This is a genomic window from Brevundimonas vitisensis (assembly GCF_016656965.1).
Taxonomy (GTDB): domain Bacteria; phylum Pseudomonadota; class Alphaproteobacteria; order Caulobacterales; family Caulobacteraceae; genus Brevundimonas; species Brevundimonas vitisensis.
Genome location: NZ_CP067977.1, coordinates 2,565,772 through 2,622,536, shown reverse-complemented (window position 1 = coordinate 2,622,536; position 56,765 = coordinate 2,565,772). Strand labels below are relative to the sequence as shown.

General features: G+C 65.7%; 51 protein-coding genes (2 of these 51 only partly in view). 38 read left to right on the top strand and 13 right to left on the bottom strand.

Annotation, left to right across the window (positions count from 1 at the left end; genetic code table 11):
* On the bottom strand, positions 1-1,323 hold the 5' portion of the coding sequence (locus tag JIP62_RS13225) for a tetratricopeptide repeat protein (RefSeq protein ID WP_201102620.1). It extends 150 nt beyond the left edge of the window; 1,323 of the gene's 1,473 nt are visible here — the first part of the coding sequence; the start codon lies at positions 1,321-1,323; its stop codon lies beyond the left edge, outside the window.
* Positions 1,324-1,601: 278 nt separating this feature from the next.
* On the opposite strand from JIP62_RS13225, the gene JIP62_RS13220 reads away from it, so the two are divergent.
* From JIP62_RS13220 to JIP62_RS13200, 5 genes are all read left to right on the top strand, one after another.
* Complete coding sequence (locus JIP62_RS13220; protein ID WP_201102619.1) at positions 1,602-2,099, top strand: GAF domain-containing protein; 498 nt, start codon at positions 1,602-1,604, stop codon at positions 2,097-2,099.
* Positions 2,100-2,188: 89 nt separating this feature from the next.
* Positions 2,189-3,034, top strand: a complete 846-nt coding sequence (locus JIP62_RS13215) for an HpcH/HpaI aldolase/citrate lyase family protein (protein WP_201102618.1) — start codon at positions 2,189-2,191, stop codon at positions 3,032-3,034.
* On the top strand, positions 3,031-5,064 hold the full coding sequence (locus JIP62_RS13210; protein ID WP_230974763.1) for a capsular polysaccharide biosynthesis protein: 2,034 nt from the start codon (positions 3,031-3,033) through the stop codon (positions 5,062-5,064). Before JIP62_RS13215 ends, JIP62_RS13210 begins: the two co-directional genes overlap by 4 nt.
* 35 nt (positions 5,065-5,099) lie before the next feature.
* Positions 5,100-6,227 (top strand): beta-ketoacyl-ACP synthase III, encoded by a 1,128-nt coding sequence (locus tag JIP62_RS13205; RefSeq protein WP_201104774.1) that lies wholly within the window; start codon positions 5,100-5,102, stop codon positions 6,225-6,227.
* 90 nt (positions 6,228-6,317) lie between these two features.
* Positions 6,318-6,593: a hypothetical protein gene (locus JIP62_RS13200; RefSeq protein WP_201102617.1), complete on the top strand. Its 276-nt coding sequence runs from the start codon at positions 6,318-6,320 to the stop codon at positions 6,591-6,593.
* Positions 6,594-6,652: 59 nt separating this feature from the next.
* Here JIP62_RS13200 and JIP62_RS13195 read toward each other — a convergent pair whose 3' ends face one another.
* On the bottom strand, positions 6,653-7,180 hold the full coding sequence (locus tag JIP62_RS13195) for a porin family protein (RefSeq protein ID WP_201102616.1): 528 nt from the start codon (positions 7,178-7,180) through the stop codon (positions 6,653-6,655).
* A 257-nt stretch (positions 7,181-7,437) separates the two neighbouring features.
* On the opposite strand from JIP62_RS13195, the gene JIP62_RS13190 reads away from it, so the two are divergent.
* A complete protein-coding gene (locus JIP62_RS13190; RefSeq protein WP_201102615.1) occupies positions 7,438-7,884 on the top strand; it encodes a hypothetical protein in 447 nt (148 codons plus the stop codon).
* Positions 7,885-7,934: 50 nt separating this feature from the next.
* On the opposite strand, the gene ppdK is transcribed toward JIP62_RS13190, so the two are convergent.
* Positions 7,935-10,625 carry a pyruvate, phosphate dikinase gene (ppdK, locus tag JIP62_RS13185; protein WP_201102614.1) on the bottom strand — a complete coding sequence of 897 codons (2,691 nt, stop codon included), beginning with the start codon at positions 10,623-10,625 and terminating at the stop codon, positions 7,935-7,937.
* A gap of 159 nt (positions 10,626-10,784) precedes the next feature.
* On the opposite strand from ppdK, the gene hemF reads away from it, so the two are divergent.
* On the top strand, positions 10,785-11,666 hold the full coding sequence (gene hemF / locus JIP62_RS13180; protein WP_201102613.1) for an oxygen-dependent coproporphyrinogen oxidase: 882 nt from the start codon (positions 10,785-10,787) through the stop codon (positions 11,664-11,666).
* A 24-nt stretch (positions 11,667-11,690) separates the two neighbouring features.
* Here hemF and JIP62_RS13175 read toward each other — a convergent pair whose 3' ends face one another.
* Positions 11,691-12,431 carry a type 1 glutamine amidotransferase gene (locus tag JIP62_RS13175; RefSeq protein WP_201102612.1) on the bottom strand — a complete coding sequence of 247 codons (741 nt, stop codon included), beginning with the start codon at positions 12,429-12,431 and terminating at the stop codon, positions 11,691-11,693.
* A gap of 85 nt (positions 12,432-12,516) precedes the next feature.
* Here JIP62_RS13175 and JIP62_RS13170 point away from each other — a divergent pair, with 85 nt between their 5' ends.
* A complete protein-coding gene (locus JIP62_RS13170; RefSeq protein ID WP_201102611.1) occupies positions 12,517-12,822 on the top strand; it encodes an antibiotic biosynthesis monooxygenase family protein in 306 nt (101 codons plus the stop codon).
* A gap of 4 nt (positions 12,823-12,826) precedes the next feature.
* Here the strand turns inward: JIP62_RS13170 and rlmJ are convergent, their stop codons facing one another.
* A complete protein-coding gene (rlmJ, locus tag JIP62_RS13165; protein WP_201102610.1) occupies positions 12,827-13,645 on the bottom strand; it encodes a 23S rRNA (adenine(2030)-N(6))-methyltransferase RlmJ in 819 nt (272 codons plus the stop codon).
* Between the two features lie 93 nt (positions 13,646-13,738).
* On the opposite strand from rlmJ, the gene JIP62_RS13160 reads away from it, so the two are divergent.
* Positions 13,739-14,764 (top strand): DNA topoisomerase IB, encoded by a 1,026-nt coding sequence (locus tag JIP62_RS13160; RefSeq protein ID WP_201102609.1) that lies wholly within the window; start codon positions 13,739-13,741, stop codon positions 14,762-14,764.
* A gap of 9 nt (positions 14,765-14,773) precedes the next feature.
* Here the strand turns inward: JIP62_RS13160 and tdh are convergent, their stop codons facing one another.
* The 4 genes from tdh to JIP62_RS13140 form a co-directional block, all read right to left on the bottom strand.
* Positions 14,774-15,838 carry an L-threonine 3-dehydrogenase gene (gene tdh / locus JIP62_RS13155; protein WP_230974762.1) on the bottom strand — a complete coding sequence of 355 codons (1,065 nt, stop codon included), beginning with the start codon at positions 15,836-15,838 and terminating at the stop codon, positions 14,774-14,776.
* Entirely contained in the window at positions 15,835-17,028 is a 1,194-nt protein-coding gene (locus tag JIP62_RS13150; protein ID WP_201102608.1) for a glycine C-acetyltransferase, read from the bottom strand. The genes tdh and JIP62_RS13150 overlap by 4 nt, the downstream gene beginning before the upstream one ends.
* A gap of 46 nt (positions 17,029-17,074) precedes the next feature.
* Entirely contained in the window at positions 17,075-17,974 is a 900-nt protein-coding gene (locus JIP62_RS13145) for a DUF4232 domain-containing protein (protein WP_201102607.1), read from the bottom strand.
* 141 nt (positions 17,975-18,115) lie between these two features.
* Entirely contained in the window at positions 18,116-18,622 is a 507-nt protein-coding gene (locus JIP62_RS13140) for a hypothetical protein (RefSeq protein ID WP_201102606.1), read from the bottom strand.
* A gap of 313 nt (positions 18,623-18,935) precedes the next feature.
* Here JIP62_RS13140 and JIP62_RS13135 point away from each other — a divergent pair, with 313 nt between their 5' ends.
* The 4 genes from JIP62_RS13135 (at position 18,936) to rfaD (ending at position 23,040) form a co-directional block, all read left to right on the top strand.
* Complete coding sequence (locus JIP62_RS13135; RefSeq protein WP_201102605.1) at positions 18,936-19,412, top strand: hypothetical protein; 477 nt, start codon at positions 18,936-18,938, stop codon at positions 19,410-19,412.
* A gap of 69 nt (positions 19,413-19,481) precedes the next feature.
* Complete coding sequence (locus JIP62_RS13130) at positions 19,482-20,495, top strand: serine hydrolase domain-containing protein (protein ID WP_201102604.1); 1,014 nt, start codon at positions 19,482-19,484, stop codon at positions 20,493-20,495.
* A gap of 176 nt (positions 20,496-20,671) precedes the next feature.
* Positions 20,672-22,042 carry a D-glycero-beta-D-manno-heptose 1-phosphate adenylyltransferase gene (gene rfaE2, locus JIP62_RS13125; RefSeq protein WP_407932736.1) on the top strand — a complete coding sequence of 457 codons (1,371 nt, stop codon included), beginning with the start codon at positions 20,672-20,674 and terminating at the stop codon, positions 22,040-22,042.
* Positions 22,039-23,040 (top strand): ADP-glyceromanno-heptose 6-epimerase, encoded by a 1,002-nt coding sequence (gene rfaD, locus JIP62_RS13120; protein WP_230974761.1) that lies wholly within the window; start codon positions 22,039-22,041, stop codon positions 23,038-23,040. Before rfaE2 ends, rfaD begins: the two co-directional genes overlap by 4 nt.
* Here rfaD and JIP62_RS13115 read toward each other — a convergent pair.
* Complete coding sequence (locus JIP62_RS13115) at positions 23,037-24,116, bottom strand: acyltransferase family protein (protein ID WP_201102603.1); 1,080 nt, start codon at positions 24,114-24,116, stop codon at positions 23,037-23,039. The genes rfaD and JIP62_RS13115 overlap by 4 nt on opposite strands.
* Positions 24,117-24,128: 12 nt before the next feature.
* Positions 24,129-25,214 carry an acyltransferase family protein gene (locus tag JIP62_RS13110; protein WP_201102602.1) on the bottom strand — a complete coding sequence of 362 codons (1,086 nt, stop codon included), beginning with the start codon at positions 25,212-25,214 and terminating at the stop codon, positions 24,129-24,131.
* 242 nt (positions 25,215-25,456) lie between these two features.
* Between JIP62_RS13110 and JIP62_RS13105 the strand changes: the two genes are divergently transcribed.
* The 13 genes from JIP62_RS13105 to JIP62_RS13045 all read left to right on the top strand — a co-directional run bounded on the left by JIP62_RS13105 (position 25,457) and on the right by JIP62_RS13045 (position 40,854).
* Positions 25,457-26,656 carry a glycosyltransferase family 4 protein gene (locus JIP62_RS13105; protein WP_201102601.1) on the top strand — a complete coding sequence of 400 codons (1,200 nt, stop codon included), beginning with the start codon at positions 25,457-25,459 and terminating at the stop codon, positions 26,654-26,656.
* Position 26,657: 1 nt separating this feature from the next.
* Entirely contained in the window at positions 26,658-28,211 is a 1,554-nt protein-coding gene (locus JIP62_RS13100; protein ID WP_201102600.1) for an oligosaccharide flippase family protein, read from the top strand.
* Positions 28,208-29,668 (top strand): outer membrane protein assembly factor BamB family protein, encoded by a 1,461-nt coding sequence (locus tag JIP62_RS13095; protein ID WP_201102599.1) that lies wholly within the window; start codon positions 28,208-28,210, stop codon positions 29,666-29,668. Before JIP62_RS13100 ends, JIP62_RS13095 begins: the two co-directional genes overlap by 4 nt.
* Before the next feature lie 2 nt (positions 29,669-29,670).
* The gene (locus JIP62_RS13090; protein WP_201102598.1) at positions 29,671-30,954 is read left to right on the top strand and encodes a hypothetical protein; all 1,284 of its coding nucleotides are present in this window, start codon (positions 29,671-29,673) and stop codon (positions 30,952-30,954) included.
* Positions 30,954-32,138, top strand: a complete 1,185-nt coding sequence (locus JIP62_RS13085) for a glycosyltransferase family 4 protein (protein WP_201102597.1) — start codon at positions 30,954-30,956, stop codon at positions 32,136-32,138. Before JIP62_RS13090 ends, JIP62_RS13085 begins: the two co-directional genes overlap by 1 nt.
* A complete protein-coding gene (locus JIP62_RS13080; protein ID WP_201102596.1) occupies positions 32,135-32,974 on the top strand; it encodes a glycosyltransferase family 2 protein in 840 nt (279 codons plus the stop codon). The genes JIP62_RS13085 and JIP62_RS13080 overlap by 4 nt, the downstream gene beginning before the upstream one ends.
* Complete coding sequence (locus JIP62_RS13075; RefSeq protein ID WP_201102595.1) at positions 32,964-33,605, top strand: class I SAM-dependent methyltransferase; 642 nt, start codon at positions 32,964-32,966, stop codon at positions 33,603-33,605. Before JIP62_RS13080 ends, JIP62_RS13075 begins: the two co-directional genes overlap by 11 nt.
* The gene (locus JIP62_RS13070; protein WP_201102594.1) at positions 33,598-34,758 is read left to right on the top strand and encodes a glycosyltransferase; all 1,161 of its coding nucleotides are present in this window, start codon (positions 33,598-33,600) and stop codon (positions 34,756-34,758) included. Before JIP62_RS13075 ends, JIP62_RS13070 begins: the two co-directional genes overlap by 8 nt.
* Positions 34,755-35,870, top strand: coding sequence for an acyltransferase family protein (locus JIP62_RS13065; RefSeq protein WP_201102593.1), 1,116 nt, complete (start codon positions 34,755-34,757; stop codon positions 35,868-35,870). Before JIP62_RS13070 ends, JIP62_RS13065 begins: the two co-directional genes overlap by 4 nt.
* Positions 35,854-36,945, top strand: a complete 1,092-nt coding sequence (locus JIP62_RS13060) for an acyltransferase family protein (RefSeq protein WP_201102592.1) — start codon at positions 35,854-35,856, stop codon at positions 36,943-36,945. The genes JIP62_RS13065 and JIP62_RS13060 overlap by 17 nt, the downstream gene beginning before the upstream one ends.
* Positions 36,946-37,040: 95 nt before the next feature.
* Positions 37,041-38,438 (top strand): hypothetical protein, encoded by a 1,398-nt coding sequence (locus JIP62_RS13055; RefSeq protein WP_201102591.1) that lies wholly within the window; start codon positions 37,041-37,043, stop codon positions 38,436-38,438.
* A gap of 68 nt (positions 38,439-38,506) precedes the next feature.
* Positions 38,507-39,628, top strand: a complete 1,122-nt coding sequence (locus JIP62_RS13050) for a glycosyltransferase family 4 protein (RefSeq protein ID WP_201102590.1) — start codon at positions 38,507-38,509, stop codon at positions 39,626-39,628.
* On the top strand, positions 39,625-40,854 hold the full coding sequence (locus JIP62_RS13045) for a glycosyltransferase family 4 protein (protein WP_201102589.1): 1,230 nt from the start codon (positions 39,625-39,627) through the stop codon (positions 40,852-40,854). The genes JIP62_RS13050 and JIP62_RS13045 overlap by 4 nt, the downstream gene beginning before the upstream one ends.
* Positions 40,855-40,860: 6 nt before the next feature.
* Here JIP62_RS13045 and JIP62_RS13040 read toward each other — a convergent pair whose 3' ends face one another.
* Positions 40,861-41,859, bottom strand: coding sequence for an NAD-dependent epimerase/dehydratase family protein (locus JIP62_RS13040; protein ID WP_201102588.1), 999 nt, complete (start codon positions 41,857-41,859; stop codon positions 40,861-40,863).
* A 188-nt stretch (positions 41,860-42,047) separates the two neighbouring features.
* On the opposite strand from JIP62_RS13040, the gene JIP62_RS13035 reads away from it, so the two are divergent.
* From JIP62_RS13035 to pseB, 12 genes are all read left to right on the top strand, one after another.
* Complete coding sequence (locus tag JIP62_RS13035; protein WP_201102587.1) at positions 42,048-44,189, top strand: AGE family epimerase/isomerase; 2,142 nt, start codon at positions 42,048-42,050, stop codon at positions 44,187-44,189.
* Between the two features lie 245 nt (positions 44,190-44,434).
* A complete protein-coding gene (locus JIP62_RS13030; RefSeq protein WP_201102586.1) occupies positions 44,435-45,112 on the top strand; it encodes a sugar transferase in 678 nt (225 codons plus the stop codon).
* Positions 45,113-45,140: 28 nt separating this feature from the next.
* Positions 45,141-46,175, top strand: coding sequence for a UDP-glucose 4-epimerase GalE (gene galE / locus JIP62_RS13025; RefSeq protein WP_201102585.1), 1,035 nt, complete (start codon positions 45,141-45,143; stop codon positions 46,173-46,175).
* Between the two features lie 2 nt (positions 46,176-46,177).
* A complete protein-coding gene (locus JIP62_RS13020) occupies positions 46,178-47,638 on the top strand; it encodes an O-antigen ligase family protein (protein ID WP_201102584.1) in 1,461 nt (486 codons plus the stop codon).
* Between the two features lie 31 nt (positions 47,639-47,669).
* Positions 47,670-48,992 (top strand): UDP-glucose dehydrogenase family protein, encoded by a 1,323-nt coding sequence (locus JIP62_RS13015; RefSeq protein ID WP_201102583.1) that lies wholly within the window; start codon positions 47,670-47,672, stop codon positions 48,990-48,992.
* A 133-nt stretch (positions 48,993-49,125) separates the two neighbouring features.
* Positions 49,126-49,920, top strand: coding sequence for a tyrosine-protein phosphatase (locus JIP62_RS13010; protein ID WP_201102582.1), 795 nt, complete (start codon positions 49,126-49,128; stop codon positions 49,918-49,920).
* 19 nt (positions 49,921-49,939) lie between these two features.
* Positions 49,940-50,632, top strand: a complete 693-nt coding sequence (locus JIP62_RS13005) for a polysaccharide biosynthesis/export family protein (protein WP_201102581.1) — start codon at positions 49,940-49,942, stop codon at positions 50,630-50,632.
* A 21-nt stretch (positions 50,633-50,653) separates the two neighbouring features.
* The gene (locus JIP62_RS13000; RefSeq protein ID WP_201102580.1) at positions 50,654-51,628 is read left to right on the top strand and encodes a PDZ domain-containing protein; all 975 of its coding nucleotides are present in this window, start codon (positions 50,654-50,656) and stop codon (positions 51,626-51,628) included.
* Positions 51,629-51,727: 99 nt separating this feature from the next.
* Positions 51,728-53,986, top strand: a complete 2,259-nt coding sequence (locus JIP62_RS12995) for a GumC family protein (RefSeq protein WP_201102579.1) — start codon at positions 51,728-51,730, stop codon at positions 53,984-53,986.
* A complete protein-coding gene (locus tag JIP62_RS12990; protein WP_201102578.1) occupies positions 53,983-55,245 on the top strand; it encodes a tetratricopeptide repeat protein in 1,263 nt (420 codons plus the stop codon). The genes JIP62_RS12995 and JIP62_RS12990 overlap by 4 nt, the downstream gene beginning before the upstream one ends.
* Positions 55,246-55,363: 118 nt before the next feature.
* Complete coding sequence (locus JIP62_RS12985; protein WP_201102577.1) at positions 55,364-55,588, top strand: hypothetical protein; 225 nt, start codon at positions 55,364-55,366, stop codon at positions 55,586-55,588.
* 171 nt (positions 55,589-55,759) lie between these two features.
* Positions 55,760-56,761: a UDP-N-acetylglucosamine 4,6-dehydratase (inverting) gene (gene pseB, locus JIP62_RS12980; protein ID WP_201102576.1), complete on the top strand. Its 1,002-nt coding sequence runs from the start codon at positions 55,760-55,762 to the stop codon at positions 56,759-56,761.
* A 3-nt stretch (positions 56,762-56,764) separates the two neighbouring features.
* Here the strand turns inward: pseB and pseI are convergent, their stop codons facing one another.
* Position 56,765, bottom strand: a 1-nt sliver of a protein-coding gene (pseI, locus tag JIP62_RS12975) for a pseudaminic acid synthase (protein WP_201102575.1). It continues 1,025 nt past the right edge of the window; just 1 of its 1,026 coding nucleotides falls inside the window; its start codon lies beyond the right edge, outside the window — the gene reads right to left on this strand; only part of the stop codon is in view: it crosses the right edge, with 1 base visible at position 56,765.

Here is a 56,765-nt window from a genome sequence, read left to right as displayed (position 1 = left end):
GGACGACAAGGCAAACTTGGCCTCCGGACTCCCCTGTTTCGCGGCCTGCTCGAACCAATGGAAAGCGCGGGCATAGTCGGGCGGCACGCCGATACCCTCGGCATACATGACGGCCAGCACCAGCTGGGCTTCGGACGATCCGTTGACGGCGGCCAGTTGGATGGCCCGCACGCGCTCCTGATAGGAAAGCCGGCCCTCCATCGGGTGGCCGAGCATGGCTTCCAGCGTCTCGATCTGCCGCTTGGAGAGATCCTCCGGCCGCAGAGGGACTGTATCGACCACACCGAGGTATCTCAGGGCCCGGCCCACATGGATGAAGGGCAGCTCGCCCGCCATCCGCGACAGGGCATATTCATACGCGTCGCCGCGCGGACGGCTCTCGTCCGAGAAGGGCACACCCGAGGCCGGCGCGGTATTGGGATAGAATTCGAAGGGCGGCACCCATTGACGCGCCTTGGCTTCGACGAACGCCCCATATCGGCTGCGGTGCGGCGAAGAGCGCTCGAAGTCCTTCAGCAGGACATAGGCCCCGACATCGCCCGTCTGCACCGCCAGATAGTTGTAAAGATAGGCGTCGACGTCGTTGCGCTGGAACAGATTGACCGCCGCCCAGGCCCCGCCGCGACGATTGCGGTCGTTGCCGCCGCCGGGGCGTCCCTGGGCCTCGCGCGCCTGACGATTGTCTTCAGGCTCGCCGTATGGGCCATACAGGCCGTCATGCAGGCGGGCCAAGGTGCGGAACCCCTGCGCATCCTGGGTCGACAGCACATAGATGACCCGGTCACGAACAGCTTCCTGTTCCTCGCGCGTCATCTGCGACAGCTGGTTGTTCAGGCGTTGATAGGCCGTGTCCCGCTCCCAGGCACGGCAGTCGTCGTATTTGGACAGGGGCCGGAAGCCGCCGAACACGCCGCGCTCCACGCGGTTGATCGGGGCAAAGCCTTCCTCATTGGCCAGCGCCATGGCCAGCCAGACCGAACTTTCGATCGGGTCCTCGATGTTCTTGTCGGTGGCCCGCACCGCCGCATAGCGGCTGCCCAGCTCCAGCTGAGCAAAGAAGTCCCCACGGAAGGCAGCGCGCCGCAGGGCGCGCAGCCCGGTTTCCTGGGCATTGAACTCGGATCCCGTCAGGGCTGCCGGCCGCGGGCAGGCATTGCTCGCAGCCGAATCGCCCTTGCGCCAGAAGGTCTGGGTACCCTCGCCACAGGCGGCCATGGACAGTGTGGCGGCCACCAGCAGTGCGGCGACACCGGCGATGGCCACGGGCGCACGGCTGCGCACGGCTGAGCCGCGCCCGTCATTGTTGCCGTCGGCCTGGCTCATCTACCCCTCACCCCAACCGTTCGCGACTATGCCCGCAAGGACACTGTTCATCGACCGTTACTCCACCCCGGATCGTCGTGCCCCATTAACCTTCTGTCAAGGTTAAGGCGAGCCGGGTCAATTCCCGTTCTGCACTGCGGCCCATTTGTGACTCCAACGATATCTGTCCGCCAATCATATGGTTAAGGTTTCACCTGCTTGGGGAATCCTCCGGGCGCACCTCTCGCGCGCAACCATCGCGTCCTCTATATCCGCCACCCAGACTGACGGAGACCGCCGTGGCCTATATCGCCCGACCCGACCGCCCCGACGACAAGGCCGCCCGTTATGCGGAGGTCGAGGCTGAAATCCTGGCCGTGCTGGAGGGTGAATCGAACCAGACGGCCCGGATGGCGACGGTCGCCTCCATGCTGAACGACGCTTTCGACCTGTTCTTCTGGACCGGCTTCTACGTCGTCGACCCGGACAAGTCGGATGAACTGGTGGTCGGCCCGTATCAGGGCACCTTGGGATGTCTTCGCATCGCCTTCGGCCGGGGTGTCTGCGGGACGGCCGCGGCCCAGCGTCAAACCCAGGTCGTTGAAGACGTGCATGCCTTCCCCGGCCACATCGCTTGCGATAGCCGCTCACAGAGCGAAATCGTGGTGCCCGTCTTCGACGCTGCCGGTAACTTGATCGCGGTCCTGGACGTCGACGCCACCGAAAAATCCGCCTTCGACCAAGTCGATGCTCAGGCCCTTGAGCGACTGATGCAGGCGGTATTCGCAGCAGGCTGAAGAAAACCGCAGCGCTCGCACCGCGCCGTGGGCTAGACTTCGGCCTCAGCCCTTTTGCTCATCCCGCTCTGTTTGTGGTGCCCTCGCCGATGACCGACCTGTGGCGCAGCGTCCTTTTCCTTCCCGCCTCCAACCCCCGCGCCGTCGAAAAGGCCAGGGGCCTGGATTGCGACGTCGCTGTCCTGGACCTGGAAGATGCCGTCGCGCCCGAAATGAAGGCCGAGGCGCGCGATGCCGCCGTCGCCGCCCTTCGCAGTGGCGGCTTTCGGCCCCGCCTGGCGGTCCGTATCAACGGACTGGATACTCCATGGGGCTCCGACGACCTGTCTGCCCTGGCCCAGGCCGACGCGACGCTGATCGTCGCGCCCAAGGTTGAAAGCGCTGAGGCCGTGCAGGCCCTGGCAGCCGCCTCGCCGCCGGGTGCCCGACTGATCGCCATGATCGAAACGCCCGCAGCCGCCCTGCGGTTGGACGCCATCGCCGGATCGAGCAAGGCCCTGGTCGGCCTGATGTTGGGCGTCAATGACCTGGCTACCGGCCTCGGCACGGGAACTTCCGATGATCGCGAGCCGCTGAAGCCCTGGCTGGCCCAGACGGTTGCGGCCGCCCGCGCCCATGGCCTGATCGCCCTGGACGGGGTCTTCAACCGTATCGATGATGCAGAAGGCTTTGCAGCCGAGTGCCGCCAAGGCAGGCTTTACGGCTTCGACGGCAAGAGCCTGATCCACCCTGGCCAGATCGCCCAAAGCCACGCGACCTTCGGTCCATCCCCCGCCGAGGTCGCAGCCGCCCGCGCTATCGTCGAGGCCTTCTCGGCTCCGGACGCCGCCGGCAAGGGGGCCATTCGGCTGGATGGCAGAATGGTCGAGCGCCTGCATCTGGAAGCAGCAGAGGCCCTGCTGGCGCGCTACGCCGCCACAACCCCCCACGGATGAGCGCGGGGACGACTCCCGCCTGGGCCTGCGCCCCCGGCATTCTGTCCCTGCCGTTTCGGCAGGCGCTGCTGCCCGATCTTGCCTTGCGCGCCCTGCCCGGTCCCGATGTCCGGGCTGTGGTCGGTTGGGGGCTGAAGGGGTCCACCGCCGTAGGCCGCTGGACCGCCAGGGCGCGTCATCTGCCCTATGTCGCCATCGAGGACGGCTTCCTGCGCTCGGTGGGCCTGGGCGAGACGGGCGCGGTCAGCCAAAGCCTGATCGTCGATGACCTGGGCATCTATTACGATGCCACCCGGCCCTCTGCGCTGGAGCGGCTGATCGAGACGGCACCGGACTGGTGCGATGCGGCCATGCAGACCCGCAGCCGGGCCTTGATCGACCGGATCGTCACGGCGGGCCTGTCGCGCACCAACCTGGGCCAGCCGGTCGATACCGCGCGGCTGGAGCTGCGCCGGCGCGTGCTGATCGTGGACCAGACGGCAGGCGACGCCTCGCTTCGGCTGGGCCTTGCAGGTCCCGACGCCTTTGCCGCCATGGTCGCGGCGGCCCGCATGGATGAACCGGACGCTCAGCTGATCGTGAAACGGCATCCCGCCGTCGCGGCCGGGGTCAAGCGCGGGTGCATCGACGATGCGGACCTGACCGGTCTGACCGTCATGGACGACGTGGCCGCCGCCGACCTGCTGCGCCATGTTCACGCCGTCTATGTCGTGACCAGCGGACTGGGGTTCGAGGCGCTGCTGAGGGATATCCCCGTCCGATGCTTTGGTGCGCCCTTCTATTCAGGGTGGGGCCTGACTCGCGACAGGGTCCAGACGGGTCGGCGCGGCCTGAACCGCAGCCTGGAGGCGGTCGCGGCCGCCGCCCTGATCCGCTACAGCCGCTATGTCGATCCCATCACTGGCCATCCATGCCAAGCCGAGGAAGCGGTAGACCGCCTGGCCGCCCTGACCCGCCGCGCCCGCCGTCTGGCCGGCTCCTACGCCGCGGTCGACTTCACCCCCGCCAAGCGCGCCGCAGTGCGCCGCCTGATGAACAGCCCGCTGGGCCACCTCGAATTTCACGGCTCTGCGAGTGCTGCCGTCGCCGAGGTCCGCGCCAAGGGGGGCCGTCTGCTGTGCTGGGGCGGGCAGGAGCGACGGGAAACGACAGCCGCAGCGGCGGCGGCAGATCTTCCCCTTTGGCGGATGGAAGATGGATTTCTCCGCTCGCGCGGCCTCGGCTCGGACTTCATCCCGGCGCTTTCCGTGACCCTCGATGCCACCGGGGCCCACTATGATGGCACCCGCCCGTCCGAGCTGGAGACATGGCTTCAGAGCCGGGATTTTCCGCCCGAACTTTTGCAGCGCGCCCGCAATCTGCGCCAGGCCATCGTGGAAAGCGGCCTCAGCAAATACAATCTGGCCTGTCCCGCCGCGCCCGTCTGGAACACCGATCGCCGCCGCATCCTGATTGTCGGTCAGGTCGAGAACGACCGCTCCATCCTGCTGGGTTGCGAGGACATCCGCACCAATGCCGGCCTGGTGGCTGCCGTGCGCGCCGCCCATCCCGAGGCCTTCCTGATTTATCGCGACCACCCCGACGTTCGAGCCGGAAACCGTCCCGGTGCCCTGCCCGCCGAGGCATCAGACCTGTTGGACGCCCGCGCCGATGATATGGGCATCGCGGCCTGCATCGATGCGGCGAATGCGATTGCCACCCTGACCTCCCTAACCGGGTTCGAGGCCCTGCTGCGGGGCAAGCCGGTGCTGACCTGGGGGCGGCCCTTCTACGCCGGCTGGGGTCTTACGGAAGACGCCCTGCCTTGCCCACGTCGGACCCGCCGCCTGACTCTGGATCAGCTGGTGGCCGCCAGCCTGATCGAATACCCGCTCTATGTCACCCAGGACGGCTGGCCCTGCGAGGTCGAGGATCTGATCCGGTCGCTCAGTGACACGCCGGAGCGCCCTGGTCCCGCGAGGGGCCCCGTGCGCCGCTGGCTGCGTGCCCTAACAGCCAGTCTCGACCGCAGCCTTCCACCGGCCTACTAAGGCGTCTTCAACGACAACGGACCCTCTGAGTGACCGTGCAAGCCCCTTCCGCCGTGATCGCCGCCACCGGCCTATTCACGCCCGATCAATCCATCTCCAATGCCGAGCTGGTCGCCGCCTACAATGCCTACGCCGAGGGCTTCAACGCCCAGCACGCCGCCCAGATCGCCGAGGGCGACGTCGAGGCCCTGACCCCCTCCTCGGTGGAATTCATCGAAAAGGCATCGGGCATCAAAAGCCGCTTCGTGCTGGACAAGGCGGGCGTCCTCGACCCTGCCCGTATGGCCCCGAACATCCCGGAACGCAGTAACGACGAACTGTCGATCATGGCTGAGATGGCGGTCAAGGCCGCCCACCAGGCCATCGCCGCCTGGGGCAAGCCGGTCAGCGAGATCGGGGCTGTTCTTTGTGCCGCCTCCAACATGCCCCGCCCCTATCCGGCTCTTGCGGTCGAGATCCAGCAGGCCCTGGGCATTGACGGTTTCGCCTTCGACATGAACGTGGCCTGTTCATCGGCCACTTTCGGCATCAAGACCGCCGCCGATTTCATCGCCTCCGGCTCGGTCAAGGCCGTGCTCATGGTCAACCCCGAAGTCTGTTCCGCCCACCTGAATTTCCGCGATCGCGACAGCCACTTCATCTTTGGCGACGTGGCCACCGCCGTCATCGTCGAGGCCTCGGATCAGGCCGGTCCGGGGGGCTGGGACATCCTGGGCACCCGGCTGAAGACCGTCTTCTCCAACAACATCCGCAACAATTTCGGCTTCCTGAACAATGCCGCGCCCGAGGGGATCGGAGCGCCCGACAAGCTGTTCGTCCAGCAGGGTCGCAAGGTCTTCAAGGATGTCGTTCCGATGGTGTCGGACATGATCGTCGACCACGCTGCGGACCTGGGGATCGAGGCCTCCACCCTGTCGCGGCTGTGGCTGCACCAGGCCAACATCAACATGAACGCCATGATCGGGCGCAAGGTGCTGGGCCGTGACCCCACCCCGGCCGAGAACGTCATCATCCTGGACGAGTACGCCAACACCTCTTCGGCCGGATCGATTATCGCCTTCCACCTGCACCAGGAGGGCCTCGAACCGGGCGACACCGGCCTGATCTGCTCGTTCGGCGCGGGTTATTCGGCCGGGACGGTGTTCGTGCGGAAGCGCGGCTGATCGGGATTCCGTTCACGATTTTGCGCTGACGCTTGCGATTTGCCGACGGTTTTGCGAGGCGTTGTCGTGTCGAGAACAGGGGAGACCCGCATGGCTCAGACCGAGGCCAAGGGCATGATGCCGAACAAAGATCCGCTGGCGTGGGATATCGCTACCGTCCTGCGAAGCCTGGGCGGATCGGCTCACCAGACGGTCGTTATCGACTGTGTGACCGCACTTCAGCGTCAGCGCGGACTGGAAGTCCGACGCCAGGACATGGCTTCGCGGATCATCGAGGTGTTCGAACACTACCGCGACATGTTCTTTCGCCCCTTCGGCGAAGGCTCTCAGCGCTGGGCCCTGGCCCCCGGTTTCGCGGCGGCCTGATACGAAAAGGGCGCGTCCCCTTCGGAACGCGCCCTGGGATCGACTGATCGCCGACCGCCTTAGAAGCGGCGGACGTAGTTCAGCGAATAGGTGTCGACCTCGCCACCGTCATCGGTGAAGTCGCGACGCGTCCAGTCGCCCCGAACGCCGTTCTGGCCATCGAAGAAATACTGGGCGCCCGCGCCATAGTTCCAGCTTTCACCGTCCTCGGTCAGGGACACGCCCGGAGCCGAAGCCTTGATCTCGGTGGTGCCGTAACCCAGGCGGCCGAACAGTTCGAACTGGTCGCTGATCGGCAGATAGGCGACGCCATAGGCGGCGGCGTCATATTCCAGTTCCACCTTGGTATCGACGCCGGCAAAGCTGCTCTCGTCGTCATCGACGCCGAAGGAGACTTCGCCTTCCAGACCGAAGTTCGGGTTCAGCTTGGTGCCCAGGCGGCCCGTGATCGCACCAAGATCACCGTCGCTTCCGTCCAGTTGAGTATAGCCGATCGTGCCGTAGCTGTTTGCGAACGGCGAGTTCTGAGCCATCGCCGGAACGGCGAACAGAGAAATGGCAGTAGCAGCGAGCAGAATGTTACGCATTGTTTCTTATCTCCAGGATGCGATGACTTCATCAGTCACCGGCCCCATCCAGCGAGGGGTGAAATGGGCAGGGTTCTGGGCCGTTCCAAGGCCTGAACATTACGATCCTGCAACTGTGCGCGCAAAGGCACACACGTCGTTACTTCGAGCGTGGCAATAAAATGGCTGGTTCGGACGATCGGGGGACAGCCTTACAAGCTGTCACTCATCCAGCTAGGCTGCGCACCAACGCCATCCGGCCAAACGAAAGTCATCCCATGCGTCATCAGGCTTGGTTCATATCGCTGACGCTACTGGCAGGGGCCTGTTCGCATGCCAGCCCTGTTGCGCATGCGGGCAATAGTGCCGCCTCCAATGTTCTGGCCACCAGCCTTGTGGGTGCCACTACAAGTCTGGTGCCGCTTCAGCGGGGTCAGACCTCAATTCTGGGTGTCGTTGACCAAGCCGTTGTCCAGGCTTGCGAGCTCAACCTGACGTGGGTTGATGCATCCCAGCCGGCGGCCTCCATCGATCTAAGGGCTGTGCGCTTCGTTTTTGGAACACCAAGCGATTCCGTGAGGGTCATTGCGGCCAGCAGCACCGCGACCAGTTTCGCAATCACGGGCCAGCGACATGCAGAGGTCACGCAGGCCTTACTGACTGCAGCCCGCGAATGCGGAGCGACGCCTTCAGACGAAGCGCCTTTGCAGGTCGTGTACATCTAAAGACCGCCTAGGACTCGCCGCACGAACTCTGCGAGCAGGGCTTGGCCGCCTCAGCGGTCCTTTTCGCGCTCGGTCCCGCTGCGGGCATTCAGTGCGGCCTGGGCGGCGGCCAGTCGGGCGATCGGCACGCGATAGGGCGAGCAGCTGACATAGTTCAGGCCCACCTCCTCACAGAAGGCGATCGAGGCGGGATCGCCGCCATGCTCGCCGCAGATGCCCATCTTGATGTCGGGCCGCGCCTTGCCCCCACGTTCCGCTGCAATGCGGATCAGGTCGCCGACGCCTTCCTGGTCCAGGCGGACGAAGGGGTCGGTCTCGAAAATCCCCTTGTCCATATAGGCCTGCAGGAACCGACCCGAATCGTCGCGGCTGATGCCAAAGGTCGTCTGGGTCAGATCGTTGGTGCCGAACGAGAAGAACTCGGCGTATTCGGCCAGGTCGCCAGCCCGCAGGGCGGCGCGCGGCAGTTCAATCATGGTGCCGACCAGATAGTCGACCCGGTCGCCCGCGTCGGCGAACACAGCCTCGGCCGTGCGGTCCGTCAGCTCACGCAGATATTTCATTTCCAGACCCAGGGCGACCAGCGGGTGCATGATCTCCGGGATCGGGGCCTCGGCGGCGGTTTTCTTGACCTCGAGAGCCGCCTCCAGAATGGCGCGGACCTGCATCTCGTAGATTTCCGGATAGGCGACGCCCAGGCGGCACCCCCGGTGGCCCAGCATGGGATTGGTCTCGTGCAGTTCGCGCGCCCGGCGCTTCAGCTTGTCGGCATCCAGACCAGAGGCGGCCGCCAGGGCGTCGATGTCCTCGTCCGTATGAGGGATGAACTCGTGCAGCGGCGGATCCAGGAGGCGGATCGTGACCGGCAGCCCCGCCATGATGGTGAACAGTTCGACGAAGTCGGCCTTCTGGAACGGCGCAATCTTGGCCAAGGCCGTGCGGCGGCCCTTTTCGTCATCGGCCAGGATCATTTCGCGCACGGCGGCGATGCGGGCCTCGTCGAAGAACATGTGCTCGGTCCGGCACAGACCGATCCCCTCGGCGCCGAAGCCACGCGCCGTCTTGGCATCCAGGGGCGTCTCGGCATTGGCCCGCACCATCAGCCGCCGGGCGGCGTCAGCCCAGGCCATCAGGGTCTGGAAGTCCCCGGTCAGCTCCGGCTCGATCATCGGCACGGCCCCGTCCAGGACCTCGCCTTTTGAGCCATCAATGGTGATGACCTCTCCGGCCCGGAAGGTCCGACCCCGCGCGGTGAAGGTTCCCGCCTTGTCGTCGATATGCACCTCGCCCGCGCCAGAGACGCAGGGGCGTCCCATGCCCCGCGCCACGACCGCCGCGTGGCTGGTCATGCCGCCGCGTGCCGTCACGATGCCTCGGGCCGCATGCATGCCGTGAATATCCTCCGGCGAGGTCTCCTCGCGCACCAGGATGACGGCATCGCCCAGCTGGCTCAGCCGCTCGGCCTCATCCGCGTCGAACACGATCTTGCCGGTTGCCGCGCCGGGACTGGCCGGCAGGCCCGTCGCCACCACCGTCCGCGCCGCATTCGGGTCCAGCGTGGGGTGAAGCAGCTGGTCCAGGGCCGACGGCTCGACCCGGCCGATGGCCTCGTCCTGGCTGATCACGCCCTCGGCCGCCAGATCGACAGCGATTTTCAGCGCAGACTTGGCCGTGCGCTTGCCGTTGCGGGTCTGCAGCATCCACAGCCGGCCCTGCTCGACCGTGAACTCGATGTCCTGCATGTCGCGATAGTGGGTCTCCAGCCGTCCGACGACCTCGACGAACTGACCGAACACCTCCGGCATGGCCTCTTCCATCGAGGGTGCCGTCTCGCCCATTTCCTCGCGCCCGGCCTTGGTCAGCGACTGCGGCGTGCGGATGCCCGCCACCACGTCCTCGCCCTGGGCATTGATCAGGAACTCGCCATACAGGCGCGCTTCTCCGGTCGAGGGGTTGCGGGTAAAGGCCACGCCCGTCGCCGAGGTCTGGCCCATATTGCCGAAGACCATCGACTGGACATTGACCGCCGTGCCCCAGCTTTCGGGGATGTCGTGCATGCGGCGATAGAATTTGGCCCGATCGTTCATCCAGCTGGCGAACACGGCCGAGATCGCGCCCCAAAGCTGTTCGTGCGGATCCTGCGGGAAGGGGGTGCCCAGCTCGCGCTCAACGACCTGTTTGTAGTCCGCGACCACCTTCTCCCAGTCGGCCGCCGACAGGTCGGTGTCGACCGTGACGCCCAGCCGGTCCTTGTGATCGTCCAGAACCTCTTCGAAATCGTCGTGGCTGAGGCCCAGGACCACGTTGGAATACATGGTGATGAAGCGGCGGTAGCTGTCGAAGGCGAACCGGCGATCGCCCGACAGGGTGGCCAGCCCCTCGACCGTCTGGTCGTTCAGGCCCAGGTTCAGGACGGTGTCCATCATGCCGGGCATCGACGCCCGCGCACCCGATCGCACGCTGACCAGCAGGGGATTGGCGGCGTCACCGAATGTTTTGCCGACGATGCCTTCCACGGTCTTCAGCCCGGCCGCGACCTGGTCGGCCAAGGCCTCGGGATAGGTCTGTCCGTTGGAATAATAGTGGACGCAGGCCTCGGTCGTGACGGTAAAGCCCGGCGGAACAGGCAAGCCCAGCGACGACATCTCGGCCAGGTTCGCGCCCTTGCCGCCGAGAAGGTTCTTCATCGACGCATCGCCGTCGGCGGACCCACCGCCGAAGCCGTACACCCACTTGGTCATCTGTAGCCCCTGAAGTTGTCTGTCGGTCGCGGCAGGTTGGCCCCACTCGTCTCGCCCTGACTAACGCGCTGCGCGCGCGAAGGCGAGACCGGGATGTAACAAAGCGTGAGGAGTCGCCGCACCTTCTCGCGGCGCGGCCGACCCGATAAACAGCACCGCATGAGCGACGCCCTCCTCTCCGATCCGCTGGACCTGAAAAAGGTCGAGACCCGCGCCTGGTTCGAGACCCTGCGCGACCGCATCCACGCCGGCTTCGAGGCGCTGGAGGATCAGGCTCCTGCCGACTTGTTCGCTGGCGAACCGGGCCGCTTCGTCCGCACCCCCTGGAGCCGCGAACAGGGCGGCGGCGGCGTCATGGGCATGATGCACGGCCGACTATTCGAAAAGGTCGGGGTCCATGTCTCGACCGTGCACGGCACCTTTGTCCCCGACTATGCCAAGACTGTGCCCGGCGCGGCCGAGGACCCGCGCTTCTTTGCCACCGGCATCAGCCTGATCGCCCATCCGGTCAGCCCGCGCGTGCCCGCCGTGCACATGAACACCCGCTTCATCGCCACGACCCAGAGCTGGTTCGGTGGCGGGGCCGACCTGACGCCGGTACTGGACGTCGACCGACACCAGGATGCGCCCGACGCCTTGGCCTTCCACTCGGCCATGAAGGCGGCCTGCGACGCCCACGACCCGACCTACCATCCCCGCTTCAAGGCCTGGTGTGACGAATATTTCTGGCTGCCTCACCGTAACGAGCCGCGCGGCATCGGCGGCATCTTCTACGACCACCACGACAGCGGCGACCACAATGCCGACTTCGCCTTCACCCGCGACGTGGGCACGGCCTTCCTGGACGTCTATTCGGCCATCGTCGCCAGCCGCATGAACGAGCCGTGGACGGCCGAGGAGCGCGAGGAGCAGCTGATCCGGCGCGGGCGGTATGTGGAGTTCAACCTGCTCTACGACCGCGGCACCATGTTTGGGCTGAAGACCGGCGGCAATGTCGAATCGATCCTCAGCTCCATGCCCCCGGTCGTGAAGTGGCCGTGACCTGGAGGCCAGGCCGTTGACGACCTAGATCCCGCTGCCCTCGGCCTCTACCGGCGGGGGCGTCAGCAGCAGGAAGGCCCGGATCCACGCCGTCAGTACGGCCCGGTCGTTCGGCATGGCCAGGGATGCCACGGCCTGATCCGCCAGCGCCTCATCGATTCTTCCCCGCCGGCTTTCGACCAGGGCGGCGGCATAGGCGGGGTGGAACTCCGGATGGCATTGGAACGACATGGCGTCCTGGCCGAAGGCCAGCCCGGCATAGGGGGTGAAGTCGCTGGCGGCGATCACGCGGGCATCGGGCGGCGGCACCAAAACTTGATCCTGATGCGACACGGGGATGGCGATGGCGGGCGCGCGCGGGAACATCCACGGCTCTTCGGCAACGATCCGGTATCGGTGCAGCCCGACGCCCCAGCCGCGTTCTGACTTGGCGACCTGTCCGCCGAAGGCCTGGGCCATGGCCTGGTGCCCAAAACAGATTCCAACCAGACGCGTCTGGCCGCGCGCGAGCCTTAGCCAGTCCAGCAGCGGCGCGATCCAGGGCAGGTCATCATAGACACCGGCCGCCGAGCCCGTGACGATGGCCCCGGCATAGTCTGACGGGTTCTGTGGCAACCGCCCCGCCTGAACGTCGAACCGGGCCGTCGCCACGCCCTCCCCCAGCAGGGCACGGAACCGGGCCGGATAGTCGTCGAACTCGTCGCGCAGAGCCTCCGGCGGCTTGCCGGTTTCGAGAATGGCGATGGGTTTGGCGGACGGCGTCATTCCGACACCCTATGCAGGCATCATGCACGACACGGAAACCCCCTTGGCGCTACAAGAGCCGCTTCAGGGATGAAAGGCCGCCTCCATGGATGACGACAATGCGCCGGTCGTGCTGATCAATGTCTATAAATGCGACCCGGCGCGTCAGGAGGATCTGATCGAGTACCTGACCCAGCTGGCCCAGGCCCAGCGCGGCCTGGAGGGCTTCATCTCGGCCACCCTGCACCGGGGTCTGAACGGCAAGGTCGTCGCCAACCACGCCGTCTGGCGCTCTCGCGAGGATTGGAAGGCCATGACCCGCGACCCGGCCGTCGTCGCCGCCATGGAACCGATCATGGCCGTCGCCACCTTCGAGCCCCACCTGTACGAGCCCGGCGAAGTCATCGAATGAGGCGCTAAGCGCTCCACACCTCTGCGCGAGCGCCCTGTTCGCCGAGGATGTTGGCGACCCAGTCGCAGACCACGCGCGCGGCCGCCTCGGCCCCTTTGGGCGGATTGACGATCACCAGGGCACAGCCGTTCATCTTCATCGGATTGGTCAGCGGTCTGAGGCGCGCCTCGGCGACCAGCGCCGGTCCGACCTTGGCCCCCTCGATCCGCCGGATGAATCCGTCGAAGGTTTCAAGGTCCTTCAACGGGGTCCAGATGGCGACGGTCGCCGCCCTGTCGGCCCGCACGATCGCCGCTGCCGTGTCGGCGGATCGGACGTAGTCGTCAGGCCGCTCAAACGGCGGGTCGATCAGCACCAGGGGTGCCCGGACAGCATTTGCCGCAACAACCGCCTGATCGTATCCGTCGCCGCCGATCGCCTGTGCCGTGGGCCAGGTCTCCAGCGCCTGCTCGAGCAATCCCAGGACCGGCGGATTCATCTCGAACCCCAGATAACGGTCCTCCGACCGCAGACGACGGGCCACTAGAATGGGCGATCCCGGATAGAGGGCCGTGCCTCCGCCAGGGTTTATCGCCGCGACTTCGGATGCCAGGGCCTCGATCAGCGGCGGTCGATCCCGGCTGGCCATCAGCCGCTCCACCCCGGCCTCGGCTTCGCGCGATCGCGCACCATCGCCGCTGAGGTCGTACAGACCCGCGCCCGCATGGGTGTCGATGACCGTCACCGGCCCGACCGCCTGCCGAGCCTGCACCAGCCAGAGCAGCAGCGCATGCTTCAGGATGTCGGCGAAGTTACCGGCGTGAAAGCTGTGGCGATAATTCATGCCCTGCCCTGTCCTGCGTGAACCATCGGGTCAAGAGGAACCGCCGGGTTCGACCCGGCGTTCGCCCTTCCTGTTCGCGTGAAGGATGCTGCGATGGCTGACGGTTCTGCTCGTTTCGACATGGCAAGCGCCGCTGCCGTCCCCCACGGCCTGACCTGGTGCAGTGACGAACATGCCGGGCTGACCCGGCGCCGGTCCGGCAGCGGCTTCTCCTATCGCGATGCGCGCGGACAGGTGCTTCGCGACAAGGTGACCCTGGCCCGGATCCGGGCCCTGGCCATTCCGCCCGCCTGGACCGATGTCTGGATTTGCCCTCAGGCGACCGGACACATCCAGGCCACCGGTCGCGACGCCAAGGGGCGCAAACAGTATCGCTATCACGCCGATTGGACGACCCACGCCTCGACCAGCAAATTCGACCGCCTTCCAGCCTTTGCGCGCGCCCTGCCTCGACTGCGGGAACGGGTGGAAGCGGACCTGAACCGACGCGGTGTCTGTCGCGAAAAGGTCCTGGCCACGGCCGTACGGCTTTTGGAACTGACCCTGATCCGGGTCGGCAACGCTCAGTATGCGAAGCAGAACCGCTCCTATGGGCTGACGACCCTGCACAAGCGCCATCTGGCGGCGACGGGCACGGCCATGACCTTTGCCTTCAAGGGCAAAAGCGGGGTCGAGCATGAGGTCAAGGTGCGCGACCGGCGCCTGTCCACCGTCGTACGGCAGCTGCGGGAACTGCCTGGACAGCAATTGTTCAAGTACCGCGACGATACCGGCTCCCTGGTCTCGATCACCTCCGATGATGTGAACGCCTACATCCGCGACGCCATGGGCGGCGGCTTTTCGGCCAAGGACTTCCGCACCTGGGCGGGAACCGTTTCAGCGGCGCGGGCGCTGTGCGAGGTCGAAGCCCCCACCTCGCCCACCGATGCGAAGCGCAAGATTACCGTCTGCGTGAAGGCGGTGGCGGGACTGCTGGGAAACACACCGACGGTCTGTCGATCGTCCTATGTCCACCCCACGGTGTTCGAGTTGTTCCAGGCCGGGCAGTTGGGCGACGTCCTGCCCGGACCTGATACGGCGGGGTTCGAAAAGGCGCTGATACGGCAACTGCGCGCCTGAAGCCTGGGCTCAGGCCGCCTTGTCCCAGTTCAGGACCACCTTGCCCGACTGGCCCGAACGCATGGCCTCGAAGCCTTCCTGATAGCGGTCATAGCTCATCTGGTGGGTGATCAGGGGCTGCAGGTCCAGACCGGCCTTCAGCAGGCCCAGCATCTTGCGCCAGGTGGTGAACATCTCGCGGCCGTAGACGCCCTTGATCGTCAGCGCCTTCAGGATGATCGCGCCCCAGTCCGTCTCCATCGGCTTGGACGGAATGCCCAGCATCGCCATGCCGCCACCCATGATCAGGGTATCGACGCACTGTTTGAAGGCGATAGGCGAACCGGACATTTCCAGAGCCACGTCGAACCCGACCTTCAGGCCCAGCTCGTGCATGACATCCTTCAGGTCCTCGCGCGTGGTGTTCACGGTGCGGACGCCCGGCGCGACCTTCTGGGCCAGTTCCAGGCGGAAGTCGTTGATGTCGGTCAGGACCACGGTGCGGGCCCCTGCATGGCGGGCGACGGCGGCGGCCATCATGCCGATGGGTCCGGCGCCGGTGACCAGCACATCCTCACCCAGTAGGTCGAACTGCTGGGCCGTGTGAACGGCATTGCCGAATGGATCCAGGATCGAGCCGATCTCATAGGGCACGTCATCGGGCAGCTCGATCACATTGAAGGCCGGAGCCACCACGAACTCTGCAAAGGCGCCCTGGCGGTTCACGCCGATGCCGCGGGTGTCGGGATCGAGGTGGAAATGACCGGCCCGGGCGGCTTCTGAGTTCAGGTCGATGACGTGGCCCTCGGCCGAGACGCGCTGGCCGACCTTGAGGCGGCGGTCTACGTCCTTGCCGATGGCGACGATCTCGCCGGCGAACTCGTGGCCGGTGATCATGGGCACGGGGACGTTCTTCTGGGACCAGTCGTCCCAGTTCCAGATGTGGATGTCGGTGCCGCACACAGCGGTGCGGTGAACGCGGATCAACACGTCTTCGTCCCCCGCAACCGGGATCGGAGCATCGATCAGCTCCAGCCCGACGCCGGGCTTGGTTTTGGCCAGGGCCTTCATGGTGCCCGAGGTCGAGGTGGTCATGCGATTACTCCCAGTTCCTTGCCGGCCGTCTTGAACGCCGCGACCGCTTGATCGATCTGTTCGAAGGTGTGCGCCGCCGACATCTGGGTCCGAATGCGGGCCTGGCCGCGCGGGACAACGGGGAAGCTGAAGCCGATCACATAGACGCCCAGTTCCAGCATCCGGGCCGCCATGGTCTGGGCCAGTTTGGCATCATGCAGCATCACTGGAATGATCGGGTGTTCGCCGGGCAGAAGTTCGAAGCCTGCCTCGGTCATGGCGGCGCGGAAACGGGCGGCATTGGCGAACAGGCGGGCACGCAGCTCGTCTCCTTCGGAACCCGAGGCGATGCGGATCGCCTCCAGGCTGGCCCCGCAGATCGAGGGAGCCAGGGCGTTAGAGAACAGATAGGGCCGTGCCCGCTGCTTCAGCAGTTGCACCACCGGCGCCGTCGCGCAGATGAAGCCCCCCATGGCCCCGCCCAGCGCCTTGCCATAGGTGCCGCTGAGGAAGTCGATCTGCACGCCGTGATGGGCAAAGGACCCCCGCCCCTGCGGACCCAGGAAGCCCGTGGCGTGGCAATCGTCGACCATGATCAAGGCGTCATAGCGATCTGCCAGAGCCCGGATTTCCACCAGTCGGGCGATATAGCCGTCCATGGAGAAGGCCCCGTCAGTGGCGATGACGATGTTGCGCGCACCGTCGGCCCGGGCCTGCTTCAGCTGAACCTCCAGGTCGTCCATGTCCGAGGTGGCAAAGCGATACCGCTTGGCCTTGCACAGCCGCACCCCGTCGATGATCGAGGCATGGTTCAGGCTGTCGGAGACGATGGCGTCCTCGGCCCCGAACAGAGGCTCGAACAGCCCGCCGTTGGCATCGAAGGCAGCGGCGAACAGGATGGCGTCCTCGAAGCCGAGATAATCGGCGGTCGCGCGCTCCAGCTGTTTGTGGATGTCCAGCGTCCCGCAGATGAACCGGACCGAGGCCGTGCCCGCGCCCCGCTGCTCTGCGGCGGCATTGGCGGCATCGACGACCCGCTGGTCGCCTGCCAGACCCAGATAGTTGTTGGCGCAGAAATTCAGAACATCCCGGCCGCCAACGTGGATCACCGGTCCCTGGCGGGAGGCGATCACGCGTTCCGGCTTGGTCAGGCCCTGGGCCTCGATGTCGGCGAGTTCTGCGGCGATGCGGTCGTGAAAGCTGACGGTCATGGGCGCTCCGCTAGACCTTTTTTCCGGCGACCGAAACCCCCCGGCCTCAGGGTGTCGGCACCGGTTCGGCCACTGCACGGAACGGGCTGATGCGCACACGGCCACCGCAGGGCGTAAGGGTCTGCGCCAGGGTCACGACCGAGGTATCGCCCGGCATGGTCATGCGGACACGGGCTGCCTGCGGACAGCTGGTTTGGCCATTGCCCTCGTTCGGGACGACGTTCCAGGCCAGATCGACAAAAGCCTTGGCCTGGGGCGCCAACTCGACCGGCGCGGGGGCCTGGCCCGCCCTGAGATAACTGCCTGGGGTCTGCTCGGCGCGGATGGTCGTCAGGTTGCGGCCCTGGGCATCCTGGAGCGTGACGTTGGGATAACCGGTCAGGCTGCAGGCCTGGCTGCCCACGTTCTGGACGCCCACGATGGAGACGCGATTTCCGGCCCCGGCATCGCCGCCCTCGGCCGACAGTTTCAACTGGGGCCCCTTGCACGGCAGGGCGACAGGCAGGACGCCACCCGGCGCGGGCATCGGCAGCGGTTGCGGTCCGGTCGGGGTGGTGGTCGCCACCGGGCGGCTGCACCGCTCCAGCACGGCAACCCCGACATCTTCGTTGGGCCCCAGGCGGCTGAGGATCGCGCTTTCCTGACCGTCGCGCGTCGCTGTGGTCCATTCCAGCCCCGAACCTGCATAGCGGGCACCGCTGGCGGAGGGTGCCGTCCGCAAGGGATAGGTCTGGTCCTTGTATTTCAGCTGGGCCGTCGCTGTATCGGGATACTGGACCTCGACCGTCATGCCACTCTCGCAGGCGTAGCCGATGGCGGGCGCTGGCGGGGTCGTCGGGACAGGCGCAGCCTCGACCGGCGCAGGGGGAGCTTCGGCCTCCGGCGTGCAGGCCGCCGTCATCAGTCCCAGCATGGCAAGAACGGAACAGGTCGATCGCAGGCGCATCGGGCTCCCCCTTTTCGGATTCATCATGCTTAACACCGACCCGCCGCAAAGGCTCCGCTTGTCGTCCGGTTGCAGCGCGCAAAGAAACGCCCCCGATCCGGTCAGGATCGGGGGCGCGGCAGGCTTTATCGAACAGACCGCTTATTCGCAGCGATCGCACTCGGGATCGGGACGCGGCTCGGTGAAGTGGACGTCCGGCGTTTCGACGATCACTTCCGACGGACGAACGCGGACGTTCGGGGCCGAGATGTAGATCTGCGAGGGTCCGACGCGGACCGGCGGAGCGTCGACATAGACGGGCGGGCCCTGGATATGGATGTCGGCGCCGGGGACGAAAACCGGCGGCGACGAGATACGGACGCCCGGCGAACGGACGTGCACCGGACGCGGGCCGCGCGTGTCGTAGAAGGTAGCCGTGTAGTCGCGGATCGGCACGCATTCGCAGCGGGGATCGTAACCGGCACCACCGCCGCCAGCATAGGCAGCGCCGCCCGTTCCACCAGCGCCGGCGGCCGGAGCCGCATCACGCCCAAAGCCCGAAACAGCATAGCCGAACGGACCACCCGCGGTGCCCCAAGGTTCGGCGGCGACGGATCCGGCGGCCAGCAGAGCCGCTCCCGTCACCAGGACAGACATCAGTTTCATCATCAACTCCCCCAAAGGATTAACCATGCTTAGCCGCAGGATACCCCGGCCGGACACCCTTGCACCTGTAGAGGGAATTAACCATTCTGAATACTCACGTTTGCCAAACCGCGGCACAAACAAGGCAGATGTGATTAATCTATCGCATCCCACTCTCTTACAAGGGGAATTCCGGCCTGAAGCGACCCTCGGAGCGGACTTCGATACCGGACGCCGGGGTGCGAAATGCCTTCGCGCCGGGCCAATATGGGCTTAGGGTCAAGCCACTTCGATACGCCGGGGGGCAAGTCGGGACAACTGGACCAGGGTGATCGTCATGTTTTCGCTGCTGCTCGTGCTTGCCGTCACCACCCTCCCCCAGGATCCTCAGGATGCCGGGGCGCTGGAACTGGTCCCGACGACCTGCGCCGTCGAGAACGGCCGGTGGGTTTGCCGCTACGAAGCCCCGGCCACCTCCATTACGATCGTGCCGCCCGCCGCGACCAGCACGCCCGCCCCGGCTGCGATCGTTACTCCACCTGCGACATCGGTCACGCGCGGCCCCTCTGAGCGCGAGGCCTGGGAGGCCCGGCTGATCGTGCGTTGTGCCGATGCCGGCCTGGTGTCGCTGTGTTCGGGTGCTGAGCGGCGCCAGGCGCGCGCCTTGCGTGAGGCCGAAGTGGCCCGCCAGGCTTTGCGCCGCGAAGTCACCGGCCTGTTGAGCCAGAACAAGTGCGAGGACGCGGTGCGCGTCGCCCTGGAGGGCGGCGACCTGGAGCTGGCCCGCGAGGCACGCGCCTTCTGCGCCCCCTGATCACTGGGCGCTGCGCCGGATCGGGCAGAAGCGGCCGTTGAAGTGGCTAGGCCCCTGTCGGAGATCGCCATGCCCCTGTCCCGCCGTCACCTGATCGCCGCCTCGGGCGCCTTGCTGACTATGCCGTCACTGGCGCACGCACGAAGTGCTGACTGGCAGGCGGTGCAAGCCTATTCGGACAGCCGGCGCGGCGTGTCCCTGCTGGTCCTTCGGGACGGAGATCCCCTGCATGAATCCTATTCTGGCGGCGGCGCTGTCGATCGGGCTTGGGAACTGGCCAGCGGGACCAAGAGCTTCTGCGCGGTCCTGGCTGCAGCCATGGTTCAAGACGGCCTCCTGAGCCTGGACGAGACCTGTGCCGAGACCCTGACGGAATGGCGAGACGATGCCGGCAAATCGACCATCACCCTCCGCGACCTGCTGACCCTGACCGCGGGCGTCGGTTCGGGCCAGATCGGCCGCCCACCGACCTATGCACAGGCCGTCGCCCTGCCCCTGACCGCCGCACCGCGCACACGATTCCTCTATGGCCCCGCGCCGTTTCAGGTGTTCGGCGAGATCGTTCGGCGCAAACTGGTGGCGGCGGGCCAACCGGACGACGTTCTGGCCTTCATCAAGGCTCGCATACTGACACCGCTGGGCGTCGAGGCGGGATACTGGCGCACTTCTGCCGGCCAGCCGCATCTGCCGTCCGGGGCCCATCTGACGGCCAGGAACTGGGCGGCGTTCGGCCAGGCCGTGCTGCAGGGCGGACGGGGCGCTGTCGATCCCGCCGCCCTGGCCGCTGGGTTTCAGGGCACGAGGTTAAATCCCGGCTATGGCCTTTGTTGGTGGCTGCTGCGGCCCGGCCTGATCGGTCCAGGTCGCCGCTCGGGCCTGGGCGAGGAAGGAGCCGGCGTTGCCGCGCGCGCCGATGTCCGCATGGCGGCAGGGGCCGGGAACCAGCGTCTGTATCTGATCCCCGAGCACCGTGTGGTGGTGGTGCGACAGGCATGGGGCATTGGAAGGGCTCTGCGAGGCGACGATGCGGGATGGTCGGATGCCGACTTCATGACCCGGGTGCTGGACGCGATCGGGGCCTGACACAATCACGGCGATTGTGACGAAGCGGTCTGGCCCTGTAGAAGGCAGGCGTGACCACACTGACCGAGAGCGACGGCGCACGCATGGCGACGGGACGAGACGAACTGGACCTGGGCCGTTTGCAGACTTTGCTGGACAGGGCGCGGGGACTGACCGTCGCCTGTGTCGGCGACCTGATGCTGGATCGCTATGTCTATGGGGAGGTCACGCGCATTTCGCCCGAGGCCCCCATTCCGGTCCTGCGCACCACGCGCCGCGTCGCCATGCCGGGCGGGGTCGGCAATGTGGCCCGCAACGTCGCGGCCCTGGGAGCGACCGCGCGATTGGGTGCCGTGTCGGGCCAGGACGGCCCCGGTGACGAGCTGGCCGCCCTGATCCTGGCCGAAGCGGGCATGCAGGACGCGGTCGAACGCCGGGCCGACATCGCCACCATCGTCAAGACCCGCTTTGTCGCCTCGGGCCAGCAGCTGCTGCGCCTGGATGAAGAGGGTGCGGGGGGATCGGTGGCGAACCGGGACCTCTTCGGCGGTGCCTGCGCCATCCTGCTGTCCGACTATGCCAAGGGGGTGGTGGACGAGGCCCTGATCCAGGCGGCAATCCAGGCAGGCGAGACCACCGGCACCCCGGTGATCGTCGATCCCAAGGGACGGGATTTCGCCCGCTATGGCGCGGTCGATCTGATCAAGCCCAACGCCAGTGAACTGGCCGGGGCCACGGGCCTTCCGGTCGAAACAGATGCTCAGGTCGAGGCGGCGCTGGAAGCCCTGCTCTCCGCCACCCAGGCAAAGGCTGTGGTGGTGACCCGCGCGGGCAAGGGGATGTCGCTGATGCGGCGCGGCGGTCCGGTGCGCCATTTCCCGGGCCGGGCGCGCGAGGTGTTCGACGTGTCGGGAGCCGGTGACACGGGCCTGGCGGCGCTGGGGCTGGCACTGGGGGCAGGAGAGACGCTGGAGACTGCGGTCCAGTTTGCCATCCTGGCGTCAGGTGTCGTGGTGGGTAAGAGCGGCACGGCCGTCGTCACCCCGACCGAACTGATCGAGGCCGAAATGGCCGGCCATGCCGCCCCGGCCCAGGCCAAGGTGACCCCGGTCGAGGAACTGGCGCGCGAGGTCGAGACCTGGCGGCGGCAGGGATTGCGCGTCGGCTTTACCAACGGCTGTTTCGACATCCTGCACCGGGGGCATGTCGCCTATCTGGATCAGGCGCGCGGCTGGTGCGACCGGCTGATCGTGGCGCTGAACACCGACGCCTCGGTGCGACGGCTGAAAGGCGAGGGCCGCCCCGTCAACGACCTGGACAGCCGGGCCGTGGTCATAGGGGCCCTGGCCAGCGTGGACCGGGTGACGGCTTTTGACGATCCCACGCCCCTCGCCCTGATCGAACGGCTGCGTCCCGACGTCCTGATCAAGGGCGCCGACTACACGCGCGAGGGCGTGGTCGGCGGCGACCTGGTCAAAAGCTGGGGCGGTGAGGTCCGGCTGGCGACCTTTGCCGACGGGTTCTCCACCACCCGCACAATCGAAAAGATGACGGAGTCCGTTCGATGAGCCGCCGCATGATCGTGGTCACCGGGGGCGCAGGCTTCATCGGCTCCAATATCGTCGCCCGGCTGTGCGCAGAAGATCGGCGCGACGTCGTCGTGTGCGACCGGCTGGAAACCGCCGACCTGGCCAAGTGGAAGAATATCGCCAAGCACGACATTGCCGACCTGTGGGCGCCCGAGGACCTGTTCGCGCGGCTGGACCGGCACCGCGACCGGATCGCGGCCGTCGTGCACATGGGGGCCATATCCTCGACCACCGAGCCGGACGCAGACCTGATCCTGAAGACCAATTTCGACCTGTCGCGCGACCTGTGGGGCTGGTGCGCGGCGGCGGGTGTGCGGCTGATCTATGCCTCGTCGGCGGCGACCTATGGCGATGGCGACCAGGGGTTCGAGGACGACAATGCCCCCGTGGCCCTGGGCGCGTTGAAGCCGCTGAACGCCTATGGCTATTCCAAGGCCCTGTTCGACCGATATGCGGTGCGCCAGGCGGCCCGTGACCACGCGCCGCCACAGTGGGCGGGGCTGAAATTCTTCAACGTCTATGGGCCCAATGAGGGGCACAAGGGGTCGATGAAGTCGGTCGTGGCCCAGATCTGGCCCAAGGTGGCGGCCGGCGAGGCCGTCAGCCTGTTCCGCTCGCACCACCCCGACTATGCCGACGGCGGCCAGTTGAGAGACTTCGTCTTCGTGGACGATGTGGTCGACATCATCGAATGGCTGCTGGAGACCCCTTCGGTCTCGGGAATCTTCAACGCCGGATCGGGCCAAGCCCGCTCATTCGCCGACCTGGCGCACGCCACCTTTGCCGCCGCCGGAAAGGAGCCTCGCATCGGCTATGTCGACATGCCCGAGGTGATCCGCGACCGGTACCAGTATTTCACCGAGGCCAAGATGGACCGCATCCGCGCCGCCGGCTTCCCCGGCCAGTCCACCCCCCTGGAAGAAGGCGTCCGCCGCTATGTCCAGGGTTTCCTGGCGACTGAGGACCCGTATCGCTAGGCGGGCAATGCCAGGGGCGCGTGTGCCTTGGGCTTCGACAGCAACAGCTTAACCAGCGGTCTTTCGGCCAGCACATAGACTACCCATCCGCCGACGATGACGGCGGGGATCGAAATGACTGCAAAAACCCAGGCTGGTGGTTCGAACGGCAGGCGGTTCCAGAAGACCATGACGGCGATGATCGTCAGAGGATGACTGAGGTACAGGCTGTATGAACTGTCCCCCAAAGCGGCTAAGGTGCGGGTGGCCAATGTTTCACGGCTCACCTCTCGTGTGGACACGGCGATCATCACCGTCAGAAGCGCCGGCACCCAGTCGAAGGGTCGGAACTCGATATGGGAAAGGCCGTCGCTGGCTCCCAAATTGAAGGCGACCACCTGCGCGACCAGAATGAGGGTTATGAGGCTGTAGCCTAGCCGGGGCGACAATACCGGCCAGTGCGCTCGATAGTGCTTCCAGGCGTAGCCAATCATGCAACCGGCCAGAAACAGCAGGATCACCGGGCTGGTCCAGGCCGCCGGTGCCGAGGCCTGAGGCTGGAAAATCGCTCCGGCGAGCACAAGGCCGCAAAAGGCGCAGACCAGAAAGACGATCGCTTTCGGCTTGGCCATCAGCAGGGCGATGGCGAACAGGACATAGTAGAACATCTCGTAACTGAGCGTCCAACCGACAATCAGAAACGCGGCGAAACGATGCTCGCCCATGGCATAAGGAATAAAGGCCAGCGACAGGAACAGGTCGGCGAAATTCACTGCCGCCAGCCCCCTGTCGACCGCGACAAGCACCACCATCGCAAAGGTACAGAGATAATAGAGCGGCGCGATCCGCAGGAAGCGGCGTGTCAGGAACTGCCATGCGCCCGACAGCGTGCCGTAACGGCCCGACACATGGACCATGATGAAGCCGCTGATGACGAAGAAGAAGATGGCGGAGGTACCATCCATCACAGCGCGATGCCGACCATCGGCGTCCCCGCGCCCCTCAAGCACCGCCACATGGATCAGGCAATGCGCGATCGCAACCATCAGGCAGGCGATGCCTCTGAGGTGCTGAATGGTTCCTAGACGGTCCCGCATACCCCCCCCGCCTTATCGAGCGCTCACCTGTTGAAGCTGCCTCGGTTTCGGCATCTGGACCCATCGCGCCAAAGGCTGTTCGACTAGTTGATACACGACCCACCCGCCGACGATGCAGGCTGGAACGGCGACGACCGCAAACACCCAGGTCGGAAGTGCGAAAGGCAGCCGGTTCCAGATCCCCGCCAGCACCGCGATGGTCAGCGGGTGGCTGAGGTACAGGCTGTAGGAACTGTCTCCCAACGCCAGAAAGCTCTTGCTGACCGGACTGGAGCGCTCAAGAGGGCGGGTCGAAAGGCCGATCAGGACAAGAGCGATCGCGGCGGTCCAGTCGAATGGCCTCCAGGTGAGGTCTGAAGCCCCCGCTCCAACGCCGAGATTGTAGGCCACGAGTTGAGCCACGACGATAGCCGCGATCGCACCCAAGCCCACGGCGGGAGACAGACTGGGCCAAACCGCCCTCCATCGCGCCCAGGCGAATCCGATCAGCGCCCCAGATAGGAAAAGCAGTATGATGGGCCGGGTCCATGCCGCCAGGACCGACGACTGTGGCGGGAACAGCCCGCCGAACGCCACAAGACCCACGAACGCCAGCACCAGGGCGATGATCGCGAAGCGCTTCCTCATCATCAGAGCCAAGGCGAACAGCGCGTAGAAAAACATCTCGTAGTTCAGCGTCCACCCCACCATCAGGACGGGCCGGAAGCGATCGTCGGCAAAATCATACGGAATGAAGGCAAAGGACATCGCCAGCTTGCCCAGATCGACGACGCCTGCGCCATCGTCGATGACCATCAACCCCAGCATCAGCAGGGTGCAAACCCAGTACAGCGGCGCGATCCGAAGGAAGCGACGCGCGAGAAACTGACCGGCCACGGACACCGATCCGAACACGCCGGACACATGGACCATGATGAAGCCGCTGATGATGAAAAAGACGAAGACGCCAAATGCGCCGTCGACAACGGATCGGGCGGGACCTTCCAAGTCTCCACGCCCGTCAAGGACCGCCACATAGATCAAGCAATGCGCCACAACGACCGAAAGAGCGGCGATGCCCCGCAGGTATTGGACGGTATCTAGTTTGCCCTGTGTCATCGCCCCGCCCTCCCCGACTGGCACCCGAGCACTAGACGGCGCATTACGGCAAAGCAATCGTCGCGCCTGATCGCAGAAGGGGCTAACGCAGCCTTGCTCGTAAAGGCTGACGACGGTATCGGAACCCAGTCGGCACCATCCGATGGGGATCACGAACAGCGTTGGGTTCCGCGAGCGTCTCAGGCTCGCGTTTCCGCATGGCTGATCGCAGCCGCCCCGGCGATTGAGAAACGGCCAGGACCATGACCGCGACCACCCCCGTCCCGTCCGAACATGCGTCTGACCGAATTCGCCTTTGCGTCGTCTGCACGCACAGTCTGACGCTGGCGACCCTGTACAAAGGGCTGTTTCCCTATCTGACGGCGCGCGGCTTCGACATCGATGTCATCGTCGGAGATACGGAATACACCGAGTTTGCGCCGGAAGATTTCGGGCCGATCCGACCCATTGTCATCCCCATGGTGCGGCTGCCATCACCGGCGGCCGATTTCAGGTCTCTGTTAGGGTTCGTCGGTCATTTCTCGCGCCACCGGTATGATGTGGTGCATGTCTCGACGCCCAAGGCCTCGCTCACGGCGACGCTGGCGCGGGCCCTGACCGGCGGTGGTCCGGTCGTGTTCGTCTATCGCCGCTGCGTCTATGAGCTGATGACCGGCCTGAAGCGGGCGGCCTATCTGAACGTCGACCGGCTGATCTGTGCCCTGTCCACCCTGGTGGTGCCGATCTCGCGTCAGCTGGAGCGGTTCCTGGTCGAAGAACGGGTTGCGCCACGGGCCAAGGTGCGCCTGATCGGCGCGGGGTCCAGCAATGGCGTCGACACCGATCACTTCGACCTGACACCTAAAACCGAGCAGGCGGCGGAAGCCCTGCGCCAAGACATGGGCATTCCGGCGGACGCGCCCGTCCTGTTGTTCCTGGGCCGGGTTTGCAGTGAAAAGGGCGTGGACCTGTTGCGTCCGGTCTTCGATCAGGTCCGGGCCGCCATTCCCGGCGTGCACATGGTCGTGGCCGGGCCCGACGATGAGCGGGATCCGATCGCGAGCGAGACCGCCGCCTTCTTTGCCGCCGATCCGGCGATCCACCGCATCGGCTTCGTCAGCGATACCGCCCCGCTCTATGCCCTGAGCAGCGTCTTTGTCTTCCCGTCCTACTTCGAGGGCTTCGGCAATGTGTTGCTGGAGGCGGCGGCCATGCAGCGGGTCTCGGTCGCCTTCGATGTTCCGGGCGTCCAAGAGGCGGTTCAGGACGGCGTCAGCGGGCGGCTGGTTGCCAGCGGCGACGCCCCGGCCATGGCCCAGGCCGTGATCACCCTGTTGCAGAACCCGGCCGAGCGTACGGCCATGCAGGACCGCGCCCGCGCCAGGGTGGTCGACCTGTTCAGCCGGACCCGCATCCTGGCCGAGATCGAGGCCATGCTGCGCGGCCTGGCCCGGCGGCGATGACATGACCGACGCGGGTGAAGCCGAACTGTCGAATGCCGAGGTCCGGCGCCGGGCGTCGCGCGGCGCGGCCAGTGCCTTTGGGCGGCACGCGGTCGTGCGCCTGCTGGCCTTTCTGGGAACGCTGGTTCTTGCCCGACTGATCGCACCCGAAGGCTTCGGTCTGTTCGTGACGGCGCAGTTCATCCTGTCGATTTTGCAGGCCCTGGCGGTCGGCGGCGTGGTGTCAGCCCTGGTTCGGCGGCGCGAGGCCGTCAGCGACGCGGATTACCGCACGGCCCTGGTGGTGCAGCAAATCATCGCCGTGACCGTGGTCGCCCTCCTTTTCTTGGCCGCGCCGGCCATCACGACGGCCTATGACCTGCCGCCGGATCGGGTCTGGGTGTTTCGCGCCATGGCCCTGGCGGTGTTCCCGTTGTCGCTGAAGTCCATCCCCCAGGCGCGGCTGCAACGCGAGTTCCGACACGACAAGGTCGCCGCCAGCGATGTGATCGAATACCTGGTCTATCTGGTCGCGGCCCTGTCCATGGCGGCCCTGGGCTATGGCGTTTGGGCCCTGGTTGCCGCGACCCTGCTTCGCTACACGGTCGGCGCGATCGCCGTTCATCTGGCGGCCCGCAGTGGCGTCCGGATCGGCTATGAGCACCAACGCGCAGCCGGACTGATCCAGACCGCCTTGCCGCTGCAAGGGGGTATCCTGCTGGACCTGGGCAACCGGGCGATCGTGCCGATCGTGCTGGGTGGCATACTGGGCCTGGCCGCCGTCGGGGTGACGGGGATGGCGACCACCATCGTCGATGCCGTGATCCTGCAGCCGCTGGTCCTGGTCGCCAGCGTCCAGTTGCGCCTTCTGGCGCGAGTACAGGACGAGCCCGAGCGCATGCGGACCCTGCTGGGTGATTTCTATTCCGCCGGCGGGCTGGTCATCGTGCCGCTCGCGACCTTGCTGGCGATCATCGCCCCGACCGTCCTGCCTCTGATCCTGTCGGAGCCGTGGCGTCAGGTCGGGTTCGTGGTCAGCGGACTGGTGCTGTCTTCGGCGCTTCAAGTGATATCGGCCCCCAGCGCCCAGGCGGCCAAGGCCCTGGGCGACGTCCATGCGCCCCTGGTCGGCGGAATCGTCACCCTGGCGCTGCAACTTCTGATCGTGGTGATCGCGGCTCCCCGGATCGGCATCTACGCCTATCCGCTGTCGGCCCTGGTCAGCGGATCCATATGGGCCGTGCTGATTACCTCTCGGGTGGCCCGCCGGGTCGGTATGCCGCCGGTGCAGGCCCTGCTGCCGATCCTTGCGGCGGCGGCGGTGGCGGGTGGAATCTGGTTCACGGCGGTCAGCCTGACCACCAGTCCCTGGATCATGGTGAGCGGGCTGATCCTGGGCGGCCTCACCTATCTCGCGCTTCTGGTTCTTCTGGCCGGACAGGCCGTGGGACGGCTGCTGGCCTTTGCCGCCGGTGCGGTGCCTGCCCGTCTGACGGGAGTGAGCGTGGCAATCACCGCGGCGTCCTCGACCTGCGATCGCCTGCAACTGCGGTTGCCGAGCGGGGCGCGCCCATGAGCAACGCGGTCCCGGCCATGACGTTTGAGCGCGCCGTCGACCTGGGCGGTGAGACCTGGTCGACGCCGGCCATTGTCCAGCGCCAGGATGGCGCGATCGTCGTCGCTGCCGATCGCAGCGGCGCCGTGCACGGCTTTACCGGTCCCGATCTGACGCCGCTGTGGCGGATCGAGACAGGTGCAGAGATCACCGCCTCGCCGCTGATCTTCGATGATCCGGTGGACGGCCCGGTCATCGTCATCGGCGACCATGCCGGAGTGGTCCGCTTCATCGACCCGCGCGACGGTGCGGTCCTGAGAAGCGTGGATGTCGGATCTTCGGTCCGGGCCACGGCGGCCGCAGCCGATATCGACGGCGATGGCCAGGCCGAGATCGTGCTGGGCATCTATGGTCCGGGCATTATCGCCCTTCGCCGTGACGGCACCGAGGTCTGGCGGCAACGCCTGCCCGGCCATCTGTTCGCTGGGCGGATGAAACAGGGCGTCGTGTCCTCTGCCCTGGTCTGCGACGTGGATCGGGACGGCGAACTGGAGATCGTGATCGGCGTCCGGTCCTCGCGCCTGTTCTGCCTGGAGGCCCGGACCGGGCGCGTCAAATGGTTCGTCTGTCTGGGCTATGACCCCGATTCCTCACCATCGTTCAGCCTGCGGGACGATGGGACGCCGCTGGTTCTATTCGGTGGTGGCGAGCATACGGGCGGGCTGGGAGACAATGCGGTCATCGCCCTGGACGGGCGTGACGGACGCCGGGTCTGGACGACCGACGTCGGTGGCGGCGTGGATTCCAGTCCGATGCTGCTGGACCGACCGGGGCGCAGTCCCCTGCTGTTCGCCTGTTCCCTGGCCTATCCGTCCGTGCTGGCCCTGGATGGCTGGAGCGGGGCCCTGATCTGGCGGCACGATTTCGGCCCGACTCCTTCGTGTGTCCATGGCGCGGACCACCACTGCCGCCCCGCCGACGGGCGTCTCTATTTCACCGAGGATGCCATCTGCCGCAGCTATACGACGCCCCTGCTTGCCGATCTGGACGGCGATGGTCGGGTGGAGGTCGTGGCGGGATCGAACAACGGCACCATCGTCGTCCTGGACGCCGAGACCGGAGCAGTCCGCCAGACCGAAGCCACGGCAGCCATGGCCCGCGGCTCGGCCGTGCTGGGCGACATCGACCACAGCGGCCAGAGCGCAGTGGTCGCCCCCAGCGGCCGGACGCTAAGGCTCTACCGGACCCGTCACAGCGGGCCGGGGACGCCGATGTTCAAATCGCGGGCCGATCACCTGGGTGCCGTGACCGCCCCGCCCGCCGTGGATAACGCCCGTCCCCGTCGGCCCGGACCGCTGGTTCCGCTGGCGATGGCCTGGCGGTTCGGCGTGGTGGATGCGGCCCGCCATGTCGCCTTGAAGGTCGACGAAAAAATCCTGCGCCGCCTCGGCCTGCGCCTGTTCCGATACGGATATTGAGCATGACGGCGGTTTTGTGCGGCGAAGATCTGGGATGGGTCGAGCGGGTCTTGGACCGCTGCGAAACCCGCTATCTCAACGACGCGGGCATCCTGGCCACGGCCCTGGACGGCGAGGGCCGGCTGAGCGATCCGACGCCCTTGCTGGCCGACTTCGGCGACGTGCTGCCGTTCATGAGCCGACTGGGCCGGACCGGCTTCGTCGATCGTCAGATGGCCCTGGCCCGGCCACTGCTGTCCGACGCCCTGTATGCCCAGGGCGGTCGCCTGAGATTGTTCGACAACCACGACTGGCTGCTCGGCCTGCTGGAGCTTCATGCCGTGACGGGTGACCGGTCGCTTCTGGACCTGGCCGCCGAAGGCGCGCGCACCTTGATCCGCCGGTTCTTCGTCGACGACCTGCTGACCGACGGCACGGCGTACTGGAAGGATCCACGCAGCTGGCTGTCGCCCGCCAGCCCGTTCAACGGCGGCTATATCGAACTCTGGATCGAACTGCATGAGTTGACTGGCGATGCCGTGTTCCTGGAGGCGTCGCAGCGGCTTGCGGCGCGCTGGAACCGCACGCCGGGATTTCAGTCCCATGGGGTCCTGGAAAAAGTCTTCAGCGCGCGATCGGCGACCTTGAACCGGTTGGCCGGGCGCGGGGCGCGAATGCGGGCCCTGTTGTTCAAGGACAATACCAACTTTGTCTGGAGCCTGCTGGCCCTGCACGGGGCGACACAGGACCCGGCCTGGCCCCGGATGATCCAGCGCTGGATCGAGGGGTTCCGGGATCACTTCCTGAACGGGGGTCAGGTCTGGCTGTGGCTGGATCGCGCGATGCAGGGCCGGGACGTGTCGCTGAAGGCGGCATTCTCCAGCATCGACCTGCTTTGCGACATTCATGCCGCGGGTGTGTCGGATAACGCCCTACCTATCGCGCGGATGGTGGCCGACAGCTGGCTTCCGCTGGCCTGGAGCAACGGTCTGTTCCCGGAGCATCCGGGCGGGCGACGCGATCACCTGGACGCCAATGTCGACATGGCGGTCGCCCTGCTGAAGCTGGCCGGCCTGACCGGGCATCAGCCCTATGCCGACGCGGCGGCGCGAGCGGCCGAGGGCGTGGTGCGCCATCACGAAGGGCCGCACGGCCTGGTGATGGCGGTCGATCCCGACGGTCAGGTGGTGGACCCCCGGATCATCGTCAAATATCAAGCGCTGGCGCTGAAGCTGGCGCTGGCTCCGCGTGCCGCTGACGATCTGTGGGCGGACCGGACACTGATGACCTTGCTGAGGGACCGTTGATGCGTATCGGCTATGTCATCCATCGTTTTCCCTGGCCGTCAGAGACGTTCATCAGCCGCGAGGTCGCGGACCTGATCGCCCTGGGTCACGACATTCGGCTTTATGCCTTTGTCCGTCCGACGGGGAAGGATGAGGAACTGCTGTCGGACCAGGCGCGGGCCCTGATGGCCCAGACCCGCTACATCACCCCGAAAGAGGCGATGCTGGCTCTGCCCAGCCTGGATACGCTGAAGATGCTGGGCGAGGAACGGCGGTTGGCGGCGACGCCGACGTCCCGCACCAATCGTCCCGGTCGTCTCGGCCGCGCGGCGGCCTTGGCAAAGCTGGCTCGGGCCGACGGCCTGGACCGGCTGCATGCCCATTGGCCTTACGCGACGTCCTGCGTCCACCTGGCCAGTATCGCGACCGGAATCGACTACTCGATCAGCGTGCATGCCCATGAGGTCGCTCACGATAACGGCCACTTCCCGGTCTGTTTCGAGCGTTTGCGCTTTGCCAGCTTCTGCAACCGGGCGGCCATGGAGCATCTCCTGGCCAAGCTGCCGCCACAGGCGCGGGACAAGGCGCATCTGGTCTATCACGGCGTCGATGTCTCGGCCTTTCCGTTCCAGCCCCCTGCCCCACCACCGCCGCCGCTGAAGGTGCTGTCGGCGGGACGGCTGACCGCGTCCAAGGGGTTTGATCGGCTGGTCGCGGGATGCGCCGAGGCGGCCCGTCGCGGGCTGAATGTCGAACTGACCATCCTGGGTCGCGGAGCCGAGACAGAGGCCCTGACCGCCCAGGCCGCGTCGCTGGGCTTCTCAGACCGCTTCCACCTGCCCGGCTGGGTGCCGCACGGCGAGGTGCGCGGCTATATCCGTGACAGTCACGCCTTTGCGCTGCTGGCGTCCGACGATTTCAACGACGGCCTTCCCAATGTGGTGGTCGAGGCCATGGCCAGCGGCCGCCCGGTGATCGTCTCGCCCCTGCCCGCCGCCCGCGAGATCGTCGATCACGGCAAGAACGGCTTCGTGCTGGACGCGGTCGACGACCTGGAAGGCCTGATCCGTATCCTGAACACCCTGGCGGCCGAGGGTGCGACCGACGACATGGCACAGGCGGCGCGCCGGACCGTGGTCGAGGGTTATGACGCTGCCGACCTGATCAAGCTTCAGTCCCGCCTGCTGCTGGACGGTGCGACATGATCAGGCGCCCGACTGTGGCGGCGGTGGCCATCGCCAAGAACGAGCGACGCGACATCGTCGGCTTTATCGAGAATGTGCGGCGCGTGGTGGACGAGGTCGTCATCGTCGACGACGGCTCGACCGACGGCACGCTGGAGTTTCTGCGGACCTGCGGCCTGCCCGTGACCCTCATCGAGCGGCGGCTGGAGCCCGAAGGCGGCTTTGCGGCCCAGCGAAACGCGGGCCTGGACGCCGCGATGGCCGACTGGCTGATCCACATGGATATCGACGAGCGGATCACGCCGGAACTGGCCCGCGACATCCATGCCGCCATCGCCGATACCCCGATGAACGCCTTCCGCTATCGCCGGCTGAACTTCTTCCTGCACCGGCCCTTTCCGGCGGGCGGATGGCAGAGCTGGAACAACCCGCAACTGGGGCGGCGCGGCCACCACCGCTTCGTCAATGCCATTCACGAGGCCGTCGAGGTCGAGGGCGGGGATACCAGGACAGGCCAGCTCACCGGCATGATGTGGCATCTGAACGACGACAGCTATATCGAGCGCATCAGCAAGAATGTGAACTATGCCCCGGCCACGGCGCGGGGGATCATGGCGCGCGGCCGCGTTCGGTGGTGGCATCTGCTGACGGCCCCGACGATGGCGTTCGTGAAGGCCTATGTCCTGCGCGGAGCGTGGCGGCACGGCACCCATGGGCTAATCTTTGGACTCTATGTGTTTTCCGGCACCTTCAACGGCTATGCTACGGCGTGGGACGAGCAGAACCGGCTCGACCGCGACGACCTCGAACATCAACTGACCGACGCCTGGACCCGAGAGGCCACCGATGGATCATGAGACCCCGCTTCAGGTCGATGCGGAATTCTACAGCTTCGCCGAATATGTGAACTTCCGCCGCTGGTGCTCCTATTGGCATCAGATTGATGCGGTCCTGCGCGGTCGCCCCAAATCGGTGCTGGAGATCGGGCCGGGCTTTGGCACGACGACCCAGGCCCTGCGGCGGGCGGGCGTCCAGGTCACGACCTTCGACTTCGACCCGGAATTGAAGCCCGATCTGGTGGGTGACGCCCGCGCCTTGAACACCCTGGTCGCGCCGGGGTCGTTCGACGCCATCTGTGCGTTTCAAGTGCTGGAACATATTCCGTTCGAGCATTTCGACGGCATCGTCGCCAATCTGGCGCTGGCGTCGCGCGACAAGGTGATCATCTCGCTGCCGCACTGGGGCTATCCGGTCGAGTTCCGGTTCCGCTTCCTCAAGGATGTGATCAGCCGCGCCATTTCGTTCAAGCTGACCCGGCCCAAGACCTGGACCTTCGACGGTCAGCACTACTGGGAGCTGGGCACCAAAGGCTATGCCATCAAGGACGTGGCCGCCGTGATCGACAGGCACCTGAAGATCGATCGGCAGTATTTCTGCCCGGATTACAGCTACCACTACTTCTTCGAATGCTCGGTGCGCCGTGACTGACCGAAGCGGGGGGCGTTTTGCGGGATTGAGGATCGTCTGGTTGCAGTCTCCGCCGTGGGACGGGCTGTGGACGCGCCAGAACCATTTCGCCCTGCGTCTGGCGCGCGAGGGGGCAGATATCCTCTATGTCGAGAACCCGGTCGCCATCCGCACGCGGTTGAAGGCAGGCGATGCCGCGCGTGCCCCGCGTCAGGTCGCGCCCGGCCTCACCGTCATGCCCCTGCCGCTGCAGATTCCGGGTGGGCGTGACGTGGAATGGATCGGACGGTTGAACGGCCGGCGCTTTGCCGGGGCCGTGAACGCCTGGCTGAAGGCGCAGGGCTGGGACGACTATCTGGTCTGGTGCCGGGTGCCCCTGGCCCTGCATGCGCTGGAGCCGCTGAGCCCGCGCGCGGTCATCTACGACGTGACCGACGATTACGAGTTCTACGCCCGGTCGGACGGCGAGCGCGCCCTGACGACCCGGCTGGAGGCCCTGATGGCCGCCCGTGCCGCCCAGGTGTTCACGACCACCGAACAGCTGGCGCAAAAGCTGTCGGCCCTGACCACCGCCCCCGTGACCGTGGTGCCGAACGGCGCCGATGCCAGCTTCTTCGAGACCCCGACCGGTCCGGACCCGCTGGGCGAGTTGCCCCATCCGCGCATCGGTTATGTCGGCCTGGTCGCCGACTGGATGGATTTCGACCTGCTGGCCAAGCTCGGACAGCGTTGGCCCGGCCAGGTGGTGATCGTCGGCCCCGTCAAGCCCGAGGTCCAGGCTCGGTTCGACGCCGTGCCCGGCATCGTGCGGATCGGCGGCGTGCCCCAGACCCAGGTGCCGGCCTATCTGCACGCATTTGACGTCTGCATCGTGCCCCATGTCATCAGCGAGCTGCGCCACCGGGCCGATCCGCTGAAGATCGTCGAATATCTGGCCACCGGAAAGCCGGTCGTCTCGGTCGCCCTGCGCCCTTTGGAGGCACTGCGGCCCCAGGTCGACACCGCCACCACACACGACGAGTTCCTGGCCCTGGTCCAGGCCCGCCTGACCGACCCCCGCGCCGACCTTGCCCCCCTGCGCCGCGACACCGCCGCCGCCCGCAACTGGGACACGCTATATCAGCGTGTGGCGGAGGGTTTGGCTCGCCTCCGCAGCCCGGACCCGACCGCATGACGGCAGCCGCCCTCGTTCAGCCCCGAACTGAAATCCGCAGTCTTCAAGTGCTGCGGCTGCTGGCTGCTGTCATGGTCGTGATCGGCCATGTCATCGACATCCTGCAACGCGGCCATGTTCAGGGCCTGGCTCCGATCGTCGACCCCACACGCATGCCCTGGCATTCCGGCGTCGACATCTTTTTCGTCGTCAGTGGCTTCGTGATGTATTTCCTGATGGCCGGAAGGTTCGCAGAGCCTGGTGTCACACGGCAGTTTCTGTGGCGGCGCCTGGTCCGGATCGCCCCGCTGTACTGGATCTTCACGATCCTCGCCCTCGCAACCATGGTGGCCATCCCGGGACAGGTGAACAAGACCGCCCTCGCCTGGGATCACATCCTTGCGTCTTTCGCGTTTGTTCCCTGGCAAGGCCCCGAGGGCCTAGCCCCCATCCTCTCGGTGGGGTGGACGCTCAATTTCGAGATGCTCTTCTATGGCGTCTTCGCCCTGGCTCTGATGTTTCCGCGTCGCGTCGGGCTGACGATCATGGCCCTTATCTTCGCCGCGCTGATCCTGAATAGCCGATATGGCTTCCAGGATTTTACGCCCCTTACAGTCTGGGGCTTCCCGATCATTCTGGAGTTCGCCTTCGGCATCGGACTGGCCGCCCTCTACATTGGCGGTGTCCGCCTTCCGTCCTGGGCCCGTCTCGCACTGCTCGTCGTTGGCGTCAGCCTGCTGATCATCGCGGGGAGGCTCTCCCTGGAAGGCTTCCAGGTCCGCTGGTACGCGTGGGGAATCCCCGGCGCTCTGATCGTCGCCGCCTTCGTTCTGGGCCGCGATCTTGCCGATAGTCCGGCGACACGAATCCTCGTGATCGGCGGCAATGCGTCCTATGCCCTTTATCTGTCACACCTGTTCACGCTTCGGGGCGTCGGGATGGCGTGGGAACGGACCGGGTGGAGCAGCCCCCATCTGTATGCCCTGATCGCGGTAGCGGCCTCGATCGCTGTAGGGGTCGTTGTCCACCTTTATCTGGAAAGACCCATCCTGAACGGGCTCCGGACACTGCCTGAACGCTGGGCCAACCAGAAAGCCCGTCAAGTTGTGGTGGCCGATGACCGCCAGCATTGATGTTCAGGAGCACGGCCCTGGGCGACCGATCGCGACCACCCGCCTAGACACACTGCAGGCTGGTCGAGCCGTCGCAGCCTTTATCGTGGTCCTTTACCACCTGAACGGCTCGATCTTTGGCAAGGCCAAGTATTTCCCTGATCAAATTCATCCGATCTTCGGTGCCGGGCACGCGGGGGTCGAGTTCTTCTTCGTCCTCAGCGGGTTCCTGATGGCCTGGCTGTATGGGCACCGTCTCGGCCGCCCAGAGGCTGTGTGGCCGTTCCTGAAGAAGCGCTTCTTGCGCATTTACCCCGTCTATTGGGTCGTCCTGACAGCGCTGATTCCCATGTATTTCCTGATACCTGGTGTTGGCGAAGGCTATGAAACGCAACCCCTTTCGATCCTCACCAGCTATCTGCTGATCCCGACGCCCCAGGATCCGATCCTCCAGGTCGCCTGGACCCTGCGGTTCGAGATCTTCTTCTATCTGATGTTCTCGGCCCTGATGGCCTGGCCGCGCCTAATGCTCCCCGTCTTCGGCTTGTGGGCGGCCGGGGCTGCGGCTCACCTCTTTTTCCGCCCCGGATTCCCGCTGTATTTCTTCTTCAACCCGTTGATCCTGTTGTTCCTGTTCGGAGCAGTCGCCGCCGGAATATCCCGCAGGGGCTTTCCGCGTCCCGGGCTCGTGGCGGCGCTGGGCGTGCTTGGCTTCATCGGCTTCATGATCGGCGAAGTCTATTTCGGCTTTGCTCGCAACCTCTGCGTCATGGGCTACGGCCTGTCAGCGACCACGGCGGTTGCCGGGCTGGTTCGACTGGAGCAGGCGGGCCGGATCACGGTGCCCCGGTGGCTCAGCTATCAGGGGGACATGTCCTATGCGCTTTATCTCGTTCATTTCCCTGTCCTGTCTCTAGGGATCAAGACAGTGTTCGCGGCGAACCTTGACCGTGTTTTCCCACAAGCCGTCATCGCCTTTTTTCTGGTCGCAGCCTGCCTTCTTGCCGCTTTTGCGCTGCATGAATTGTTCGAGCGGCGGCTACTTCTTCGCTCCTGGCGAGCAAACGTTCTCACGCGGCGAAAATTCACCGGCTAAACCGCACGACGCCAAGGCTGCACTGGACGGCGAAGCCCCCAAACGGCTAGAGCCTCAGTGGCAAAGTCGGAACGCGCTGGAACCCTTGTGACTCGATGAATCTGACCCTGCCCGAACTGCTGTTGACGGCATTCCTGATCGGCCTGTGCCTATGGCGGTCGAAGGCGGCGCTGTTCCTGCTGTGGCCGGTTTCGATTCTGGTTTTCCCGACTGCCCGGTTGATGATCGGATTTCCGCTCTACGTCTACGACGTGATCGCGGTCGTAATATTCGCCTGTTACTGGAAAAATATTCTAGCGCTTCGGTGGTCATCAGTCGCCATACCTTGGCACTATGTTTTCTGGACCTTGATATTGGTCTGCGGCCTGATCTGGCCATTCATCATTTATCCCATAAGCCCGGAAAGTGCGTGGGTATCCGCACACGCCATCATCGCATTCCTGTCACTGGCTTTCGGTGCCCTGCTTTTCTACGATGACAGGCTGGAGTCCGAGAGGAAGTTCTTAGGATACGGCATCGCCACAGCCGTCATTGTGCTAGGCGTCATCGGCCTTATTCAATTCGGTTCGGTCGAAACCTCACAGGCTATCACGAACTTCTTTTACAGGGACTTCTCCGACGACTCGTTCTTCATGAGCGAGTTCTACGCCCGCATCACGGCCGAACGCGCTGCTGGGCCTTTCGGCTCTCCGAACGGACTGGGGATCGTCGGCGCTCTCGCGGCGCTCATGTGCTTCGTCCTGATCCGCAACAAGCCCCTCCTGATTGCCTGCCTCGTGGCCGGGGCCATCGCGGTCATGGCCTCGGTGTCCCGTCAGGCCATGATCGCTGCCGTTCTGGCCACCCTGGCCTATTTCATCTTTGCCCAGGCGCGGCAGAAGGGCGGGCTGGCTGTCATCCTGATCGTTATGGGGCCTTTTCTGGTCATTGCTTTCCTGGGGTCGGACTTTGCCGCCTCCACGCTGGAACGGTTCAGTCGCTGGGACACGGGGATTCAGGAAGACGAGAATTTCACCGCCCGCTACGTCGACGGCCCCCTGCGTCTGATCGAGGCTGTTCGCGCCTATCCCGACATCATCCTGTTCGGCACGGGACCGGACATCAACAAACTGTACAGCGCCGGATCCGGCATGGTCGGGCGGGCCCAGGGCTTTCTGTCGATCGGCTATGCCCTGTTCTTCTTCCAGTATGGCATTCTGGGCATCATTGCTGGCCTGTGGATGCATATCCAGGCCTGGGTCCAGCTTCGGTTCATGCCTGTGGACCTGCGCGGCAAGTTCGCGGCCATCCTGACGGCCATCGTCACCTTCTATGTTGCGGACAACGCCCCCAACACCAGTGAGTCGATCGCCATGCTGTGTCTGTTGCCAATCGGCATGCTGGCCGGGCAGGCGCTGAAGGCGTCACAGGCGCGTGCCGTGGCGCTGGCCAGCCAGCAGGGTGTGCTCCGGGCGGCCCCTCGACCCTTTGTGACCCGTCAGTCGCCTGGCTGACGCTTTCGTTCCCTTGTTCCTTCGTTTGTCCTCCTCCCCTTTCGCTGTCGCGCCAACGGTTCAAACTGATGCACATCGGCCTGCTGACCGACACCTTCGCGCGCGAGACGCGGTTTGGGCTCAGCCGTTATTCGCATGAGATCCACGGATCCCTTAGCGCCGCCGGGGTCCGCACCACGCCGATGTCGGCGGTGTCGGCCTATGGCGATGAGGAACCCGACTGGCTGAGGGCCACCGGCTTTCGTCGCCTTCCGATCGACCGCAAGCTTCTGGCCGGGACGTGGAGCCTGGTGCCCTGGCCGCCGATCGAGCGCTGGGCCCCGGACGTCGATCTGGTACATGCCCTGGATACCGACTATCCGCTGGCGACGAACAAGCCCTGGGTCATCACCTTCCACGATCTGGGCGTGCTGACCCATCCGGCCTGGTTCGGCAAGGCGCGGCCCTGGCTGTTGAAGCGCTGCGTCGCCGCCGCCGTCGACCGCGCCGCCGCCATCATCTGCGTGTCCCAGGCCACGGCCGATGAGTTTCTGGGCATTACCGGCGGGCGCGGGGCCGAACGGGTGCGGGTCATCCACGAGGGCGTCGGCGAGGAGTTCTTCCTCCCCGCCACGGCCGCAGACATTGCGGCGCTGCCTGCCACCGTCACCGACACGCCCTTCTTCCTGTTCACCGGCTCCATCAGTCCGCGCAAGAACCTGCTGCGGGTGCTGGAGGCCTTTGCCGAAGTGGCAGACCGTATTCCGCACCGGCTGGTCATGACCGGCGCGCCCGGCTGGGACGCCTCGCCCGAGATGGCGGCGGTCAGCCAGGGTCCGCTGCGCGATCGCATCGTCAACCTGGGCTATGTGTCCGACGCGGCCCTGAAGGCCCTGTATGGGCGGGCCTCGGCCTTCGTCTATCCGTCGCTATACGAAGGGTTCGGTTTGCCGGTGCTGGAGGCCATGGCCGCAGGCTGTCCCGTCATCACCTCCAATCAGGCCCCCTTGACCGAGGTTGCGGGCGATGCGGCCCTGCTGGTCGACCCCACGAACGTGCGCGACATTGCCCAGGCCATGCTTTCGGCAGCCACGGACGAAGCGCAGATGAAGGCTCTGCGCGCGGCCGGCGTGGACCAGGCGCGGCGGTTCAGCTGGGCCGAATGCGGCCGCCGCACGCGCGAGGTCTATGCCGAGATCCTGGGCGCATGACCGAGCCTTTGCACGTCGTCGTCGTCAACGACCGGGCCTATCCGGCTGGAGGGGCCTCCAAGGTCGCGCTGGAATCGGCCAAGGGTCTGGCCGCCCGCGGGCATGAGGTGACGGTCATGGCGGCCATGGGCCCGCCGTCCGACGATCTGGCCCTCGCCGGCGTAAGGGCTGAAGTCCTGGGTCAGAAGGACCTGGCCACCGGCGCGCGCGGTGCGGTGGCCATACAGGGGCTGTGGAACACCCAGTCCGAACGGGAGCTGACGCAGCTGCTGGCCAACCGACCGGCGGGGCGGACCATCGTGCATGTCCACAGCTGGTCTAAGGCTTTGTCGCCCAGCGTCTTTGCGGCGGCCGGGCGTGCCGGTCATCCGGTGATTGCGACCCTGCACGACTATGGCCTGGCCTGCCCCAATGCGGCGTTGCACATCTTTCCGACGGGACGGCCCTGTACGCTGGAGCCGATGTCCGTGCCCTGTCTGACCACCAACTGCGACTCGCGCCGGTATCATCACAAGCTGTGGCGCATCGCCCGCCAGGTCAGTCTGGAGCACGTCGCACGGGCGGCGCACCGCCTGGACACGGCCATCTGCGTCTCGGCCTATTCCCATGACATCCTGCGGCCGCTGTTGCCCCGGTCCCTGCGCACCACCGTCGTCGACAATCCGATCGAGGCGGTGAACGAGGGGCCCGCTGATCCGGCGGCGAACCGGGGCTTCGTCTATGTTGGCCGGTTCTCGGCCGAGAAGGGCGTATTGCTGCTGGCCCAGGCGACGGCGGAGGCCAACCTGCCGATCGTCTTCGTCGGCGAAGGCGAACTGGAGGCCGACATTCGCCGCATCAATCCGGCGGCGGTCCTGACCGGATGGTTGCCCGGCGATCAGGTGCGTGCCCGGATGCGGGCTGGGCGGGCCGTGGTCATGCCGTCCACCTGGCGCGAGACGCAAGGGATGGTGGTGCCCGAAGCCTTTGCCGCCGGCCTGCCCGTCATCACCAGTTCCGATACCGCGCCGGGGGCGGCGACCCAGGATGGCGTGACCGGTCTGGTCTTCCGCAATGGCGACGTCGAGGATCTGAAGCGGGCCCTGACGACCCTGGCATCGGACGACACCCTGGTGCGCCAGATGGGACAAGCCGCCTATGACCAGTTCTGGGCCGCGCCGCCGAGCCTGGATCGGCACGTCGACGGGCTGGAAGCCGTCTATCGCCGGGCCCTCGCCCGCCTCTGACCGGCCTCAGATGCCGTAGTGGTCCCGGTACCAGTCGACAAAGGCCGGCACCCCCACACTGATCGGCGTCATCGGTCGGTAGCCCGTGATGTTTTCCAGCAGATCGGCGGAGGCGAAGGTGGCGGTGACGTCGCCGTCCTGCATGGGCAGGAACGTCTTGATCGCCTCACGGCCCAGGGCTCGCTCCAGCTCCGCAATATAGTCCATCAGGCCGCTGGGGGTGCCGCCGCCGATGTTGACCACCCGGAACGGAGCCACGGGCGACAGGGTGTCGCCCTCTGCCGCTGCCGACTGAGGGACAGCCTCGGCCAGCCGCACGATGCCCTCGATCAGATCGTCGACATAGGTGAAGTCGCGGGACATCTTTCCTTCGCCGTAAACCTCGATCGGCTCGCCAGCCAGAATAGCGCGCGTGAACTTGAACAGCGCCATGTCAGGCCGTCCCCACGGGCCATAGACCGTGAAGAAGCGGAAGAAGGTCGTCGGGATGCCGAACAGATGGCTGTAGCTGTGCCCCATCAACTCCGTCGCGCCCTTGGTCGCCGCATAGAGTGATACCGGGTGAACGGCCCGGTCGGTCTCGCGGAACGGCATTTCGGTGTTTGCGCCATAGACAGAGCTGGTCGAGGCGGCCAGCAGGTGGCGGGGTTTGAAGCGACGGGCGGCTTCCAGGATGTTGTATGTGCCGATCAGGTTGGACCCGACATAGCTGTCCGGGTGGTCGATGCTGTAGCGGACGCCCGCCTGCGCGGCCAAATGGACGACGACGTCCGGACGCGCCTCCTCCCAGGCCCTGGTCAGGGCTGAGCCATCCTGCAGGTCCAGGCGATGAACCTTGAACGCGTTGTGGTGGCGTTCGAGCTGGGCATTGCGCGCCTCTTTCAGCTCAGGGTCATAGTAGGATGAGAAGTTGTCCACCCCGGCGACCTGATGGCCGTCCGCCAACAGCCGCCGTGCCAGATGAAAGCCGATGAAACCCGCGCTGCCGGTGATCAGGAATCGCATGGCTGTGGCGGTCTCCGGGAAAGGCTGTCGATGGCAAGAATGATGCCGACCGGTTAACGGGGCCGCCGCTCGATAACAAGCATTTGCACGGGCCGGTTGACTGTTGCACCGCGAAACGACCTTGGACTGGCGGTTGGATGCTGTATCAGTCGCTGACCGCCCGGGGGGCAGCGGCAAACAGGGATCGGATGACGACGCTTTATCCCGTGATCATGTGCGGCGGCGCGGGAACGCGCCTTTGGCCAGCATCACGCCCCTCCTATCCCAAACAGTTCCTGCGGCTGACGGGCGACCGTTCGCTATTCCAGGATACGGTCCTTCGCGTCGCTCCGCTGGCCGAGGGCGGCGGACGGCTGATCATCGTCGGCGGCGTGCGCCATGCCAGCCTGATCCGTGACCAACTGGCTGAATTGGGCGTCGATGCTCTCGTGCTGCTGGAGCCGGTCGCTCGGGATTCGGCAGCGGCGATGGTCGCGGCGGCAGTCTGGTCCGCGTCGCGTGATCCCGAAGCCATCAACCTGTTCGTCGCCTCTGACCATTTCATACCTGATCACACCGCCTTTCAGGATGCGGCGCGGCTCGCGGCTGCGGCCGCGGGCAACGGCGATATCGTCACCCTGGGGATCCGGCCGCTGCATCCCTCTCCGGCCTATGGCTATATCCGACCGACCGGGGCGGGCCTGTCGCGGGTAGAGGCCTTTGTCGAAAAACCGGACAGTGCGACGGCCCAGACCTATATCGACGCTGGCTATCTCTGGAACAGCGGCAACTTCATCGTCCGGGCCCGGACACTGCTGGACGAAGTAGAGGCCGAGGTCCCCGATATTCTCAGTGCCGTTCGCGCGGCCAGCCAGGCTGCGACCGGCGATGACGTCCGTGTCCTGGGCGCCGATTTCGCGCGAGCCCCCGCCGTGTCCATCGACTATGCCGTGATGGAAAAGACCCGCCGCGCGGCGGTTCTGGCGGTCGATTTTGACTGGTCGGATGTCGGGGCCTGGGACAGCGTGGCCGAGACGGGGCGGGGCGACCTTGGCCAGGCCGTCCGGATTGATGCGCCCAACAGTCTGGTGCGCGCCCCCGAGGGCACCATGGTGGCCGTAGTCGGCGTGCCGGACGTGGCCGTGATTGTAGAGCCGGATGCCGTCCTGGTCTGCGCCCTGAGCCGGGCGCAGACCGTCAAAGACGCCGTAAAACAGGTCGGGCTCGCGTCGCCGTCACATCTGGATTTGCCAGTGAGCGTGGCTTCAGACGACCCGCTGCCGTCTTTCGCCCCCTGGCTGACCCTTCGCGCCCTGCCGCTTTGGGCCACCCTGGGTCAACGCGACGACGGGGCCTTTGTCGAAGCTCTGACTGAACAGGGCGGCCGGATTCAGGACCGGCGCCGGGCGCGCGTCCAGGCCCGGCAGATCTATGTCTATGCCCAGGCGGGGTTGTCCGGCTGGGAAGGACCCTGGCGATCCTGCGTTGAGCGCGGGCTTTCGCGGCTGATGGCGGACTATATCCGCGACGACGGACTTTGCCGCACCTTGCTGGATGGGTCAGGCGCGCCTCTGGATGACACGGCCATGATCTATGATCAGGCCTTTGTTCTGTTCGCGCTGGCGACGGCAAGGCGTGCCGGTATTCCGGATCTGGAAAGACCCGCTCTGCGGCTGCGCGAGTCGCTGCTGTCTGCAGCCCTTCCCAACGGCCTGTTTCAGGAGGCGGGCCCGCATCCCTATCAGGCGAATGCCCATATGCATCTGCTGGAGGCGTGCCTGGCCTGGGAAGATCAGGGCGATGATCAGTGGCGGGCGCTGGCAGACCGGATCGTCGACAAGGCGCTCGATCTGTTTGTCGATCAGAGCGGCCGGTTTCTGCGCGAGTTTTTCTCGGCCGATTGGGGCCCGGCCCCAGGTGCGGACGGCGATCTGGTCGAGCCGGGCCACCAGTTCGAATGGGCTTGGCTTCTTGAGACTTACGGATCAAGGCGCGGCTATCGGCGGGCGCGCGAAGCCGCCGTTCGCCTCTATGACTTCGGCATGGACGGAATCTGCCCGCGTCGGGGGGTCGCTATGAACGCCCTGAACACGGACGGCTCAGTTCGCTCTGCCGAGGCGCGGTTGTGGCCCCAGACCGAGTGGCTGAAAGCAGCAACGCTGCTTGGCCGTGGCCACGACATAAAACGGGCAGAACGGGCGCTGCGTCTTTATCTGACCGTCGATGGACGCTGGCACGACCGGCTTCAGCCCGACGGCAGCTTCATTGCCGAAGCGGCACCGGCCAGTTCCTTCTATCACATCATGATGGCCTTCGCCCACGGTCAGGGTTCCAGCCTGGCGGCGTCGTGACGACGACAGTGGGCGCCAGGTGATCAAAGACACGCGGTGCTCGCGCGCTCGCCAGAGACACGGTGAAAACTGATCATTTCTGACAGCGATTCGCCTTTTGACTTCGCTGCTGGTAAATTACTTGGAGATGGGCCGCCCTGTTCCGTTTACGGAACGGACCTTCGTCAAAGGTTCACAAAGGGATAGTTGACGCTATCTCGCAGGTGCGAGAAGTAGTTGTCTCGGGATTTTATCAAGGGTCGATCATGGTGACGGCTGACGCGATCATGGAGGGGGTTTCGCCTGCACGCAGCAGCCGCGCTGTCGCGACTTCGGCCGATCGCGTGACGCGCGCGATCGACGTCGTCGTGTGCCTGGTGGCACTGGCCATCCTTCTGCCGTTTGCAGTGATCGTCGCGGTGGCCATCAAGCTTCAGGACGGGGGCCCTATCCTGTTCGGCCACATGCGCATCGGGCGCGACGGCCGACTGTTCCGGTGCTGGAAATTCCGCAGCATGGTCGTCAATGCCGAACAGAGGCTGGCAGCCCTTCTGGCTCGCGATCCGGCTGCCCGCGCCGAGTGGGAAGCTGACCACAAGCTGCGCAATGACCCCCGCATCACCTGGCTGGGCCATTTCCTGCGCAAGTCGAGCATCGACGAGCTGCCGCAGCTGATCAATGTTCTGCGCGGCGAGATGTCTCTGGTCGGACCGCGGCCGGTGGTTCAGGCCGAAGCGCTTCGCTATGGCCGCTATTTCCGCGAGTATTGCGCCGTCCGCCCCGGCATTACCGGCCTATGGCAGGTGATGGGCCGCAATGACGTCAGCTATCGCCGCCGCGTCGCCCTGGATGTCGCCTTCGTCCGATCGCAGTCGGTCAGCCTGTATCTGACGATCCTGATCCTGACTGTTCCCGCCGTGTTCAGCCGCAACGGCGTCTATTGAACGCCTGGCTCGGCTCTGGGAGCGACGGATGACTGAAGCAGGCCCGGTTGTTGGCCCAGTTGTGCTGGTGACCGGCGGCGCTGGCTATGTTGGCTCACACGTCTGTCTGGCCCTGCATGAGGCCGGTTTTCGACCCGTCGTCTATGACAACCTGACCAATGGCCACGCCGCCTTCGTTCAATGGGGGCCGCTCGAGGTCGGCGACATTCGCGATCGCGAACGATTGGATCAGGTTCTGGCCGCCCACAAGCCGCTGGCCATCCTGCATTTCGCCGCCCTTATCGAGGTCGGGGAATCGGTGCTTCACCCCGGTCGCTTCTATGACAACAACGTCGGGGGCACGATCACCCTGATCGAGGCGGCTCGCGCTGCCGGTATCGGGGCGATGGTGTTTTCGTCCACCTGTGCGACCTTCGGCGCTCCGGTCCAGATGCCGATGGGCGAGGACCATCCCCAGCAGCCTCTCAATCCCTATGGACGCAGCAAGCTGATCGTCGAGCAGATGCTGGCCGACTATGAGCGCTATTCCGGCCTGCGGTCGGTTTCGCTGCGCTACTTCAATGCGGCGGGCGCGGACGAACAGGGCCGTATCGGCGAACGACACGAGCCAGAGACCCACGCCATTCCCCTGGCCTTGCAGGCGGTGCTGGGACAACGATCCGGCTTCAAGCTGTTCGGCGACGACTATGACACCCGGGACGGCACCGCCATCCGGGACTATGTCCACGTCAGCGATCTGGCTGACGCCCATGTTCGCGCCCTGCGGTATCTGCTGGAGGGCGGGGTCACCACCAGCTTCAACCTGGGCACTGGCAACGGCACCTCGGTGCGCGAACTGCTGACTGCGGTCGAAGCCGTGACGGGCAAGCCGTTTCCGGTCGAAGTGGTCGGACGCCGCCAAGGCGATGCGCCCATGCTGGTTGCCAATGGGACACGGTGCGAGACCGTTCTGGGCTGGAAGCCACAGCGCAGCCTGCACGACATCGTCGCCAGCGCCCTGGCCTGGCACACCGCCGAGCGGGATCGCGCGGCCAGCGCATCCAAGGACCGGCTTCCGGCATGAGTATGAGCCCATCCCGCGGCCGGGTGCGATCGGCACCGCGATCACGCACGGTTGCGTCGGGGGCCGCCCTGCCCTGGGCTGCCCTGGCGACCTTGGTCCTGCTGGCCATGGCCATTCTGTTCGGCGGCGCAAGCCGCACCAATGCGTTGCGGATTGCCCTGATTCAGCTGGCCGCCCTGCCCGCTCTGGTCATGGCCATAGAGACCTTCGTGAAGACCGGCCTCTGGTCGCAGCACCGGTTCTCGGTCGCCCTTCTGTGCGCTGCCCTGGCCATTCCCCTGATCCAGCTGATTCCACTGCCGCCGTCCGTCTGGACCGGCTTGCCCGGACGGGATTCGGCTGTGCTGGCGCTGGAACTGACGGGGCTCACACCCGGCTGGTCACCGCTTTCGCTGACACCGGATCAGACCTGGGCCGCCTTCCTGGGAGTGCTGCCTCCGGCGGCCATGTTCTTGGCCGTGCTGACCCTTGATCCGGTCTGGCGGCAACGTCTGATCTGGATCGTGCTGGCGGGCAGCGTGGCGGGCATTGTTCTGGCGGCGCTGCAGGGTGCCACCGGCGGGGCTCGCGCCCTCTATCCCTGGAACTGGACCAGCAGCGAGGTCATTTCCGGCCTGTTCGCCAACCGCAACCATCTGGCCACCTACTGCGCCGCGACCCTGCCCCTGGCAGCCGTGCTCGCGGCTGCGGCCTTTCGTCAGTCGCAGCGGCGCGGGCAGCCGCAGGGCCGCATACCGCCGGCCGTGTGGCTGGGCCTTCTCTATGTCGTGCTGATGGTGATTGCCCTGGGGGCCGTGCGGTCACGCGCCGGCATTCTGCTGCTGCCCATCGCCATGGCACTGGGGCTGCTGGCCGCGTGGGTAAGCTCGGGCCGGGGGCGTCCCAGCCCGGTGCTTCTGGCCCTGACGGCCGCAGGTGCCGCAGCCGTCCTGGCCCTGGGCATCTTTGCCATTGTGCCGATCATGGCTGCTTTCGATACGGGCGGGGCACCAGAGGGCCGGTTCGAGGACTGGCCCACCGTGATCCAGGCGGCCGAGGCCTATCTGCCGGTCGGTTCGGGTCTGGGATCATTCGATCCGGTCTATCGATCCTTCGAGCCGCTGCAGCGCCTCGACGGGACCTATTTCAACCAGGCGCACAACGATTACCTTGAAATCCTGCTGGAGACCGGCTGGCTCGGTATGGCGGCCTTGGCCGGATTTCTGGTGTGGTTCGCCAAGCGTACCTGGGCCGCGTGGACCGCCCCCGCTGGCGGCACTGGCGACCTGGCCCGCGCCGGTGGCACCGCCGTCCTGGTGATCCTGCTGCATTCGGGGGCGGACTATCCGCTCCGTACACTCACCATTTCGGTGCTGTTCGCGCTTTGCTGCGCCCTCCTTGAACTGGGACGCACTGCGCCCGGTTCGGCGGCAAGGCGAATGGACACGCCGCATTCACTGGCCAAGGTCGATCCGTCCCGCTAAGGGGGCGGCGCGACAAGATGGGGATTTACTGATGCGCGTAGCGATGATCGGCACCGGCTATGTGGGCCTGGTTTCGGGGGCCTGTTTCGCCGACTTCGGACACGTCGTGACCTGCGTGGACAAGGATCCCAGCAAGATCGACCGACTGGAAAAGGGCGAGATTCCGATCTTTGAGCCGGGCCTGGACGATCTGGTTGCCGCCAATGTGCGCGACGGACGGCTTTTCTTCGCTCTGGACGGTTCCGAGGCGATCCGCAGCGCCGATGCGGTCTTCATCGGCGTCGGCACGCCTTCGCGCCGTGGCGACGGCCATGCGGATCTGTCCTATGTCTATGCCGCCGCCGAAGAGATTGCCGGCCTGATCGAAGGCTTTACGGTCATCGTCACCAAATCGACCGTCCCGGTCGGCACGGGTGACGAGATCGAACGGATCATCCGCGAGCGCCGTCCCGACGCCCAATTCGCCGTCGTCTCCAACCCCGAGTTCCTGCGCGAAGGGGCCGCCATCGGCGACTTCAAGCGTCCCGACCGCGTGGTGATCGGCATCAATGACATGGACGGCGAAACCGGGGCTCGCGCCAAGGCGGTGATGACCGAAATCTATCGTCCGCTGAACCTGAACGAGAGCCCCCTGCTGTTCGTCGGACGGCGGACGTCTGAACTGATCAAATATGCCGCAAACGCCTTCCTGGCGATGAAGATCACCTTCATCAACGAGATGGCCGACCTGTGCGAGGCCGTCGGTGCCGACGTTCAGCAGGTTGCGCGCGGCATCGGCCTGGACAACCGGATCGGCTCGAAATTCCTGCACGCCGGACCCGGCTATGGCGGCTCCTGCTTCCCCAAGGACACCCTGGCCCTGGTGCGTACCGCGACCGATGCCGGCAGCCCCGTCCGCCTGGTCGAGACGACTGTCGAAGTCAACGACGCCCGCAAGAAGGCCATGGCCGGACGGGTCGAGGCGGCTCTGGGCGGCGACCTGACCGGCAAGACCGTCGCCTTGCTGGGCCTGACGTTCAAACCGAACACGGACGATATGCGCGACAGCCCGGCACTGGACCTGGTCCCCGGCCTGATTTCGCGCGGTGCCGCGGTCAAGGCCTTCGATCCCGAGGGCATGGAAGAAGCGGCCAAGATGCTGACCGGCCTGACCTTCGTCGAAGGCCCCTATGAAGCGATCGAGGGTGCCGATGCCGTGGTCATCGTCACCGAATGGGACCCCTTCCGCGCCCTGGACCTGGACCGGGTCAAGTCTCTGGCCAAGGGGTCGGTCATCGTCGACCTGCGCAACGTCTATCGGCCCGAGGACATGCGGGCGCGCGGCTTTGACTACCACTCCATCGGACGCGCCTGATTGCGGTCAATAATCTGGGGCATCAGGGCTATCCGTCGTCTTGTGCACTGCAAAACGACGGGTCTGTCCGCCTTGGACGTTATAGGTCATAGTGCGCTTGACGTACGACGGCTGCAGTGGGTGAGTTCGGTGCATGATTGACCTGCATTGCCATATCCTGCCGGGCATCGACGACGGTGCCCCTGACTATGAGGTTTCGCTGGCCATGGCCCAGCGGGCGGTCGCGGACGGGATCACCATCACGGCATGCACCCCGCACATCATGCCCGGCTATTACGAAAATACCGGCCCCGACATCCGCGAGCGGGTGAAGGCCCTCCAGGCGGTTCTGGATGATGAGGGTATCCCTCTTCAGCTGGTTACGGGTGCCGATGTCCACCTGACCACCGACCTTGTGTCGGGACTGAAGTCCGGCGAAAAGCTGACCCTCGCCGACAGTCGATATTTTCTGTTCGAGCCGCCGCACAACCTGGCGCCTCCGCGCATGGCCGAAGCGGTATTCGACGCCATGGCCGCCGGCTATCAGCCGATCATCACCCATCCGGAGCGGCTGCGCTGGATCGATGAGAACTATGCCATGATGGTCCAGCTGGCCCAGGCCGGGGCGTGGATGCAGCTGACAGCCGCCTCCGTGACCGGCCGGTTCGGCAAGGGTCCGCTCTACTGGTCCGAACGGATGTTGGACGAGGGTCTGGTCCATATTCTGGCGACGGACGCGCACAATCTGCGTAGCCGCCCCTGCGTTCTGTCCCAGGCCGTGGAAGCCGTCGCCGAACGGCTGGGTGAACAAGCCGCACTGGACATGGTGACGACACGCCCGCGTGCTGTATTAGACAATGCATCGCCGTCGAGTGTGCCTGCAGCTGTCGGCGTTGAACGCCCGGTGGCCAAGGCGGGCTTTCTGCAACGCCTTTTCAGGGCGGCCTAGATTCGGAACCGAACACACCATGCGCAATCTTCTTTTCGTTCTCCTTCTCGGCACCCTGGCGGCCTGCGTCTCCAATGATCGCAACATCGCCACCGTGACTGCGGCGACTGAGATCGGAGCCGATGCGATGCAGGTGCAATCCATCGTCAGCGAGGGCGACGACTACCGGATCGGAGGCACCGATCTGCTCAGCGTGTCCGTCTTCCAGGTGCCCGACCTTTCGTTCGCCGCCCTGCGGGTCGATGCTTCGGGCAACATCCAGATGCCGCTGATCGGCGCCGTCCGCGCTGCCGGACGGACACCGAATGAACTGTCCGAGGACATCCGCGCCCGTCTGGCCGATCGCTATCTGCGTAACCCGCAGGTGACTGTCACCGTGACCGAGGCCGCCAGCCAGAAGGTTACCGTCGATGGCGACGTCGCCGCCCCTGGCGTGTTCGAGATGCGGGGCCGCACCACCCTGGTTCAGGCCATCGCCATGGCCAAGGGCCCGACACCCACGGCGGACCTGAACAGTGTCGCCATCTTCCGCACCCAGGGCGGTCAGCGGATGGTCGCCGTGTTCGACCTCGCCGCCATCCGCAACGGCACGGCCGAAGATCCCGTGATCCTGGGCGACGACGTGATCGTGGTCGATCGTTCGCGTGTGAACGCCTTCTTCCGCGATGTGCTGGGCGCGGTTCCCGTTCTCGGCGTTTTCCGGGGCTTCTGATTTTTGAAGGGCTTTGTGGGGATGATTGACCTTCGCCCCCAAGCCCTTGGTGTCGTTCTGCTGGCCGGCGCGCTTTGCGGATGCAGCGCGGCAACCCGGTCATCCCAAGAGGCGGCCGTCCAGGCACCGACGCAGCGCCTCCAGACCCTCATTGCCCTTGACCGGCGCGTGACCGAGGTCGCCTTTAACCTGGCCCTCGCCAATGTCGAGCTGTGCCCCAGCCCTGCACCCAAGGCCGGCTGGTTGCTGCACTCCGCCAGCCAGTACAGCGGCGACCTGCGTCACGAGGCCGAGCGTCTGCTCGGGCTCGACGGAGCCTTGCCTGGCGTCTCGGTCGTGGTCGACGGATCGCCCGCCGCTGTGGCCGGCCTGCAGGTCGGAGATCTGATCACTGCGGTCGATGATATGCCGATGCAGGCCGCCCGCGATCAGACGCGCGCCGGCTACGACGACCTGGCCCGAAATCTGGAAACCCTGGACGCAGCAATGGCGGATGGCGAGCCCGTCCGTCTCACGGTTCAGAGGCAAGGCACGACGTTGACGACGGTGCTGACGCCCGTCCTGGCCTGTCCGTACGAGACCCAGGTCGATTCCTCTCCCGATATTCGGGCGCGCGCGGATGGGCGCCGGGTGTTCATATCCTCGGCCTTCGCTGCCTATGCCGAAACGCCGGATGCGCTGGCCTTCGTTCTCAGCCATGAACTGGCCCACAACATTTTGGGACATCCGGCCCAGATACGGGGAATGAACCTGGCCCCCTGGCGGATCGAGCAGTCCGAAAACGTGGCCGACCGGGTCGGCCTGTTCCTGATGGCCCGGGCCGGATACGACGTTGGCACAGTGCCCGCCTTCCTTCGCCGACTGGCCCAGGACCACTGGCAGTTGCGTTATCCGCAATGGGGCCACGCCTCGGCTCCGGCTCGCGCGCAGGCCCTGGAAGCGGTGGTGATCGAGATCGAATCCCTCCGCGCCGCCGATCGTCCGCTCACGCCGTGACCACAGCCTCCGATTATTGCCTCAAGCGGGTCGCCTGCGGTGCATCTATGCGCTATCTGGGCTCAACAGTATGGCCCGGAGCGGGGGCCGACACTCACTATGGAAATTGATATGCACGGCGACGGCTTTGCTGGACCGCGTAGCGGTGGACCCCAAAGGCAGGGCAACGAGGGCGGGGACCTGAGCGCGCTCCGCAGCCAGGGTGCAGCGGTCGAGGAAAACGGCTTCGACATTGGGCGCTACATCGGCATCCTGCTGCGTCATCGCTTTCTGATCGGCGGGGCCATCGTCGCGGCCCTGATCATCGGTCTGGCGGCCACCCTGCTGATGACGCCGATCTATACGGCCAAGGCCACGATCCAGATCGACCGTGAGACCCAACAGGTGCTGGGCAATGGCACCGAGGCGGCCCCGCGCGACAATCTGGTCAACGGCGTCGAATTCTTCGAGACCCAGTACGGACTGCTGCGCAGCCGCTCGCTGGCCGAGCGTGTCGCCGACAGCATGGGTCTGGCCAACTCCAATGACTTCATCACTCGAATGGGCGGCGAGGCCCCCTCGGTCGAGGAAGGCAATGCGGCCGAGCGCACGGCCCAGCGCCGTCGGCGCGTCGTCGGTCTGCTGCGCGCCAACCTGAGCGTGGCCCCGGTCCGTGGATCACGACTGGTGACGATCAGCTTCAACAGCCCGGATCCCCAGCTGGCGGCCCAGGTCGCCAATGCCTTTGCCGAGAACTTCATCCAGGCCAGCCTTGAGCGGAAGTTCGAGTCCTCCTCCTATGTGCGCGAGTTCCTGGAGCAGCAGATCGCCCAGACCAAGGCCAAGCTGGAAGAGACCGAGCGCACGCTGGTCGAATATGCCTCTGGTCAGCAGATCATCAACATCACCGAGCCCGGTGCCGAGGGCGGCGGTGGCCAGTCGCTGGCCGCGAACAACCTGGTCGCCATCAACTCGGCTCTGGCCGATGCCCGCGCAGCCCGCGTTGCGGCCGAGGAAAAATGGCGCCAGGCGCGCAGTGCGCCGCTGATGAGCATCCCCGATGTTCTGCAGAACACCTCGATCCAGCGCCTTAGCGAGCAGCGTTCACAGCTGGATGCCGAGTATCAGCAAAAGCTGGCGGTCTATCAGCCCGACTATCCCGAAATGGTTCAGCTGCGCTCGCGGATCGACGAACTGGAAGGCCAGATCAACGCCCTGGCCACCAGCATCCGCGACTCCATCCGCGCCCAGTTCGAGATCGCATCCAATCAGGAAAGATCGCTCCAGGCCCAGGTGAACGGTCTGACCGGCGACGTGCTGGATCTGCGGGACCGCAGCATCCAGTACAACATCCTGCAGCGCGAGCTGGACACCAGCCGGACGCTGTATGACGGCCTGCTGCAACGCTACAAGGAAGTCGGCGTCACCGGCGGGGTCACCACCAACAACATCTCGGTCATCGACATGGCCATGCCCCCGGGCGCTCCGTCCAAGCCGGACATGACCATCAATCTGTTGATGGCCCTTCTGCTGGGTATCGGCCTGGGCGTCGCCGCAGCCCTGGTCATCGAGATGCTGGACGAGAGCATCGCCACCCCCGACGATGTCGAGCGCAAGCTGGGCCTGCCGGTTCTGGGTATCGTTCCCCTGCTGACCAAGGGGGAGACGGCGCTGACCGCGCTGAACGATATTCGATCCGGGTTCTCGGAGGCCTACTACTCGCTGCGAACCGCCCTGCAGTTCTCCACGCCCGATGGAGCGCCGCCGGTGATGCTGGTCACCAGTTCCCGGCCGGGCGAAGGCAAGTCGACCACGGCCTATGCCGTCGCCTTGAACCTGGCCCGTATCGGTAAACGGGTACTGCTGGCCGATGGCGACCTGCGGAATCCCTCGATGCACCGCCTGATCGGCATCGAGAACAGCCAGGGCATGAGCAGCCTGCTGTCCGGCGGGGCGACCCTACCCCAGGTCGTGCGCAAGACCTCGCACGAGAACCTGTTCTTCATCTCCTGCGGACCTCTGCCGCCCAACCCGGCGGAGCTGTGGGGAGGAGAGCGTCTGCGCGAGACCCTGCATCACGCTCTGCAGGAGTTCGACCACATCGTCATCGACGGCCCGCCCGTGCTCGGCTTCGCGGACGCTCCGCTTCTGGCAGCCACGGTCGGCAGCACCCTGTTCGTGCTGGAATCGCGCAACACCCGCCGGGCTCAGGCCAAGGGGGCGATGAAGCGTCTGTCGATGGTCCATGGCCAGGTGCTGGGCGTGGTTCTGACCAAGTTCAACGCCACCGCCACGCCGTATGGCGGCTACGACTACGCCTACGACTACACCTACGGGGCCGACCCCGACGTTCCGACCACGGACAAGAAGCCCAAGTGACCGGGGGCGGCCAGACCGCCGCTCCGTCGGCCGACCGATCGTCCGTGCGCGGACCGTCGGTCGGTAATTGGCTTGGCTATCTGCTGATTCCGGCCGCGATCTGGCTGGGTTGGCAGATCGTGGTGGCTCCGGTCGCGCAAAGAGCCCCGCCCGAGCTTGCGCTGCGCGCAGCCCCCTCCTCGCCCGCTGTCCTGGCTCGCTCGGCCGAAATCGAGCTGGCGGCCGGTCGACCGGACAATGCGCGCGATCTGGCCGCAGACGCCCTGACCCGCGCTCCGTTCACCATCAAGGCCCTGCGGACGCTCGGGTTGGTCACAGCGGCGGAAGGTGACGTCGTCGCTGCCGACGACATCCTGACCCTGGCAGGGAACTGGAGTCTTCGGGACACGCCCAGCCACGGCTGGCTGGTCGACCGGCGGCTCCGCGTCGGTGACTACGCCTCGTCCTTCGCCCACGCTGACGCGCTCGCGCGGCGAGGCGTTGCGCAGGCCGAAGTCTTCAATCTGCTGATGACCGCAGCGAGCCAGGACCCCCGCGCCCTGGCCCCGCTTCGAAACCTTCTGGCCACAGCACCGCCTTGGGATCGTGAGTTCTTTAACGCCCTCCAGCGCCGTCCGGGCACCGAATCCCTGACCGCCACGCTCGTGGCAGGTCTGGAACAGACACCTGGGCGGCTGAGCGATTCGGAATTGGCCGAGATTTACGACCTGTGGGTGCGCCAGAATCAGTTCGAGGCCATAGCCGTCCTGCGTACGGCCATCGCAAGGCCGCCTGTGACCCGGTTCGTGGTCGGCGGCGACTTTTCGCCCGGAACCGAGATCAAGCCTTTCGCGATGACGCTGCTTTCGACCGCTGGACTGTCGGCAGAGGTGATTGAAGACGAGATCCGCACCGGCAATCAGGCCCTGCGCGTGACCTATGACGGATTCGGCTCCGGTGCTGCGGTCGAGCAGCTTCTGCTGCTGTCTCCTGGCGCCTATCGCCTGACGAGCCAGTATCGACTCGAGTCCGGTGGGCCCGATTCTCGGCTGTCGTGGCAGATCCGCTGCGTTGAACGTCCGCAGCCCCTCGCCGATCAGCGGATTGTCGTGGCCGGTACCCAGGCCTCAGGCTGGACCGCCCTTGAGTCCGAATTCACCGTGCCAAATGCTGGCTGCACGGCCCAATGGCTTCGGCTCGTAACCCGCCCAGGTGACCGCAGAACCGCTGTCGCCGTTTGGCTGGACGATGTCATGGTCGCTCGCAGCCGGGTGCCATAGGCAGCGGACTTTTCCGCACTGCGGCAATTTTCCTTGCTTTGGAAACTGTGCCGGATTAGAAGAGTTCTAGATTGGTGCGCGGGTAACAGCTCGCGGCTCTTAAGCTAAGGGGATTATCATGCGTAAGTCCGTCGTTGCCGTTGCCGCTGGCCTGTTGCTCGTTGCCGGCCAAGCCGCCGCCGCTGGCGCTTCCACCACCGTTCGCGTGGGTGACCGTATCGGCGCGACCGCCGATGCTTCCAGCGAATTCGCTGGCATTCCGCTGCCCGTTCTGCTGATCGGCGGCGCTGTCCTGATCGGCACCATCGCCGTCGTTTCCGACGACGACGCTGAAAGCGCCTAAGATTTTCGACATCGCGGCCCATTAGGTCGCGGTTTGGCTGACAATAAGCCGGATGCAGGACTGATCGTCTTGCATCCGGTTTTTTGCGTTCAGTACCTGGCCAGATCGCCATTCGGCAGCCGGCCCCGAATCGTCGAATAGTGCGGGTCAGTTCCGCCCGAGGCGACCGGCATGTTCGACCAGAAATCCATCCTCATCACCGGCGGCTCCGGCTCGTTCGGCAAGATGTATGTCCGCCGTATTCTGCAGACCTATCGCCCGCGTCGGCTGATCGTCTATTCGCGCGACGAGCTGAAGCAGTTCGAGATGCAGCAGGCGTTCAACGACCCCTGCATGCGCTATTTTCTGGGCGATGTGCGTGACAAGGAACGCCTGATCCAGGCGACACGCGACGTCGACTTCATCATCCATGCCGCGGCCATGAAGCAGGTGCCGGCATCGGAATACAATCCGACCGAATGTATCCGCACCAACGTCAACGGCGCTGAAAACGTCATTGCCGCCGCCCTGGAAAACAACGTCGACCGGGTCATCGCCCTGTCCACCGACAAGGCGGCCAATCCGATCAATCTGTACGGAGCCACCAAGCTCTGCTCGGACAAGCTGTTTGTCGCCGCCAACAACATGGCCGGAGGGCGCCAGACGCGCTTCTCGGTTGTGCGCTATGGCAATGTGGTGGGCTCGCGGGGCTCGGTCGTGCCCTTCTTCGCGAAACTGATCGCCGATGGAGCCCCTTCCCTGCCCATCACAGATCCGCGGATGACGCGCTTCTGGATCTCGCTGGAACAGGGCGTCGACTTCGTGCTGAAGAATTTCGAACGGATGCGCGGCGGCGAGATCTTTATTCCCCGCATCCCCACCGTCCGGATCCTGGATTTGGCCGAGGCCATGGCACCGGACCATCCCACCCATGTGATCGGCATCCGACCCGGCGAGAAGCTGCACGAGATCATGTGCCCGGCCGACGATTCCCACCTGACCTATGGCTTCGACGACCACTATGTGATCGCGCCGTCCATCCGCTTCTTCCATGCTGACATGGACTATTCGGTCAATGCCCTGGGCGAGCGGGGCACGCTTGTGCCGTCCGGGTTCGAATATAACTCCGGCACCAATCCGGAGGTTCTGGACGTCGAGACGCTGAGGGCCTTCAACGCACAGGCGGGTAGCTAGGCCC

What these genes read in the sequence shown, in the direction of transcription:
- tdh (WP_230974762.1), bottom strand. Translation starts at nt 15,838, where the DNA reads ATGACCACCTCGACCTCGGGCACCATGAAGGCCCTGGCCAAAACCAAG.
- JIP62_RS13130 (WP_201102604.1), top strand. Translation starts at nt 19,482, where the DNA reads ATGCCCCTGTCCCGCCGTCACCTGATCGCCGCCTCGGGCGCCTTGCTG.
- JIP62_RS13105 (WP_201102601.1), top strand. Translation starts at nt 25,457, where the DNA reads ATGACCGCGACCACCCCCGTCCCGTCCGAACATGCGTCTGACCGAATT.
- JIP62_RS13005 (WP_201102581.1), top strand. Translation starts at nt 49,940, where the DNA reads ATGCGCAATCTTCTTTTCGTTCTCCTTCTCGGCACCCTGGCGGCCTGC.
- pseB (WP_201102576.1), top strand. Translation starts at nt 55,760, where the DNA reads ATGTTCGACCAGAAATCCATCCTCATCACCGGCGGCTCCGGCTCGTTC.
- JIP62_RS13080 (WP_201102596.1), top strand. Translation starts at nt 32,135, where the DNA reads ATGATCAGGCGCCCGACTGTGGCGGCGGTGGCCATCGCCAAGAACGAG.
- JIP62_RS13085 (WP_201102597.1), top strand. Translation starts at nt 30,954, where the DNA reads ATGCGTATCGGCTATGTCATCCATCGTTTTCCCTGGCCGTCAGAGACG.
- JIP62_RS13200 (WP_201102617.1), top strand. Translation starts at nt 6,318, where the DNA reads ATGGCTCAGACCGAGGCCAAGGGCATGATGCCGAACAAAGATCCGCTG.
- JIP62_RS13065 (WP_201102593.1), top strand. Translation starts at nt 34,755, where the DNA reads ATGACGGCAGCCGCCCTCGTTCAGCCCCGAACTGAAATCCGCAGTCTT.
- JIP62_RS13110 (WP_201102602.1), bottom strand. Translation starts at nt 25,214, where the DNA reads ATGACACAGGGCAAACTAGATACCGTCCAATACCTGCGGGGCATCGCC.
- JIP62_RS13045 (WP_201102589.1), top strand. Translation starts at nt 39,625, where the DNA reads ATGACCGAGCCTTTGCACGTCGTCGTCGTCAACGACCGGGCCTATCCG.
- JIP62_RS13075 (WP_201102595.1), top strand. Translation starts at nt 32,964, where the DNA reads ATGGATCATGAGACCCCGCTTCAGGTCGATGCGGAATTCTACAGCTTC.
- JIP62_RS13050 (WP_201102590.1), top strand. Translation starts at nt 38,507, where the DNA reads ATGCACATCGGCCTGCTGACCGACACCTTCGCGCGCGAGACGCGGTTT.
- JIP62_RS13095 (WP_201102599.1), top strand. Translation starts at nt 28,208, where the DNA reads ATGAGCAACGCGGTCCCGGCCATGACGTTTGAGCGCGCCGTCGACCTG.
- JIP62_RS13160 (WP_201102609.1), top strand. Translation starts at nt 13,739, where the DNA reads ATGGCTGACGGTTCTGCTCGTTTCGACATGGCAAGCGCCGCTGCCGTC.
- JIP62_RS12995 (WP_201102579.1), top strand. Translation starts at nt 51,728, where the DNA reads ATGGAAATTGATATGCACGGCGACGGCTTTGCTGGACCGCGTAGCGGT.
- JIP62_RS13100 (WP_201102600.1), top strand. Translation starts at nt 26,658, where the DNA reads ATGACCGACGCGGGTGAAGCCGAACTGTCGAATGCCGAGGTCCGGCGC.
- JIP62_RS12985 (WP_201102577.1), top strand. Translation starts at nt 55,364, where the DNA reads ATGCGTAAGTCCGTCGTTGCCGTTGCCGCTGGCCTGTTGCTCGTTGCC.
- rfaD (WP_230974761.1), top strand. Translation starts at nt 22,039, where the DNA reads ATGAGCCGCCGCATGATCGTGGTCACCGGGGGCGCAGGCTTCATCGGC.
- ppdK (WP_201102614.1), bottom strand. Translation starts at nt 10,625, where the DNA reads ATGACCAAGTGGGTGTACGGCTTCGGCGGTGGGTCCGCCGACGGCGAT.
- hemF (WP_201102613.1), top strand. Translation starts at nt 10,785, where the DNA reads ATGAGCGACGCCCTCCTCTCCGATCCGCTGGACCTGAAAAAGGTCGAG.
- JIP62_RS13020 (WP_201102584.1), top strand. Translation starts at nt 46,178, where the DNA reads ATGAGCCCATCCCGCGGCCGGGTGCGATCGGCACCGCGATCACGCACG.
- JIP62_RS13135 (WP_201102605.1), top strand. Translation starts at nt 18,936, where the DNA reads ATGTTTTCGCTGCTGCTCGTGCTTGCCGTCACCACCCTCCCCCAGGAT.
- JIP62_RS13000 (WP_201102580.1), top strand. Translation starts at nt 50,654, where the DNA reads ATGATTGACCTTCGCCCCCAAGCCCTTGGTGTCGTTCTGCTGGCCGGC.
- JIP62_RS13170 (WP_201102611.1), top strand. Translation starts at nt 12,517, where the DNA reads ATGGATGACGACAATGCGCCGGTCGTGCTGATCAATGTCTATAAATGC.
- JIP62_RS13140 (WP_201102606.1), bottom strand. Translation starts at nt 18,622, where the DNA reads ATGATGAAACTGATGTCTGTCCTGGTGACGGGAGCGGCTCTGCTGGCC.
- JIP62_RS13055 (WP_201102591.1), top strand. Translation starts at nt 37,041, where the DNA reads ATGAATCTGACCCTGCCCGAACTGCTGTTGACGGCATTCCTGATCGGC.
- JIP62_RS13035 (WP_201102587.1), top strand. Translation starts at nt 42,048, where the DNA reads ATGACGACGCTTTATCCCGTGATCATGTGCGGCGGCGCGGGAACGCGC.
- JIP62_RS13060 (WP_201102592.1), top strand. Translation starts at nt 35,854, where the DNA reads ATGACCGCCAGCATTGATGTTCAGGAGCACGGCCCTGGGCGACCGATC.
- rlmJ (WP_201102610.1), bottom strand. Translation starts at nt 13,645, where the DNA reads ATGAATTATCGCCACAGCTTTCACGCCGGTAACTTCGCCGACATCCTG.
- JIP62_RS13210 (WP_230974763.1), top strand. Translation starts at nt 3,031, where the DNA reads ATGAGCGCGGGGACGACTCCCGCCTGGGCCTGCGCCCCCGGCATTCTG.
- galE (WP_201102585.1), top strand. Translation starts at nt 45,141, where the DNA reads ATGACTGAAGCAGGCCCGGTTGTTGGCCCAGTTGTGCTGGTGACCGGC.
- JIP62_RS13010 (WP_201102582.1), top strand. Translation starts at nt 49,126, where the DNA reads ATGATTGACCTGCATTGCCATATCCTGCCGGGCATCGACGACGGTGCC.
- JIP62_RS13090 (WP_201102598.1), top strand. Translation starts at nt 29,671, where the DNA reads ATGACGGCGGTTTTGTGCGGCGAAGATCTGGGATGGGTCGAGCGGGTC.
- JIP62_RS13190 (WP_201102615.1), top strand. Translation starts at nt 7,438, where the DNA reads ATGCGTCATCAGGCTTGGTTCATATCGCTGACGCTACTGGCAGGGGCC.
- JIP62_RS13115 (WP_201102603.1), bottom strand. Translation starts at nt 24,116, where the DNA reads ATGCGGGACCGTCTAGGAACCATTCAGCACCTCAGAGGCATCGCCTGC.
- JIP62_RS13015 (WP_201102583.1), top strand. Translation starts at nt 47,670, where the DNA reads ATGCGCGTAGCGATGATCGGCACCGGCTATGTGGGCCTGGTTTCGGGG.
- JIP62_RS13175 (WP_201102612.1), bottom strand. Translation starts at nt 12,431, where the DNA reads ATGACGCCGTCCGCCAAACCCATCGCCATTCTCGAAACCGGCAAGCCG.
- JIP62_RS13145 (WP_201102607.1), bottom strand. Translation starts at nt 17,974, where the DNA reads ATGCGCCTGCGATCGACCTGTTCCGTTCTTGCCATGCTGGGACTGATG.
- JIP62_RS13150 (WP_201102608.1), bottom strand. Translation starts at nt 17,028, where the DNA reads ATGACCGTCAGCTTTCACGACCGCATCGCCGCAGAACTCGCCGACATC.
- JIP62_RS13215 (WP_201102618.1), top strand. Translation starts at nt 2,189, where the DNA reads ATGACCGACCTGTGGCGCAGCGTCCTTTTCCTTCCCGCCTCCAACCCC.
- JIP62_RS13195 (WP_201102616.1), bottom strand. Translation starts at nt 7,180, where the DNA reads ATGCGTAACATTCTGCTCGCTGCTACTGCCATTTCTCTGTTCGCCGTT.
- JIP62_RS13030 (WP_201102586.1), top strand. Translation starts at nt 44,435, where the DNA reads ATGGTGACGGCTGACGCGATCATGGAGGGGGTTTCGCCTGCACGCAGC.
- JIP62_RS13040 (WP_201102588.1), bottom strand. Translation starts at nt 41,859, where the DNA reads ATGCGATTCCTGATCACCGGCAGCGCGGGTTTCATCGGCTTTCATCTG.
- rfaE2 (WP_407932736.1), top strand. Translation starts at nt 20,672, where the DNA reads ATGCTGGATCGCTATGTCTATGGGGAGGTCACGCGCATTTCGCCCGAG.